Consider the following 57,671-nt stretch of genomic DNA (forward strand, 5'->3'; position numbering starts at 1 on the left):
AAAATTTCTTATGACATAACAAAAAGACAAGGCTTATAAATCTTGTTTTTATTACTATACCGGCGGCCGGGGTCGAACCGGCACGTCCCTTGTGGACAGTTTAAAACTGAGGGACTTTAATCGACACAATGCCTATTAAATCAACATTCCAAAAGATTAATTCTATTGTAAAGAGAATAAAATGAATTTTTTTAGTGTTTTGGGTTGACTTCTGAAAGAATAAATGATAGACTGTTTATATGGGATACAACAAAACTTAAAACATGGAGGTTAAAAATGCGGTCGCACCTAGGAGTACGCCTATCTTATGAGGCAAAGTACTATCTGGAATCTATACAAGCAGTGATTCAGGAAAAGTTAGACGCTAAAATAAATGAACAAGATGTAGAAAATTTAGAAAAAGCAACAAAATCATATTTAAAGGAAATTGACAATGAATTAGGGGCAACTTCAGTAACTTTGATTTTAAAAGCGTCTGCATCAAGTATTTTAGAAGAGGCTTTTGAAAAAACAAAATCTTTAAGTTTGAAAGATTGGCATAAATTAGATAGTGAAATGAAACATTCGATTTCCTCTATTCCAAAGGATAAGGATGTTGGAACCTTATCTGTAAGGTTTTTCTTAGAAAACTCTATCATTACATCATTGGAAGGTTATCAAAAAGAATTTATGACTTCTGAGATGGTGAGGCAAGTCAGATTATCTTATGTCATAAAACTTGTCATTTTTGGGTATTACAAAGAGATAATGCAGTAGAGAATTACAGTTTCTCATGGTAACATTGAGGAACTGTAGCTTAATCACTATTGTTTAATAAAGATACTACAATTATACACAAACACAAAAAGGAGAAAATAAATGAATATTGCAAGAGCCTCGCCCAGAGTAAAGACTAATTGTAATAATAATGCATAGTATCTAAATTTTTAGAGTTTAGTTACTAAAAATATCTAAATTTTCTTGACGATATTTCAATTTTATTTTGTACTTGAGAAGTACAAAATAAATGTACTTTAATTTATAATGAATACAAGGTACAGTACCGCAAAAAATTATGTACCTAATATAGAAAACGAGGTGCTTTATGTTATCAACTAATGTAAATATAATTTGCGAAGAATTACTTCGCAATTGGAAGCCAGAGTATAATGAATTGGAAGAACATTTTAAGCTAAAACTTTCTTCGAGGGATTTTTTTAATAAAATCTATCCTATTCTAGGAAATAAAACAATAAACGACTATATTAAGGAAGAAGTTAAAAAATTAACTGGTGAAGTTTCATGTTATAGATATTCTACTTTCAAAAGAAGAGTTGAGATATTGCTTAGTCATTCTAAAACTTTAAATCTAAATTTTGATATACTGGAAGAAAGTACAATATTGAATGCTTTAGAAAAAGTTAATAGTAATGATATGAAATCTGTATTTGAATTCCTTAAAGCTGATGGTAAGTTTAATACTGATGTTTGGATTGATTACTTAGGTGAACAAGGACAAGTTATTAATATTAATTTTAATGACGAGATTGAACTATTTTCTACTTTGTGTTATATCAGCAATATTATTAGTTACTATGGTGTATTACCGTTCCATGTTGAAAAATCCAACGATGGCGATTTTATCTTATTTAGATGTATTGATTTCTCAAATGAGGTTAGTACTTTTTTTGCTAGCTTAGCTAATCCTTTAGCATCACATTTTATATAATAATAAGTGGCTGGGCAAAAAACTTTAAAATCAAAAAACGCATGATATCAGGTGTTGAAAAACTTGATACTATGCGTTTTATTGTGGGAAGATTTACTTAGTTATCTCCTGAAATAGAGTTTTATCTATTCTTTTTCTTATTTGTTTAAATAATGAATTGCCTGTATGTATTTCTTATTTCTCTCTAAGTCTTTTTCAGTAATTAATGGTAGTCTTGTTAAATCTGAATTATGCCGTAAATCCGCCAACTTTACAACTCTAGCGAGTTCATTTTTCTTTACTAGATTGAGATAAGATTGATAATCTTGTCCTTTTTTCTTTGTGAGTATATCAACGGCTTCTATAATGTTTTTTGAAAAACCTTCCTTTTTTAGGTCTAGTAGGGTTAGTGAAGTATCTTCAATTACATCATGTAGATAGGCGACAGCTTTCTCTTCATCAGTTGCGACAAAACTAGCTACTGTTTCAGGGTGTTTAATGTAGTCAATTCCTGCTCTATCAATTTGTCCAAAGTGTGCTTTTTAGCTACTTCATGTGCTTTTATTACTTGTGATGTATCCATGATTTAATTATAAACTTTCCATTTATAAAACTCAATTACTTTATAGTAAATCATCTAGTTTATCAGCTAAATCCTTTTGCTTACTTGGGTACAAGTGAGAGTAGGTATCAATCGTGGTTGTTATAGAAGCATGTCCTAGTCGCTCTTTTACAACTAGATAATCTTCCCCTTGGTTAATCAGCAGGGAAGCGTGTGAGTGCCTAAAATCGTGTATGCGTATTTTTTTTAGTGTGCTATCACGTTCAAGTATTTTCTTATATTGTTTTTCAACTGCATTTTTTGTAATTGTAATAGGTGAGCCTTGAAACACTTGTAGGGTCATGCTATCACTAGTAAATTGTTCTAATAGGTGTTTTTGTTTCTGTTGCCATTGTTGTAGTTCATGGCTCAATTTCTTATTAATGATAATTCTTCTTGTTCCAGCTTTAGTCTTTGTTGTGCTAACATGACTTATTCCTTTGTTTACATAAACTGATTTTGTAATGTGAATTGTATTGCTTGTAAAATCAATGTCTTGCCATGTTAGTGCTAATGCTTCCCCAAGTCGTAGTCCTGTAAAGAATAGAACAGTAAAGAGTAACTTGATATTATATTCTTCAGTTTCAAACAAGGTTAAAAAATGTTGAAATTCTTTGACTGTCCAAAACTGCATTTTTGTTTTTTCGATTGGCAACTTTTTTATCAAATTTGCTGGATTGGAGGTGTAATAGCCTTTTCGCAAACCAACATCAAAAATCTTTTTGAGTAAAATCATGATTTTGTTGATAGTATTTGTGCTTAACGGTTTATCAGAATTTTTTCCTACTTTTTGCCTAAGATGTTCTCTAAATCGGTAGATGTCTTCATAGGTTAGTTTTCCGACATTATCTACCATAGAAAAATAATCTTTGATGTGTTTGTTGTAATTATTATCTTGTGTATTGATATAGCTTGCTTTTCGATGATTTATACTATCTTCTTCCTTTAGTAGTTCATATAGTATGGGGATAGTTATTTTAGCCCCATAGAAGCGTTCTTTTAACTCTACACTTCGTAAGTAGTGTTCTGCTTCAATAGCTTCTTTTTTTGTCTTATAGCCTTTTCTGACAATTCTACGTTGCTTTAGTGTTATTGGGTCAAAACCGTTGCTAATATCAACTATCCAATTACCGTCTTTACCTTTTCTAATTGCCATATTTTACTCCTTGAGGGTACTGTTTTGAACATCAAAACCGAGTAATTCGCTTACAATAGTAGCAGGTATAGTACCAATTCGTTTATTCTGATAGACTGTAAAGCCTCGTGTTATCAGTAGCTCTTTCCCTTGGCGGATAATACGTTTAGATGTTCCCTCAGAGAAACCAAGGGCAACTAGGTCATTTTTAGTAACAGTTGCTATCATGTAACTTACTCCTTTATTAATCTAGTTTTATTTTCTTATACTTTACATGATTATCGAAATACTGACCGTCTTTATAGACTTTACTAATGTATTCCGTTTCATATAGTACGACTGAACTATCATAATTAAAATCTTCATAAGTATAAAATCTATCTTCATCAGGCTTTTTTAAGTTGCGTGATGAAAAATAGGCTTGCTTTCCGAAGTTTTCCAACAATTCTTGTCCAATCCCTTTTTCAAAATACTTTGTGACATATCGACCGCGATTTTCTTTGCTGTCTACATCAACTTTATTTATCCGTACTGCTCCATGTCCCCAAAGTTCCAAGAGTTGACGGTGTGGTACATAAGGAACGCTGAAAAGCAGAATATGAGCATGCCATGCTCCACGTTTTTGCCTCTCTAATACTGCTATATATTTTAATTTACTTTTCTTGGTATTAAAAATGTGATAATTAAAGCGTTTAATAAAAGTTTTGAGTAAGTCTTTGAAGTGGTTTCTATCGCTGATATTTTTTTTAGTGGTCAATGTAAGAAAAGAAGTTGTATCATCAAAATTGCAATCAACTAGGCGTAATAAGTTCCACTTAGCTTCTAAGCGAGTTTTTTTCATACGCTCCAGACGTTGTTCTTGTTCTTCAGGTGTAAGTTCATCAAATGTTCTACGTTGTGATTTTTCTTTGCTTTTAGTATCAGTATCTAAAATGGATTTTCCTTTTGAAAATATTGGCTTTTCATATTCCCAAATTTCAATATAGGAAGAAGTGCGGACTATTTTTTTATTATATGAGGTCATAAAAAATAGTTCCTTTTAGGTTGGCTTTCGCCAAAAGATTGTCTATATAATAAATAAACTAGGAGGAGCAAAGCTCCTCCCTACTTCTATCATGTGATCCTAAGCACCGCTCCGCTAAACACACTTCCAGCTTGCCGACTGCTTGTCGGCAGTTTTGCTTAGGTACATGATGAGAAGTAGCTATTAAATTTATAGTCGTGGTAATTGTTTTAATATTTTGTCTGTTGCCCAGTCTGTTGAAATGACCTCAAAATGTCCTTGGTCATAAACGAGCAAATCTCCGTTACCAATAAATTGATATTTATTATCTTTGTCAATATATAATGAAAAAGTATCTATACCAATAACATTTTTAGAAATATCAATAGATTCTTTAGGGGTATGCCCAACAATTTGTTTAGGAAAGTCTTGGTTGGGAAGCAGTTCTAATTCTCTAAAATGTGCCCATAAAGGAGAACCCCCAAGAGCTTTCCCACCACGCATTGGTCCTATTGTATAAGCTAGAATATCTAATTCTTCTTCATGCTCTTTGGTATAGAGGTTAAAATGCCATTCTTTTGGGTCAAATATCAGATTGAAACCAGCGTGACTGACTAAATAATCATCTAGTTGATAAGCTACTTGTAATTTCAAATCCTGCAACAATTCTTTAACTGCGAAAAACACTTCTAAATTTTGAATTGAGAAAGGAGCTTGTTCTCCCAGTAAATAATAAGCATCATGATTACCTATAAGATTAATTACATCTATTCCGTTTTGCTCTTTATCTATTTTCCAAGAGTATAAAAAAGTGAGGTCTTTGGCATAAAGTTGGATATTGTTAGTTTGACCATGTAAATCAACGTAATCACCAAGAAAAATGATTCTCTTAATATTATGTGTTTGGATAATTTTGTCAACAATGGGTAAAATCAGTTGAGATTTTAAGTGTAAATCACCAATTAATAACGTCTTCATATATATTCCCCTCTTTATTTTTGATATTAGTCTAAGAATCGAATTAAATTATAGCACATTGTTTCGGTGATAGATAAATAGAACTAATTATTCTTAAGATGTTATTTAATAATTTCCATGAATATCAGACATAGAGTAATATATAGCCATAATATCCTCTAATTGTCTATCGAGCATTTAAGGCATAGATATAAGCTACATAGCAAGCAAAATCCCCAATACGTTTTCTGTCATCGTTAAATTTTTCAAACCAAGCAACATCATTGCCCTGTTCACTTGCTAAACCTTTTAAAATCTTTAGTTGATAAATAACTTTATTGTGAGTAACAGTTCTAGATTCATCGCTGGCAAGTTTCTCTTCTCTTGAGAGTGTGAGCCATTTACCACGTGCAGAGGCATACTCTACGCATAGAAGCACAAATGTTGTCCATTCTTCTTGAAATTCTTTATCAAGTTGATTGGAGGAATTAAGGAGACTAGAATAGATTTGTTCTGCTTCAGAAAATGAAACAATCCCCTTTTCATTCTTAAAATCATCGTAGTTAAAAGTTTGCATTGTAAAACTCCTTTATATATTATCTAATCTTAGCTATTTTGTTACAGGTAAAACATCAGAACAAGCGAACCACAAATTTCCATTGAATTGCCCTACGTTTAAATCTTTAAGACTAACAGGACAAGTTTTATTATTCGTCATCTCTTGAACAGAAGCAGTAGGGGATAATGTATTTACTTTGACTTGTATCATCTCCATAAAAAAATCTGAGTTTTCGTCTTGAATTGACACGTTAAGTCTTAAAGCTACGGGCTTATTAGTCTCTCTGTCTAATACTTCTGTATAGCCTTTTACTGCTAGAAATTTGTTGCCAAGCAGTTCTGGCTTTAAAAAATCATTCAACTTCATGTGTACCTCTTTTCTATCATCGCAGAGCGATGAGGAACAGATATTTTTGCTGAAAATCTATTGAATTTAAGCAAAAATATCTATTGAAATTATTTTAACTTTGTTATATATAATTGTAGTTCTTTTATAAAATCGAATTGTGTTGTATCAAGATAAGGACTTTCCCAATATTGAGCCGTTTCTTTTCCTGAGCCTTGCATGTAAAGATAGCCAGCCCCTTTTACCTCAATTGGCTTTAATTTATCAGGGGTAGCAGAACCAAAGACCATTCGATAACCCTCGCTAGAATTTGCACCAAGAGCAATTCTCAAGCCTAGGTTATCTCTAAGGTCGGTATTTAAGGTTTCGGCTCTCATTTGTTGAGCTGAAATTAGGATAAATACCCCAGCTTGTCGTCCAAGTAGAATGATTTGCTTGATACCGTCCATAACTTCAACTATAACTTCTTTTGATTTTTTATCCGTTCCTGAAGCTTGAAATGCTCCCATTTCATCGAATATCAGCCATATCGGCTTAAAGCCGTGCTCTGAAAAATTTGAAGCGTATTGAAAGTTATCACGCATAATTTGATAGCGTGCCGTCATTGCCTCGACGACTAGTCGAACAATTCGTGCGATATTGTTAGGGTTTGTAGATACATATTTATCTCCAATATAGTGTGACAAACTGCCTAAATCACTATTTTTAGGGTCAGCAATATAGACTGTTGATTGCCGTTTGAGAAGTTCTAAAATCAGGAAAGATATGAAGACAGACTTTCCGCTCCCTGTTCCTCCTGATACTAAAATATGTGGGCATTTTATTGGGTTGTAATTTACACCATATCCTAAATCTATATCAAGGCTATCTATCTCTCGTCTTTGGTTGTGAGATTGTAGAACTAACCTTTTTGGTTTTATGTAATAGAAATGATACTCTGCAACACTAGCCCGAAGAATCTTCTCGTCAAGCTCTAGTCCAAGCGCGCCACAAAGCACATCATCAAGAGCTTGAAGTTTTTTTGTAAATTCATCGCCCGTTATAAGAGCTTTGATAAGAACATGACCTTTTTGTCTATCTATCTCGTATTCTAATGCTGCACTTCTGATGATTTTTTCATAGCCTGAACTATCTTTAGATGTGGTATAAAGTCTGTTTGTGTGGAGTACATAAAGTAAGCTCTCACGTATAATAAGGTAATACTCTAAGTTATATCGAAAAATTTTTATTTTCAGATGAATTTTATAGATAATAAATCCACCTAAAAATATGAAGAGAATTTGAACAAAAGTTGGAGCCCTTATATTGGCAATAATAGCACATATAATGCAGATAGTGAGTGCTATTATTGAAAAATGTACTGTCTTCAATTTACTACTAGTAATAATATAAGTTTTGGTTAAATCAGCACTTTGTCTTAATTTAAACATATTAGTTAGATACCTTTTATTTTATCTAAAAGCTCTTTTAAAAGTTCGTAAAACCCTAAGAGCTTGATTTTTGCGAAATAATATGTTGAGATAAGCAGTGGAATACACCCAAGGATAAGGATAGAATTCGAAAAGAAATGTCCTTGAGGGAATATAAAAATTGCTATGCCAGCTAATATCATAAATCCTAAAAGAAATAGATATGCTTTTAAATTATCACTCATTTCATTACCTCCTATAATGAGCAATTATTTTAAGGAAAACTATAAAGATATAGTCGCCGCTAAAATAGCGTGGTCGGGGAAACTGACTTTATTTTGATAATCAGGATTTTCTAAGAATCTCCAAGAATAACACACATTAGAAATAGGAATATTTCCTATAATATGGTCTAATTTACAATATTTCCAAGAGGTTTCCTCAGAGGGAGTATGTACGGTTAGGCCTGCTTTATTCATTTCAGACTTAAGCAATGGATAAGAGTAAAACTCCCTAGCTTTGCCCTGATAGGAATGAATATCGTCATTCTGTTTGAAATAGCCATTATTAAAGTCACCTAGAACAATTGTATTTTCATGTGTTGCGGGTAAATTTGAGATTAGTTTATCTAGTTGCGATTTTCGATGTTTGAAATCTTGAAAAATGTTTTCTCCACCGACCTTGATACGAACTCCAATAATGTTTAATTCTTGTCCTTCAATTGTCACTCTAACGTGTAAAAAGTTTGGATTATTATCATCATTATCGATAGTAATGACTTGGCAATCATTAACTAAATCATTCTTTATGGCAATAATGATTTCATTTCCAAAACCAATAGTACGCACATCTTCAAAAATTGTATAACCATTAGTTTGTAGGTTAGAACAAAATTGAGAATGATTATCTGTTTTCACATACTCTGTCAGACAGATAATATGTGCTTCTAATCGAATCAGTTCTTTGCACACCATATCTGGGATTAGCATCCCCTTTTTAGAACGCAAATTTATGTTCCATGTGACTGCTTTTAATTTTTTCATATATAAATAAACCTTTCTATTCTATTAGTAAATCAGCAAGAGGAGGAGAACTCCTCCTGCTAGTCGTTCAAGCCGTCAAAGATTTCTCCTTGTTCCTGTTCATCATCATAATAGCTTTCCAATTCTTCATAGAAGTAATCTAAAGCTTCCTGTTCCAATCCGTTCATACTAGTTACCTCCTTTCTTTAAACTAGCTAATAACTAGTTATTTTCTATAAAAAGAGTATACAACAAAAAAAATAATTTGGCAAGCAAAAAAGCTAGTAAATAGGTATTTTTTTTGCTAAAATAAAATTAAATAAATGGAGGAGAGTTATCAATGGAGAAACAAATAGCTTTTTATATGACAAAACGCTCATCGGATGAATTAGACGAAATCCAAAAAATTATTGCTGAGAAAGAAGGTCGAGTAACTAAGGCTTACATCCTAAATCAAGCAATTTATAAGTACTATGAGTACATAAAAGAATATTATGAAATTGATGAAGAAATAAAATAGGTGAATACGCGAATTCCTAAAAAGTTACTAAAAATAAAAATTTTGTTTTTTTAAATAATATAAATGGGTTTTTATAACATTGATTATGCTGACTTATAAAGATATAAAATCTTAAACACCAAAGCCTGCTGGGCTCAAAATCCAGTGTCCGCAAGGACGTGCCGGTTCGACCCCGGCCGCCGGTATAGTATAGCGATAAGGAACGTTGTAAGTCTTCGTTCCTTTTTTATATTATTTTTGGTATAATAATACTTATCCAAATTTTATTTAGATTAAGAAAGTGTAGGATAGTATGTCTCGTTCTATCGATTTATTAAAACATCGGTATTTGAAAAATATTAAAGAAAATCCTGAATTGTTTGTCGGAATTGAGTTGGAGTATCCTGTTGCAAATTTAGAAGGGGATGCTACAAATGTTGAAATTATAAAGGATCTATTTCATTATTTAGTTTCCGCTCTGGATTTCACTGTAGAAAAGGTAGATGATTTTGGCAATCCTATCCAGTTAGTAGATCCGATAAGTCAGGATGCTATTTTATTTGAAGTTTCCTATACAACGATTGAGTTTGCATTTGGTAAGGCTGAAACGATTCAAGAGGTCGAAAATCGTTTCAATAATTATATGGATGTAATTCAGAGACAATTAGGCGAATCCAATCATGCTATCGTTGGTTGCGGTATTCATCCCAACTGGGATAAAAATGAGAATTGTCCAGTGGCTTATCCACGCTATCAGATGTTGATGGATTATTTGAATTTGAGTAGAAATATTACTAAATCAGATTTACATCATTTCCCTGAATATGGTGCTTTTATCTGTGGAAGTCAGGTTCAGCTGGATGTTTCAAAATCCAATTACTTACGGGTGATTAATGCTTTTACTCAAATTGAAGCAGTTAAGGCATATTTATTTGCCAATTCTGAGTTTTCAGGTGCAGATTGGGATACGAAAATTGCAAGGGATATTTTCTGGGAAGAATCCATGCATGGTCTCTATCCAGAAAATGTTGGGGTTAATGCTAGACTCTTTAACGGTGAGGATGATTTTTTTGACTATCTAGGTCATTCTGCGATTTTTACTGCGGAACGTGATGGACAAACCTATTATTTTTATCCGATTCAGGCAAGGGACTATTTGGCTACACCTGAAATTCAAGCATATGCACTTAATGGGGATGAGATTATTATTTACCCTCAAGAGAAGGATTTTGAAACTCATCGTAGTTATCAGTACCAAGACTTAACGACTCGAGGAACGGTTGAGTTTCGTAGTGTGTGTACACAGCCACTTGATAGGACTTTTGCTTCTGCAGCCTTTCATTTGGGATTATTAGTTAATTTAGAGAAACTTGAATCTTACTTAGAAATCGCACCTTTCTTTAAGAAATTTGGTTGTGATTATAAGTTTTTAAGACGACAATTTTCTAAGAAAAAGCTTACAGATGAGGAAGAAACTACGATTATTGAATTTTCCAAAGACTTACTTCTGTTAGCTGAGGAAGGATTGAAGATGAGAAATAAACAAGAAATGATTTATTTACAGCCTTTGAAAGAAGAATTGGAACTATAATTTCTTTTATAAAGGGAGAATTTTCTGAAAAATCATGATATAATGGAAGAGACTATAGATAAAGGATAGAGAGTAATGACATTAGTTTATCAATCAACGCGTGATGCCAACAATACAGTAACTGCCAGCCAAGCTATTTTGCAAGGTTTGGCGACGGACGGCGGTTTGTTTACACCGCTTACTTATCCAAAGGTAGATTTGGACTTTGACAAATTGAAAGATGCTTCTTATCAGGAAGTTGCTAAGCTTGTTTTGTCAGCATTTTTAGATGACTTTACAGCTGAGGAGTTGGACTACTGTATCAACAATGCTTACGATAGCAAGTTTGATACTCCAGCTATCGCACCATTAGTGAAATTAGACGGCCAATATAATCTGGAGCTTTTCCATGGTTCAACAATTGCCTTTAAGGATATGGCCTTGTCTATTTTGCCATACTTTATGACAACAGCTGCTAAGAAGCATGGCTTGGAGAACAAGATTGTCATCTTAACAGCTACATCTGGTGATACTGGGAAAGCTGCTATGGCAGGGTTTGCGGATGTTCCTGGTACTGAGATTATCGTCTTTTATCCAAAAGATGGTGTCAGCAAGGTACAAGAGTTGCAAATGACCACTCAGACTGGCGACAATACTCATGTTATCGCTATTGATGGTAACTTTGATGATGCCCAAACTAATGTGAAGCATATGTTTAACGATGTGGCTCTTCGTGAGAAGTTGGCAGCCAACAAGTTGCAATTTTCATCTGCTAACTCTATGAATATCGGTCGTTTGGTGCCACAGATTGTTTATTATGTTTATGCCTATGCTCAGTTGGTCAAGACTGGTGAGATCGTGGCTGGTGATGAGATTAACTTCACAGTACCAACAGGAAACTTTGGAAATATCTTGGCTGCCTTTTATGCCAAACAAATCGGTCTTCCAGTTGGTAAATTGATCTGTGCTTCAAATGACAACAATGTTTTGACAGACTTCTTCAAGACACGTGTTTACGACAAGAAGCGTGAGTTTAAGGTAACAACTAGTCCATCTATGGATATTTTGGTATCTTCAAACTTGGAGCGTTTGATTTTCCATCTTTTGGGAAATGACGCTGAAAAGACAGCTGAACTCATGAATGCTTTGAATAGCCAAGGTCAATATGAGTTGACAGACTTTGATACAGAGATTCTTAACCTCTTTGCAGCTGAATATGCGACTGAGGAAGAAACAGCGGCAGAAATCAAGCGTATTTATGAGTCAGATTCTTATATCGAGGATCCTCATACAGCGGTTGCTTCGGCAGTTTATAAGAAATACCAAGCGGCTACTGGCGATGTGACTAAGACAGTGATTGCTTCAACAGCGAGTCCATACAAGTTCCCAGTAGTTGCAGTAGAAGCGGTAACAGGAAAAGCAGGCTTGACTGACTTTGAAGCCTTGGCTCAATTACATGAAATCTCAGGAGTGGCTGTGCCACCTGCAGTTGATGGGCTTGAGATAGCTCCTGTTCGTCATAAGACAACAGTGGCAGCTGCTGATATGCAAGTAGCGGTTGAGGCTTATTTAGGACTTTAAGACAGAGGAAGTAAACTCGGTTGGGAAACCAACTGAGTTTCTTTTCATCAGGAGGAAGGATTGTTTAAGAAAAATAAAGACATTCTTAATATTGCCTTGCCGGCTATGGGCGAAAACTTTTTGCAAATGCTCATGGGGATGGTGGATAGTTATTTGGTTGCTCATTTAGGATTGATTGCCATTTCGGGTGTATCAGTAGCTGGCAATATTATCACGATTTATCAGGCTATTTTCATTGCTCTGGGAGCGGCTATTTCTAGTGTTATTTCAAAAAGTTTGGGGCAGAAGGATCAGTCTAAGTTAGCCTATCATGTGACTGAGGCCTTGAAGATTACCTTATTATTAAGTTTCCTTTTAGGAGCTTTGTCCCTCTTCGCTGGTCAAGAGATGATAGGACTTTTGGGGACGGAGAGGGATGTAGCTGAGAGTGGTGGACTCTACCTATCCTTGGTAGGCGGATCGATTGTTCTCTTAGGTTTAATGACTAGTTTTGGTGCCTTGATTCGTGCAACGCATAATCCACGTTTGCCTCTCTATGTGAGTCTTTTATCCAATGCCTTGAATATTCTTTTTTCAAGTATAGCTATTTTTGTTCTGGATATGGGGATAGCTGGTGTTGCTTGGGGGACAATTCTGTCTCGTTTGGTAGGTCTTGTGATTTTATGGTCGAAATTAAAGTTGCCTTATGCGAGGCCAACTTTTGGACTGGATAAAGACTTACTGACTTTGGCAATACCAGCAGCTGGAGAGCGGCTTATGATGCGAGCTGGAGATGTCGTCATCATTGCCTTGGTTGTTTCTTTTGGAACGGAGGCGGTGGCTGGAAATGCAGTCGGAGAAGTCTTGACCCAGTTTAACTATATGCCTGCCTTTGGCGTAGCTACGGCAACAGTCATGCAAGTGGCTCGAGCGGTTGGAGAAGATGATTGGAAAAGAGTCGCTAGTTTGAGCAAGCAAACCTTTTGGCTTTCTCTGGTCCTCATGTTACCCTTGACCTTCAGTATCTATGCTTTGGGTATACCCCTAACTCATCTCTATACAACTGATTCTCTAGCGGTGGAGGCTAGTGTTCTAGTGACACTTTTTTCACTACTTGGTACTCCTATGACGATAGGAACAGTCATCTATACAGCAGTCTGGCAGGGTTTGGGCAATGCTCGGCTTCCCTTTTATGCGACAAGTATAGGAATGTGGTTTATCCGCATTGGAACAGGATATCTGATGGGGATTGTGCTTGGTTGGGGCTTGCCTGGTATTTGGGCAGGGACTCTCTTGGATAATGGTTTTCGCTGGTTATTTCTACGCTATCGTTACCAGCGCTATATGAGCTTGAAAGGATAGGAAATGCAAAAAACAGCTTTTATTTGGGATTTAGACGGGACTTTATTGGACTCTTACGAAGCGATTTTATCAGGGATTGAGGAGACTTTTGGTCAGTTTTCTATTCCTTATGATAAGGAGAAGGTGAGAGAGTTTATCCTCAAGTATTCGGTGCAAGATTTGCTTGTGCAGGTGGCAGAAGAGCGAAAACTGGATGTCGAGGTGCTAAATCAGGTGCGTGCCCAGAGTCTGGCTGAGAAGAATGCTCAGGTCGTTTTGATGCCAGGTGCGCGTGAGGTGTTGGATTGGGCAGACCAAGTAGGGATTCGGAACTTTGTTTACACTCATAAGGGGAACAACGCTTTTACCATTCTCAGAGACTTGGGGTTGGAGTCCTATTTTACAGAGATTCTAACCAGTCAGAGTGACTTTGCGCGCAAGCCTAATCCGGAAGCGGCTACCTATCTGTTAGACAAGCATCAGTTGGATCCTGACAATACTTATTATATAGGGGATCGGACTCTGGATGTGGAATTTGCCCAGAATAGTGGGATTCAAAGTATCAACTTTTTAGAGTCGACTTATGAAGGAAATCACAGGATTCAAGGGTTAGCAGATATTCCTTACATTTTTGGGGATTGGGAACGATAAGATTGTGTCAGTTTTGTGACAGAGACCTAACAAACTGTTTCAAGTAACCGAGTTTGTTACAATGAATAGACAGTTCTGTTAATAGGCCCGAGAGGGCTTTTTTTCTGCATTTTTTGTGTTATGATAGATAGGTACTTATTTGAAAGGAATTTGAAAGAATGAAGAAAAGAATATTATTAGCCTCAACGGTAGCCTTGTCATTTGCCCCAGTATTGGCAACTCAAGCAGAAGAAGTTCTTTGGACTGCACGTAGTGTTGAGCAAATCCAAAATGATTTGACTAAAACGGATAACAAAACAAGTTATACCGTTCAGTACGGTGATACCTTGAGCACCATTGCAGAAGCCCTGGGTGTAGATGTTACAGTTCTTGCGAATTTGAATAAAATCACTAATATGGACTTGATTTTCCCAGAAACTGTTTTGACAACGACTGTTAATGAAGCTGAAGAAGTAACAGAAGTTGAAATCCAAACTCCTCAAGCAGACTCTAGTGAAGAAGTGACAACTGCGACAGCAGATTTGACAACCAATCAAGTAACTGTAGATGATCAAACTGTTCAAGTTGCAGATCTTTCTCAACCAATTGCAGAAGCTCCAAAAGCGGTAGAAACTACAAGTACAAAAGAAGTAGCAACAAGTTCAGAAGTTACAGAGACAGTGACTGCTACAGAAGAAGTGGCACCATCTACAGGAACTTCTGTCCCAGCGGAGCAAACAGCCGAAACAAGTAGTGCAGTTGCAGAAGCAGCTCCTCAGGCAATGACTTTAGCTGAGAAGCAGGAAACACAAGTAAGCCCTCAAGCTAAGTCAGCAGTGGAACCAACTACAACTCTAGTAGAAGAAAAAGCAACTGCAACAAACTCAGAAGAAGTATCATCATCAAGTGAAGCTACACCAGTAGTTTCTACTTATCAACCAGAAGAGACGAAAACAGTTTCAACGACTTACGTTGCACCAGCTGCGCCCGATTATGCTGGACTGGCACTAGCGAAATCTGAAAATGCAGGTCTTCAACCACAAACAGCTGCCTTTAAAGAAGAAATTGCTAACTTGTTTGGTATCACATCCTTCAGCGGTTACCGTCCAGGAGACAGTGGAGATCACGGAAAAGGTTTGGCTATTGACTTTATGGTATCAGAAAATTCAGAACTAGGGGATAAGATTGCGGAATACGCTATTCAAAACATGGCTAGCCGCGGCATTAGTTATATCATCTGGAAACAACGTTTCTATGCTCCATTCAATAGCAAATATGGACCAGCTAATACTTGGAATCCAATGCCAGATCGTGGTAGCGTGACAGAAAACCACTATGACCACGTTCACGTTTCAATGAATGGATAAACCAGACTGTGTAATATCATTTTGACGAATGAGATCTAGCTTTCGTGATAGGAAGCGAGTTTCGTTCGTTTTTTTCTTTGTCAGACTCTTCGAAAATCTCTTCAAACCACGTCAGTTTTATCTGAAATTTGAGCAATCTGTGACTAGCTTCCTAGTTTGCTCTTTGATTTTCATTGAGTATCAATTTGAATGGAAAATGGAAAGTTATCATCTTGTAATGATTCAAGCAACATTCTTGCAATCTATTTTACTTTGTATTATACTTGATTAGTCAACTATTGATAAATCAATAAAAGAGAAGAAGAAATGATAGAGATTCAAGATTTACTGTATCAACTCCGCTTGTCTGAGCAAGCGAGTACGCAATTATTTGAAAAAAGACTTGGGATTAGTTTGACACGGTATCAGATTTTACTGTTTTTACTGGAGCATTCCCCTTGTAACCAAATGGCAGTTCAGGAGCGTTTGAAGATTGATCAGGCTGCCTTGACACGACATTTCAAGATTTTGGAAAAGGAAGGTCTGGTGGAGCGTCATCGCAATCCTGAAAATCAACGAGAAGTGTTGGTAGAGACTACGAAGTATGCCAAGGAGCAGTTAGTTGTGAATCCGCCTCTGCAGCATATCAAGGTTAAAGAAGCGATGGAAAGTATCTTAACAGAGTCTGAAAGAACAGAACTCAGCCGTTTAGTAAATAAATTGGTTTTGGGTATTGAAAATATAGAAATTTAAGGAGAAATAGGTGTCAATTATGACAATCATTTTAGCAACGATTGTTGCTTTGGAGCATTTTTACATTTTTTATTTGGAAAGTATTGCAACGCAATCAGATGCGACTAGTCGTGTCTTTAACATGGACAAGGAAGAACTGGCTCGTCCGTCAGTAAGTTCATTGTTTAAAAATCAAGGGATTTATAATGTTCTGCTAGGAGTCTTTCTCCTGTATGGGATTTATTTCTCACAGAATTTAGAAATTGTGACTATTTTTGTTTTATTTGTGATTGGGGCGGCGGCTTATGGCTCTCTCACAGCAGATAAAAAAATTATTTTAAATCAAGGAGGGCCAGCTATTTTGGCCTTGATTAGTATTTTTCTCTTTAAATAAGTTTAAAGATCAATCTTAGTCTCTCTAGTCCTTTTTACTCCAGAATAAGGGAAATATGTTATACTTGTTTTATTGTCGGAAAAAGAGTTTCATGGAATTGGTTGTAAGGAGTTAGAAATGAAAGTATTGGTGACAGGTTTTGAGCCCTTTGGAGGGGAAAAGGTTAATCCAGCTTTAGAGGCCGTTAAAGGTTTACCAGCTGAAATCCATGGCGCTGAGGTCCGTTGGCTAGGAGTGCCAACAGTCTTTCACAAATCGGCCCAAGTGTTGGAAGAAGAGATGAGTCGTTATCAACCTGATTTTGTCCTTTGTATCGGGCAAGCGGGTGGAAGAACTAGCTTGACGCCTGAACGAGTGGCCATTAACCAAGACGATGCACGCATTCCTGATAATGATGGCAATCAACCGATTGACCTTCCCATTCGCCCAGATGGTGCTCCTGCCTACTTTAGTAGTTTGCCGATTAAAGCGATGGTTCAAGCTATAAAAAAAGAGGGATTGCCGGCCTCTGTTTCCAATACGGCAGGTACTTTTGTCTGCAATCATTTGATGTATCAGGCCCTCTATTTGGTAGAAAAGAAATTTCCACATGTTAAGGCAGGTTTTATGCATATTCCTTATATGATGGAACAGGTGGTGAATCGACCGACTACTCCAGCTATGAGTTTAGTGGATATTAGGCGAGGGATAGAAGCGGCAATCGGCGCCATGATAGAACATGGAGATCAGGACCTCAAGTTGGTAGGCGGAGAAACTCATTGATAGAAAAAAGCGGCTTGAGGGGTTACCTTCAAGCTTTTGGACGTTTTCGAGCCAGTACTGCTCGGTAAAAAATCATTTTATTGATTTGAATGTAGGGTAGGAGTGAGAAACTAGCAATTTCAAAGGTAATCCAATTGAGGAAATACCAAGGAAGGAGTTGTAAGTCTAGGACAAAGCGTTGAAACTTGTAGCCTTTCATTAAGAAACGGCTGGTTTTTAGGATTTGTCCTGGTTTGGCTTGTCCTAAGTCTAGGGTGTCACAGAGGAGAAATTCTACCTGCGAATAGGCATAGTATTGTGGAATATAGAGACTATTTCCTACAACCATCAAGAGGATACTTGCTAGAAAGTAAAGACCAAAGGTCATGAGGAAGCGTTCCGTTTCAACTGACGTGAGATCCAGATTGGGAAACTCAGGGTGAAGGGCAACGAATTTCTTGGCTAAAAAGCTACTGTAAAAAAGGAAGTAAATTCCAAGCAAACTAGGAATGCCCCATAAAAAGAGATAGAAACGTTTGAGAAGAAGAGTCAAAAAGGTTTGTGAAAAGTGCTCTTCGTCAAATAGAGCCAGACTATTTTTGACGGATAGTTCTGTATCTGGATTCTTGATGAGTTTCAGCGTTGTATAAACTGAACTGGTTAGAAGTATTGTTCCGATAAAGGAGACTAATAGTGGAAAAAGGTAAGCTTGGAATATATGACCAAACACGCTTAAAAAGGGTTGTTCTAAAACACTCTCGTTGATGCGCTCTAAGGGATTAAGAAAGCCAGACAATATGACCAGCATGCTAGGTAAGAGATAGACGAGAAAGAGGCGGGGATTTTCAGCCTGAAATTGTCTGGCTTGCAGACGAATGGTTTTTAAATCAATTTTTGGGTATTTCATTCTCTCATTATACCATAGTTCGTGACAGTTCCGGCTTTTTTTGATAAAATCATACAGTATGCCCTTGGGCACAAAGTATGAACTGGGACTGTTTTTCCCAGCTTCGGAGGTAAAAAATGTCAGATTCACCAATCAAATATCGTTTGATTAAGAAAGAAAAACACACAGGAGCTCGTCTGGGAGAAATCATCACTCCTCACGGCACCTTCCCGACGCCTATGTTTATGCCAGTTGGGACTCAAGCCACTGTCAAAACTCAGTCGCCTGAAGAATTGAAGGAGATGGGGTCGGGAATTATCCTATCAAACACTTATCATCTCTGGCTTCGTCCTGGAGATGAACTCATTGCTCGCGCAGGTGGTCTCCACAAGTTCATGAATTGGGACCAGCCTATCTTGACAGATAGTGGTGGTTTTCAGGTTTATTCCTTAGCAGATAGCCGTAATATCACAGAAGAAGGAGTAACCTTTAAAAACCATCTCAATGGTTCTAAGATGTTCCTATCGCCAGAAAAAGCCATCTCTATTCAGAACAATCTGGGCTCAGACATCATGATGTCTTTTGATGAATGCCCTCAGTTTTACCAACCTTACGACTACGTTAAGAAATCAATCGAGCGTACCAGCCGTTGGGCTGAGCGTGGTTTGAAGGCTCATCGTCGTCCGCATGACCAAGGATTATTTGGGATTGTGCAGGGGGCAGGATTTGAAGACTTGCGTCGCCAATCGGCTCATGACCTTGTCAGCATGGACTTCCCAGGCTATTCTATCGGTGGTTTGGCAGTGGGAGAAACCCACGAGGAGATGAATGCCGTCTTGGACTTCACAACCCAACTGCTTCCTGAAAATAAACCTCGCTATTTGATGGGTGTGGGAGCACCAGATAGTTTGATTGATGGGGTGATTCGTGGTGTAGATATGTTTGACTGTGTCTTGCCAACTCGTATCGCTCGTAACGGGACTTGTATGACTAGTCAAGGTCGTTTGGTTGTCAAAAATGCTCAGTTTGCTGAGGACTTTACGCCACTGGATCCTGAGTGTGATTGCTACACATGTAAGAACTATACACGCGCTTATCTTCGTCACCTGCTCAAGGCTGATGAAACCTTCGGTATCCGCTTGACTAGCTACCATAACCTTTACTTCTTGCTCAACCTGATGAAGCAAGTGCGACAAGCCATCATGGATGACAATCTCTTGGAATTCCGTGAGTATTTTGTTGAAAAATATGGCTATAATAAGTCAGGGCGTAATTTCTAAAACGGAATAGATATAAGCTAAAAATCCTAAGTTTTCTCTTGGGATTTTTCTTCTTTTTTTGATAGAATAAAGTGTACAATGAAAGGGAGAATAAACTCGTATGCGCATTAAATGGTTTTCCTTGATTAGGATTACAGGTTTACTTTTGGTACTCTTGTATCACTTCTTTCAGACCATCTTTCCTGGAGGATTTTTCGGGGTAGATGTCTTTTTCACATTTTCAGGTTTCCTGATTACGGCTTTACTTATCGAAGAATTTTCTAAAAACCATGAGATTGACTTGATTGGATTTTTTAGGAGACGTTTTTATCGGATTGTGCCACCTGTGGTTTTGATGGTCTTGGTGACCATGCCCTTTACTTTCTTGGTTCGCCAAGACTATGTGGCTGGAATTGGTGGTCAGATTGCGGGTGTCTTAGGCTTCATGACCAACTTCTATGAACTCCTAACAGGTGGGAGTTATGAATCTCAGTTCATTCCTCATTTGTTTGTTCATAATTGGAGCTTGGCTGTTGAGGTTCACTACTATATTCTTTGGGGATTGGCAGTTTGGTTTTTATCCAAACAGGCTAAATCAAATGGTCAGTTGAAGGGAATGGTCTTTCTCTTATCTGCTGTTGCCTTCTTGATCAGCTTCTTCTCCATGTTTATTGGTAGTTTTCTAGTAACCTCTTATTCCTCTGTTTACTTCTCCAGTTTAACTCATGTCTATCCATTCTTTTTGGGAAGTGTGCTAGCAACTATTGTAGGCGTTCGTCAGACGACTTCCCTAGTCAAGCAGTTGGATAAAATCTGGGATTTACGAAAGACCCTTTTAGTTTTTGGAGGAGGTTTGGGCTTCTTACTCATTTTGACCTTCTTTGTCAAATTTACCTATCTCTTTGCCTATCTTATTGGCTTCTTGCTTGCCAGCCTTGCAGCCCTTGCTATGATTCTGGCGGCGCGTGTCTTACATGAAAAGACACATCATATACAAGAGCCAAAGATGATCAGCTTTTTAGCGGATACTAGCTATGCAGTTTATCTCTTCCATTGGCCTTTCTACATTATTTTCTCACAGTTGACCTCAAATCTTTTTGCTGTGTTACTGACTTTGATTTTTTCTTATGGATTCGCCAGCCTATCATTTTATGTGTTGGAACCTTGGATTGCAGGAAAGGACACACCTATTATACAAATCCTTCGTCCCCTGCCTTATATTCACGCAATTCTTGCGACAAGTACAGGAATCTTGGCTTTCATTGTCCTCTTAGTGACTTTGTTGGCACCACAAGTGGGAGCGTTTGAGACAGACTTAACTGTCAATGGTTTGAAGCAAGCTGCAACAAATATTAGCCAGACCAAGATGATGACAGAACGGGCAGATGCAAATAGTTTGGGGATTGCTGATGGCACTATGTTAATTGGTGACTCGGTGGCCTTAAGGGCAAATACAGCCCTGCAGACAGCCCTTCCTGGAGCACAGATTAACGCACAAGTCAGCAGAACAACCAAGACCGCCAATGAAATCATGCTAAATAATAGCCAGAATAAATTTTTACCTAAGATGGTGGTCATTGCAACAGGGGTAAATAATCCTGAAAATTACAAGGAAGATTGGGATAGTATCGTGAAAAATCTTCCTAAGGGCCACCATATGGTTTTGGTGACTCCTTATGAGGGGGATAAGACAAAAGAGACCTATGCAATCGTTGAGAAGGCGGCTGCCTATATGAGAGAATTGGCAGAGAAGACACCTTATATCACAGTTGCTGATTGGAATCAAGTTGCGAAAGAACATCCAGAAATCTGGGCAGGAACAGACCAAGTCCATTTCGGAAGTGACACTAGCACTATTGAAGCAGGAGCTAAATTGTATGCAGATACGATTGCCACAGCTTTGCAGACGGCTCAAGACAAGCCAGTCAAATCAAAATAACCTGTATTACAGAGAAAAGAGTTGGAGAAATCCAGCTCTTTTAAAATATCGGTAAATTCCCAAACTAAGTTCCACCGCTAGTAGAAGTGGAAGTTAATCTGATAAAAATTGTAAAAACCAGTGGAAATCCATGTCAGGGTAAGTTCCACTGGTTTTACTAATGCTTGATTTTATTGCTTTTGTAGCCAAAATGAATCGAAAAAAAGAGCGCACAAAATCCTCTTATCTGAAAGCGTTTCAGATTAAGTTCCGCTATGGTGGAAGTTAGTGTGAGACGTTTGAATAGGGTTTTAGGTTAGTTTTTAGAACTTATGTTGGAGTAATTTAGAAGACTGACAGACGTCTTCTGCAGGTATTTTAGAAATACCGAGAAGCTTAGGAATTTCTTCTCCATAAGTAAAGGCAAAGAGTTCATAAGCTGACTTTCCATTCAAAGCAGCACGTTTGACGCTGTTGACATGAGAGCAGACGAGATTGATGTCCTCTTGAGTTAAATTGTCAAAAGAAGTTCCTTTAGGTAGAATGTCGCGAATCAGCGTGTGATTTTTCTCAATTCTCCCTTTCTGGTCAGAGCGATTAGGGTCACAAAAGAAGAGTTTACTCTCTCCTCGCACATCCATTTCGATGTCATCAACCCTGGCAAACTCTCCACCATTATCGGTAAGAATGACAGGGAAGAGTTGGAAGAAATCTTTGTCCGCTTGGTGAAGAGTGTTCTTGATGTCATAGAGATGTTTGGTAACCTCAAGGGCAGTTTTATTATCCAGAAGTCTAGCGAAGATAAAGTTACAGAAAGATAGATTGAAGGTGAGTAGGACTTTACCTCCCATTCTCCCCATAACTGTGTCCATTTCCAGCCAAGAGTCTAGTTGATTCAGTGCTAAATAGTTTTGGAAATCCTCATAGGAACGGCCTTTTTTAGCTTCTTTAGGGATGGAAGGTAGCTTACTTTTTCGTCTTTCTTTGAATTTAACGGCTCTGGCAAGATCAATCGGAGCGATAGATAGGTACCCTTTTCGGATGTGTCGATAGACAGTTGAGGAGCTGACATCAAGGTTATGAGTTTTGAGAATATGATAGATGTGTTGTCCTTTTTTAACCCCATCAGAAATGACTTTGTCCATGTCCCAGAAGGTCTTGGAATTGAGGGGAGTTCCTTCACGAGCTTCGCCAAGAGTTTGTTCGTATTGTTTTTGAGCTTGCTTAGCGAGGTAGAAGATCTTCTTATAGCCACAATTCTGTCTTCTTTTAGGGCAGCCGTTACAGACAAAGGGAGCTTTGTCGAGTAGAGGGCAAGGAAGGTTATGGCATGTAGACTCTCGGACTTGTCTGTTTCGTTTGACTTCTTTAGAAACAGTAGTCGGGTCTTTTAGAATGGATTGTCCAATAGCTTTGAAGGTTTCACTGCGCTCTAAACCTAATTGGATATCATTACGGTCTGAAAGGGTAAGGTGTTTATGTTTTGTCATAGTAGACCTCGTTTCTAACTCAAACGTCTCACACTTAATTCCACCATAAAAATCCGTTTTAGACTAATTTCCACTTTGGTCAGGCAAGTGGAAGTTACTTTGAGAAGTTACACTTTTAAAATATCTCTAGAAAATAGGTCTATACCATTTACAAATGAATCAGAAAGGTTTATAATGTAATTGACATAATAAATATCAAAAGTAATCTTTTAAGGAGGTCATTATTATGCCTAATTACGTTAAAGCGGATCAGTTTTTCTATCCATTTGGCATTCGTCGCGGTGGGTACTTAGAACTTGTTGATGGCAAATTTGGGAAACATGTGGATCAAATTCCTGAAGGAGCAGAGGTTCTTGACTATACTGGTTATAGCATTGCACCAGGTCTTGTGGATACTCATATTCATGGATATGCAGGTGTAGATGTGATGGACAACAACATTGAAGGTACATTGCATACTATGAGTGAAGGACTTCTTAGTACCGGTGTTACCAGTTTCTTGCCCACAACTTTAACAGCCGCTTATGAGCAATTACTTGCAGTCACTGAAAATCTTGGAAACCATTATAAAGAAGCAACAGGTGCTAAGATTCGTGGGATTTATTATGAAGGTCCATATTTCACAGAAACTTTTAAGGGGGCACAAAATCCAACTTATATGAGAGACCCGGGTGTTGAGGAGTTTCATTCTTGGCAGGAAGCTGCAAAAGGGATGCTAAATAAAATCGCTATTGCACCAGAACGTGATGGGGTGGAAGATTTTGTACGTACTATTACAGGTGAAGGTGTGACAGTTGCACTTGGACACTCAGATGCGACATTTGAACAAGCTAAGAAGGCAGTCGATGCTGGAGCGAGTGTTTGGGTACATGCCTATAATGGGATGCGTGGTTTAACACACCGCGAACTAGGTATGGTAGGAGCTATGTATGAGCTCCCACATACTTACGCAGAATTGATTTGTGATGGTTATCACGTAGATCCAAAAGCTTGTGAGATTTTACTTAAGCAAAAGGGGACAGAAAACATCGCTCTTATCACGGACTGTATGACAGCTGGTGGGCTTGAAGACGGTGACTATATGTTGGGAGAATTCCCTGTTGTAGTAGCAAATGGAACTGCACGTCTCAAATCTACTGGTAATTTGGCAGGTTCTATCCTCAAACTTAAAGATGGTATGAGAAATGTAGTCGAGTGGGGTATTGCAAATCCACACGAAGCGGTCATGATGGCTAGCCTTAACCCAGCAAAATCTGTTCACATTGATGATGTCTGTGGCCAAATCCGTGAAGGCTACGACGCTGACTTCATCGTATTAGATAAAGATTTGGAATTGGTAGCAACCTACCTAGACGGTGTGAAACGTTATCAAGCATAAGAGAGAAAGCAGAAGTTAGAGATTAGCTTCTGCTTTTTTATGTATGGTGCTTTACTGGTAAACAAAAAAGTTAAAAAAATCACAAAAAATCTTGAACAAGCAAATGAAAAGGTTTACAATTATATTATAAATAGTACAAATAAAAAAACGGAGGAGTGCTTTATGAAAGCCTATACTTATGTTAAACCAGGACTTGCTTCTTTTGTTGACGTTGACAAACCAGTTATTCGCAAGCCAACAGACGCTATTGTGCGTATCGTAAAAACCACTATTTGTGGAACAGACCTCCATATTATCAAAGGGGATGTTCCTGCTTGCCAAAGTGGTACCATTCTTGGTCACGAAGGGATTGGGATTGTTGAAGAAGTTGGGGAAGGAGTTTCTAACTTCAAAAAAGGCGACAAGGTCTTGATTTCTTGTGTTTGTGCCTGTGGTAAATGCTACTACTGTAAAAAAGGAATTTATGCCCATTGTGAAGACGAAGGGGGCTGGATTTTCGGTCACTTGATTGACGGTATGCAGGCTGAATATCTACGTGTCCCTCATGCAGATAACACTCTTTACCACACTCCAGAAGACTTGTCAGACGAAGCTTTGGTTATGCTATCAGACATTCTGCCTACTGGATATGAAATTGGTGTCTTGAAAGGGAAAGTAGAACCTGGTTGCAGCGTAGCCATTATTGGTTCAGGACCTGTTGGATTGGCTGCTCTATTGACAGCTCAATTCTATTCACCAGCTAAATTGATTATGGTAGACCTAGACGATAACCGCTTGGAAACTGCTGTATCATTTGGTGCGACTCACAAGATTAATTCTTCAGACCCTGAAAAAGCGATTAAAGAAATTTATGATTTGACAGATGGTCGTGGTGTAGATGTTGCTATCGAAGCTGTTGGTATTCCTGCAACATTTGATTTCTGTCAAAAGATTATCGGTGTAGACGGAACGGTTGCCAACTGTGGTGTACATGGTAAACCAGTCGAATTCGATTTAGATAAACTTTGGATTCGCAACATCAATGTAACAACTGGTTTGGTATCTACAAATACAACTCCACAATTGTTGAAAGCACTTGAAAGTCATAAGATTGAGCCAGAAAAATTGGTAACTCATTATTTCAAACTAAGTGAAATTGAAAAAGCCTATGAAGTTTTCAGTAAAGCGGCAGACCACCATGCAATTAAGGTAATCATCGAAAACGATATTTCAGAAGCTTAAGTAGTAAAAACATTTTGGAACATAAGCAAATAGAAATTCAGTCATCATAAGATGGCTGGATTTTTTATCAAAAATTTAAGAAATGAGCATATTTCTTTTCTTGTTTAATGGAATTAGTTATAATATACGATACAAAGGAATTGAATGAATATGTATCGTGTTATAGAAATGTATGGAGATTTTGAACCCTGGTGGTTCTTAGAAGGTTGGGAAGAAGATATTGTAGCTAGTAAGAAATTTGACCAGTATTATGATGCTCTCAAATACTACAAAACTTGCTGGTTTAAATTAGAACAAGAATCCCCTCTTTATAAAAGCAGAAGTGACTTGATGACCATTTTTTGGGATCCAGAAGACCAACGCTGGTGTGATGAATGTGATGAATATTTACAACAATACCATTCTTTGGCTCTTTTACAGGATGAGCAGGTTATTCCAGATGAAAAACTACGCCCAGGCTATGAAAAACAAACAGGTAAGGAAAGGCACCGTTCTTGCCGTATGAAATTAAAATAGAAAAAAAGTAACTTTTTTGGAGTTGCTTTTTTTATTTTCCCAAATCTTTGCGAATAGTATAGGTGAGGAGGTAAGTATGGTTCAAGAAATTGCACAAGAAATCATTCATTCAGCTCGGAAAAAAGGAGCGCAAGATATTTATTTTGTTCCTAAGTTAGACGCTTATGAGCTTCATATGAGAATAGGAGACGAGCGCTGTAAAATCGGTTGTTATGATTTTGAAAAGTTTGCGGCCGTCATCAGTCACTTTAAGTTTGTAGCTGGTATGAATGTTGGAGAAAAGCGACGTAGTCAACTTGGTTCCTGTGATTATGCATATGACGATAAGATGGCGTCACTACGTTTATCTACCGTAGGCGATTATCGAGGACATGAGAGTTTGGTGATCCGTTTGTTGCACGATGAGGAGCAGGATTTGCATTTTTGGTTTCAGGATATTGAAGAACTGGGTAAGCAGTACAGGCAACGTGGTCTCTATCTCTTTGCTGGTCCAGTCGGAAGTGGCAAGACAACCCTGATGCATGAATTGTCCAAGTCTCTCTTTAAAGGACAGCAAGTCATGTCCATCGAAGATCCTGTCGAAATCAAGCAGGACGACATGCTCCAGTTGCAATTGAACGAAGCAATCGGACTGACCTATGAAAATCTAATCAAACTTTCCTTGCGTCATCGACCAGATCTCTTGATTATCGGAGAAATTCGGGACAGCGAGACGGCGCGTGCAGTGGTCAGAGCCAGTTTGACAGGGGCGACAGTCTTTTCAACCATTCACGCCAAGAGTATTCGAGGTGTTTATGAACGTTTACTGGAGTTGGGTGTGAGTGAGGAGGAATTGGCAGTCGTTCTGCAGGGAGTCTGCTACCAGAGATTAATCGGGGGAGGAGGAATCGTTGACTTTGCAAACAAAGACTATCAAGAACACCAGCCAACTAGCTGGAATGAACAGATTGACCAGCTTCTTAAAGATGGACATATCACAAGTCTTCAGGCTGAAACGGAAAAAATTAGCTACAGCTAAGCAAAAAAATATCATCACCCTGTTTAATAATCTCTTTTCCAGCGGTTTTCATCTGGTGGAGACCATCTCCTTTTTAGATAGGAGTGCTTTGTTGGACAAGCAGTGTGTGACCCAGATGCGTACAGGCTTGTCTCAGGGAAAATCATTCTCAGAAATGATGGAAAGTTTGGGTTTTTCAAGTGCCATTGTCACTCAGTTATCCCTAGCTGAAGTCCATGGAAATCTCCACCTGAGTTTGGGAAAGATAGAAGAGTATCTAGACAATCTAGCCAAAGTCAAGAAAAAATTAATTGAAGTAGCGACCTATCCTTTGATTTTGCTGGGTTTTCTTCTCTTAATCATGCTGGGACTACGGAACTATCTACTACCACAACTGGATAGTAGCAATATTGCCACCCAAATCATTGGCAATCTGCCACAAATCTTTCTAGGCATGGTAGGGTTTGTTTCCATACTTGCCCTTTTAGCACTCACTTTTTATAAAAGAAGTTCTAAGATGCGCGTCTTTTCTATCCTAGCACGCCTTCCCTTTTTTGGAATTTTTGTGCAGACTTATTTGACAGCCTATTATGCGCGTGAATGGGGGAATATGATTTCGCAGGGAATGGAGCTGACGCAGATTTTTCAGATGATGCAGGAACAAGGTTCTCAGCTCTTTAAAGAAATCGGTCAAGACCTAGCTCAATCCCTACAAAGTGGCCGCGAATTTTCTCAAACCATAGCAACCTATCCTTTCTTTAAGAAGGAGTTGAGCCTCATCATCGAGTATGGGGAAGTCAAGTCCAAGCTGGGTAGTGAGTTGGAAATCTATGCTGAAAAAACTTGGGAAACCTTTTTTACCCGAGTCAACCGCACCATGAATCTGGTGCAGCCACTGGTCTTTATCTTTGTGGCACTGATTATCGTTTTACTTTATGCGGCAATGCTGATGCCCATGTATCAAAATATGGAGGTAAATTTTTAACATGAAAAAAATGATAACATTCTTGAAAAAAGCTAAGGTTAAAGCTTTCACACTTGTGGAGATGTTGGTGGTCTTACTCATCATCAGCGTACTTCTCTTGCTCTTTGTACCTAATTTGACCAAGCAAAAAGAAGCAGTCAATGACAAAGGAAAAGCTGCTGTTGTTAAGGTGGTGGAAAGCCAGGCAGAACTTTATAGCTTAGATAAAAATGAAGAGGCTAGCCTAAGCAAGTTAAAAGCAGATGGGCGAATCACAGAAGAACAGGTTAAAGCCTATAATGAATACTATACAAAAAATGGAGGAAAAAATCGTACAGTCAATGATTAAGGCCTTTACTATGCTGGAAAGTCTCTTGGTTTTGAGTCTTGTGAGTCTCCTTGCCTTGGGATTGTCTGGTTCTGTTCAGTCCACTTTTGCAGCGGTAGAGGAGCAGATTTTCTTTATGGAGTTTGAAGAACTCTATCGGGAAACCCAAAAACGCAGTGTAGCCAGTCAGCAAAAGACTAGTCTGAACTTAGATGGGCAGACGATTAGCAATGGCAGTCAAAAGTTGACAGTTCCTAAAGGAATTCAGGCACCATCGGGACAAAGTATCACATTTGACCGGGCTGGGGGCAATTCGTCCCTGGCTAAGGTTGAATTTCAGACCAGTAAAGGAGCGATTCGTTATCAATTATATTTAGGAAATGGAAAAATTAAACGCATTAAGGAAACAAAAAATTAGGGCAGTAATTTTACTGGAAGCAGTAGTCGCTCTAGCTATCTTTGCTAGCATTGCAACCCTCCTTTTGGGACAAATTCAAAAAAATAGGCAAGAAGAAGCAAAAATCTTGCAAAAGGAAGAAGTCTTGAGGGTAGCTAAGATGGCTCTGCAGACAGGTCAAAATCAGGTAAATATCAACGGAGTTGAGATTCAGGTGTTTTCTAGTGAAAAGGGATTGGAGGTCTACCATGGTTCAGAACAGTTGTTGGCGATCAAAGAGCCATAAGGTCAAGGCTTTTACTTTGTTAGAATCCCTGATTGCCCTCATTGTCATCAGTGGAAGTTTACTCCTCTTTCAAGCCATGAGTCAGCTCCTCATTTCAGAAGTTCGCTATCAGCAGCAAAGCGAGCAAAAAGAGTGGCTCTTGTTTGTGGATCAGTTGGAGGCGGAATTAAATCGTTCGCAATTCGAAAAAGTGGAGGGCAATCGCTTATACATGAAGCAAGATGGCAAGGACATCGCCATCGGTAAGTCAAAGTCAGACGATTTTCGGAAAACCGATGCCAGTGGACGGGGTTATCAACCTATGGTTTATGGCCTCAAATCTGCGCAGATTACAGAGGACAATCAACTGGTGCGCTTTCGTTTTCAATTCCAAAAAGGCTTAGAAAGGGAGTTCATCTATCGTGTGGAAAAAGAAAAAAGTTAAGGCAGGTGTTCTCCTCTATGCAGTCAGCATGGCAGCCATTTTTAGTCTTTTGTTACAATTTTACTTGAACCGACAAGTCGCCCACTATCAAGACTATGCTTTGAATAAAGAAAAACTGATTGCTTTTGCCATGGCTAAACGAACCAAGGATAAAGCCGAGCAAGAAAGCGGGGAACAGGTCTTTAATCTGGGTCAGGTAAGCTATCAAAACAAGAAAACAAACTTGGTGACAAGGGTTCGTACGCCTAAGAGACAATATGAATTCATCTTTCCTTCAGTCAAAATCAAAGAAGAGAAAAAGGATAAAAAGGAAGAGGTAGCGACCGATTCAAGCGAAAAAGTGGAGAAGAAAAAATCAGAAAAGAAAGAGAATTCCTAGCCAATCAAGCTACTTTGTGCTAAACTAAAAATATGAAACATGATTTTAACCACAAAGCAGAAATTTTTGATTCACCTAAAAATATCTTCCTTGCAAACTTGGTTTGTCAAGCAGTCGAGAAACAGATTGATCTTCTATCAGACAAAGAAATTTTGGATTTCGGTGGAGGGACGGGGCTATTAGCCTTGCCTCTGGCCAAACAAGCAAAGTCTGTAACATTGGTGGATATTTCAGAGAAAATGCTGGAGCAAGCTCGTTTGAAAGCGGAGCGACAAGACATCAAGAATATCCAGTTTTTGGAGCAAGATTTATTGAAAAATCCCTTGGAGAAAGAGTTTGATTGCATTGTCGTTAGTCGGGTTCTTCATCATATGCCTGATTTGGATGCGGCTTTCTCACTGTTTTATCAACATTTGAAGGAAGATGGGCGACTCCTTATTGCTGATTTTACCAAGACGGAGGCTAACCATCATGGATTTGAATTGGTTGAACTGGAAAACAAGCTAGCCCAGTTTGGTTTTTCGAGCATTGATAGTCAGATTCTTTACAGTGCTGAAGACCTGTTTCAAGGAAATTACTCAGAACTCTTTTTAACAGTAGCCCAAAAATCACTCACCTAGTCAGGGAGTGATTTTTCCATAACGATGGAAAAAAGAAGGGAAATTTGATAAGATAGGAATATGGATTTTGAAAAAATTGAACAAGCTTATACCTATTTACTGGAGAATGTCCAAGTCATTCAAAGTGATTTGGCGACCAACTTTTATGACGCCCTGGTGGAGCAAAACAGTATCTATCTGGATTGTGAGACTGAGTTAGAGCAGGTCAAGGAGAACAATCAAGCCCTTAAGCGTTTAGCACTTCGCAAAGAAGAATGGCTTAAGACCTACCAGTTTCTCTTGATGAAGGCTGGGCAGACAGAGCCCCTACAGGCCAATCACCAGTTTACACCAGATGCCATTGCTTTACTTTTGGTGTTTATTGTCGAAGAGTTGTTTAAAGAGGGGGAGATTACTATCCTCGAAATGGGTTCTGGGACGGGAATTCTGGGAGCTACTTTTTTGACCTCGCTTGCTAAAAAAGTGGATTACTTGGGGATGGAAGTGGATGATTTGCTGATTGATTTGGCAGCAAGCATGGCAGATGTGATTGGTTTGCAGGCTGGCTTTGTCCAAGGAGATGCCGTTCGTCCACAAATGCTCAAAGAAAGCGATGTGGTCATCAGTGACTTGCCTGTCGGCTATTATCCTGATGATGCCGTTGCGTCGCGCCATCAAGTTGCCTCTAGTCAAGAACATACTTACGCCCATCACTTGCTCATGGAACAAGGACTCAAGTATCTCAAATCAGATGGCTACGCTATTTTTCTAGCTCCGAGTGATTTGTTGACCAGTCCTCAAAGTGATTTGTTGAAAGGGTGGTTGAAAGAGGAGGCGAATCTAGTTGCCATGATTAGTCTGCCTGAAAATCTCTTTGCTAATGCTAAACAATCTAAGACCATTTTTATCTTACAGAAGAAAAGTGAAACGGCAGTAGAGCCTTTTGTTTATCCACTTGCTAGCTTGCAAGATGCAAGTGTTTTAATGAAATTTAAAGAAAATTTTCAAAAATGGACTCAAGGTACTGAAATATAAAATAGATTTTGTTATAATAGATGAAAACGCTTAAAAAGGGGTATCATGTTATGACAAAAACAATTGCAATCAATGCGGGAAGTTCAAGTTTGAAATGGCAATTATACTTAATGCCAGAAGAAAAAGTATTGGCGAAAGGTTTGATTGAACGTATCGGTTTGAAAGATTCAATTTCAACTGTAAAATTTGATGGCCGTTCTGAACAACAAATTTTGGATATCGAAAATCACACACAAGCTGTTAAAATTTTATTGGATGACTTGATTCGTTTCGATATTATCAAGGCTTATGATGAGATTACAGGTGTTGGTCACCGTGTTGTTGCCGGTGGAGAATATTTCAAAGAATCAACAGTTGTTGAAGGAGATGTTTTAGAAAAAGTTGAAGAGTTGAGTTTGTTGGCTCCTCTCCACAATCCAGCCAATGCAGCAGGTGTTCGTGCCTTCAAGGAATTGTTGCCAGACATTACCAGTGTAGTTGTTTTTGATACTTCATTCCACACAAGTATGCCAGAGAAAGCTTATCGCTACCCTCTACCAACAAAATATTACACAGAAAACAAGGTTCGTAAATACGGTGCCCACGGGACAAGTCACCAGTTTGTAGCAGGAGAAGCTGCAAAACTCTTGGGACGTCCATTAGAAGACTTGAAATTGATTACTTGCCACATCGGTAATGGTGCTTCTATTACAGCTGTTAAGGGTGGTCAATCTGTCGATACTTCAATGGGCTTCACTCCACTTGGTGGTGTGATGATGGGAACTCGTACAGGGGATATTGACCCAGCTATCATTCCTTACTTAATGCAATATACAGAGGACTTTAATACTCCTGAAGACATTAGTCACGTCCTTAATCGTGAATCAGGACTAATGGGTGTTTCAGGTAAATCGAGTGATATGCGTGATGTGATTGCTGCGAAAGAAGCAGGAGATCATGATGCTACCTTGGCCTATGAAATCTATATTGATCGTATCCAAAAACATATCGGTCAATACCTCGCAGTCCTAAACGGAGCAGATGCTATTATCTTTACAGCGGGTGTAGGAGAAAATGCAACCGATGTACGTGAAGATGTTATCTCAGGTATCTCTTGGTTTGGCTGTGATGTTGATGATGAAAAGAATGTCTTTGGTGTGACAGGAGACATCTCAACAGATGCAGCGAAGATCCGTGTATTGGTTATTCCAACAGATGAAGAGCTAGTCATTGCCCGTGACGTTGAACGCTTGAAAAAATAAGTAAAATTAGAAAAAATATTTAGTACAAGGAGTTGGGAAAGAGATTTTCCAGCTTCTTTTTCTGATGAAATTGTCCAAAACCTTGCTATGATTGGCTTTTTTGAAAAATATGGTATAATAGTAGTAATTTAATAGATGGAGTTGAGTTTTGAAGAAAAACTTTCGTGTAAAAAGAGAGAAAGATTTTAAGGCGATTTTCAAGGAGGGGACAAGTTTTGCCAATCGCAAATTTGTTGTCTACCAATTAGAAAACCAGAAAAACCATTTTCGAGTAGGTCTATCAGTTAGCAAAAAACTGGGGAATGCCGTCACTAGAAATCAAATTAAGCGACGGATTAGGCATATTATCCAGAATGCAAAAGGGAGTCTGGTAGAAGATGTCGACTTTGTTGTCATTGCTCGAAAAGGGGTCGAAACCTTGGGATACGCAGAGATGGAGAAAAATCTACTCCACGTATTAAAATTATCAAAGATTTACCAGGAAGGAAATGGGAGTGAAAAAGAAACTACAGTTGACTAGTTTGCTAGGACTGTCCCTATTTATCATGACAGCCTGTGCGACTAATGGGACAACTAGCGATATTACAGCCAATTCGGCTGATTTTTGGAGTAAATTTGTTTACTTCTTTGCGGAAATCATTCGCTTTTTATCGTTTGATATCAGTATCGGAGTGGGGATTATTCTCTTTACGGTCTTGATTCGTACAGTCCTCTTGCCAGTCTTTCAAGTGCAAATGGTGGCTTCTAGAAAAATGCAAGAAGCTCAACCACGCATTAAGGCGCTTCGAGAACAATATCCAGGTCGAGATATGGAAAGCAAAACCAAGCTAGAGCAAGAAATGCGTAAAGTCTTTAAAGAAATGGGTGTCAGACAGTCAGATTCTCTTTGGCCGATTTTGATTCAGATGCCGGTTATTTTGGCCTTGTTCCAAGCTCTATCAAGAGTTGACTTTTTAAAGACAGGTCATTTCTTATGGATTAACCTTGGTGGTGTGGATACAACCCTTGTTCTTCCGATTTTAGCAGCAGTATTCACCTTTTTAAGTACTTGGTTGTCCAACAAAGCCTTGTCTGAGCGTAATGGGGCTACGACTGCGATGATGTATGGGATTCCAGTCTTGATTTTTATCTTTGCAGTTTATGCGCCAGGTGGAGTCGCCCTATACTGGACAGTGTCCAATGCTTATCAAGTCTTGCAAACCTATTTCTTGAACAATCCATTCAAGATTATCGCAGAGCGCGAGGCCGTAGTACAGGCACAGAAAGATTTGGAAAATAGAAAAAGAAAAGCCAAGAAAAAGGCTCAGAAAACGAAATAATAAGGAGGAATCTGGTAATGGTAGTATTTACAGGTTCAACTGTTGAAGAAGCAATCCAGAAAGGATTGAAAGAATTAGATATTCCAAGGAAGAAGGCTCATATCAAAGTCATTTCTCGTGAGAAAAAAGGCTTTCTTGGCTTATTTGGTAAAAAACCAGCCCAAGTGGATATCGATGCTATTAGTGAAACGACAGTTGTAAAAGCAAACCAACAAGCTGTAAAGGGAGTTCCAAAACAAATCAATGATTTGAATGAGCCTGTTAAAACAGTCAGTGAAGCAACGGTTGATTTGGGTCATGTTGTAGAAGCAATTAAAAAGATTGAAGAGGAAGGCCAAGGTATTTCTGATGAAGTCAAGGCTGAAATCTTAAAACATGAAAGACATGCCAGCACTATCTTAGAAGAAACTGGTCACATTGAGATTTTAAATGAATTACAACTTGAAGAAACTGCTCTCGAAGGAGAAGTAGAAACTCCTAATATTGAAAGCCAAGCCGAGCAAACTGAAAGTCAAGAACTAGAAGGCTTGGGCTTGAAAGTTGAACCGAGCTTTGATATTGAACAAGTAGCTACGGAAGTAACGACTTATGTTCAAACAATTATTGATGACATGGATGTTGAAGCCACACTTTCAAATGATTATAACCGTCGTAGTATCAATTTGCAAATTGATACTAACGAACCAGGTCGTATTATCGGTTACCATGGCAAAGTCTTGAAGGCCTTGCAACTGTTGGCTCAAAATTATCTTTACAACCGCTATTCAAGAACCTTCTACATTACTATTAATGTCAATGATTATGTTGAACACCGTGCAGAAGTCTTGCAGACCTATGCTCAAAAATTGGCGACTCGTGTTTTAGAAGAAGGGCGCAGCCATCAAACGGATCCAATGTCAAATAGCGAACGCAAGATTATCCATCGTATTATTTCACGTATGGATGGCGTGACTAGTTACTCTGAAGGTGACGAGCCTAATCGCTATGTTGTTGTAGATAGAGAATAAGTAAAATCAGGTTTATCCTGATTTTTTGCTAGTTAGAGGAGGTTAAAATGATGTTGAATAAGATAAGAGACTATCTAGACTTTGCAGGGATCCAGTATCGTAATCCAGATAAAGCGGGAGAAGAGCGAGAGAAAATGCTGGAATTGCGCCACAAAGGTCAAGAGGCACGAAAGGCTTTTACAGAGCTAGCCAAAGCCTTTCAAGCAAGCCATCCAGAATGGCAACTCCAACAGACTAGTCAGTGGATGAATCAGGCACAGCGTTTGAGACCACATTTTTGGGTTTATCTACAGAGAGACGGACACGTGACAGAACCTATGATGGCCTTACGCTTATATGGAAGTCCTTCTGATTTTGGAGTCTCACTAGAAGTCAGTTTTATCGAACGTAAGAAGAATGAGGAGACTCTAGGCAAGCAGGCTAAGGTTCTAGAAGTTCCAGTGGTAGAAGGGATTTATTATCTATCCTACTCAGATGGGGAAAGTCAAAGATGGGAGGCGAACGAAGAAAATCGTCAAATTTTAAAAAATAACTTATCCAATCAGGAAGTCCGAAAAGTGTTAGTTAAAATAGATGTCCCTATAACAGAAAATTCATCTGAAGGAGAAATCCTAGAAGCCCTACTGGAATCTTATGAAACAATTCTTCCCTTTTATCTATCTACGAGAAAATAAGATAAGCCGTAAAATATCATAAATCATACAGTCCAAGAGTGAACAGTCCGCTGTGTAATTCTTGGTCTTTTTGTTTCCGTTTTCACATTATATAATAAACTTACAAAAACAATTCAAAAGGAGAACAATTATGGAAGTCATTTCAAGTGTTCTAAATTGGTTTTCTAGCAATATTTTGCAGAATCCCGCATTTTTCGTAGGTTTATTGGTGTTGATAGGATATGCACTTTTGAAAAAACCTGCTCATGACGTTTTCTCAGGTTTCGTTAAAGCAACAGTAGGATATATGTTGCTCAACGTGGGTGCTGGTGGTTTGGTTACCACCTTCCGTCCAATCTTGGCAGCCCTTAACTACAAATTCCAAATTGGTGCAGCGGTTATCGACCCTTACTTTGGCCTTGCTGCAGCAAACAACAAAATTGCAGCTGAGTTTCCAGATTTCGTCGGAACTGCAACTACAGCTCTATTGATCGGTTTTGGAGTAAATATCTTGCTTGTAACTCTACGCAAGATTACGAAAGTAAGAACCCTCTTTATTACTGGTCACATCATGGTACAACAAGCTGCGACTGTATCTCTTATGGTTCTATTCTTAGTCCCACAATTGCGAAATGCTTATGGTACAGCAGCAATCGGTATCATCTGTGGCCTTTACTGGGCAGTTAGTTCAAATATGACTGTTGAGGCAACTCAACGTCTGACTGGTGGTGGCGGATTTGCGATTGGTCACCAACAACAATTTGCAATCTGGTTTGTAGATAAAGTGGCAGGACGCTTTGGTAAGAAAGAAGAAAGTCTAGACAATCTTAAATTGCCTAAGTTCCTCTCAATCTTCCATGATACTGTTGTTGCCTCTGCTACTTTGATGCTCGTTTTCTTTGGAGCCATTCTGTTAATCTTGGGTCCAGATATTATGTCTAATAAAGAAGTCATCACTTCAGGAACTCTATTCAATCCTGCAAAACAAGATTTCTTTATGTACATTATCCAAACAGCCTTCACCTTCTCAGTTTACTTGTTCGTTTTGATGCAAGGTGTCCGCATGTTCGTATCTGAGTTGACAAATGCCTTCCAAGGTATTTCAAACAAATTGTTGCCAGGTTCATTCCCAGCAGTCGACGTTGCAGCTTCTTATGGATTCGGTTCTCCAAACGCGGTCTTGTCAGGATTTGCCTTTGGTTTGATTGGTCAATTGATCACAATTGTCTTGCTCATCGTCTTTAAAAACCCTGTCCTTATTATTACAGGATTTGTACCAGTGTTCTTTGATAATGCAGCCATCGCGGTCTATGCTGATAAGCGTGGCGGATGGAAAGCAGCCGTTATCCTATCCTTCATCTCAGGTGTCCTCCAAGTTGCTCTAGGAGCTCTCTGTGTGGCCCTTCTTGACTTAGCATCTTACGGTGGTTACCATGGAAATATCGACTTTGAATTCCCATGGCTTGGATTTGGATACATCTTCAAATACCTCGGTATTGTTGGTTATGTACTTGTGTGTCTCTTCTTGCTTGTTATTCCTCAACTTCAATTTGCCAAAGCAAAAGATAAAGAGAAATATTACAACGGTGAAGTTCAAGAAGAAGCTTAGTATCTAGAAAAGGAGAAATAAAATGGTTAAAGTATTAGCAGCGTGCGGAAATGGAATGGGTTCATCAATGGTTATCAAGATGAAGGTTGAAAATGCTCTCCGTAAGCTTAATCAAACAGATTTTACAGTCAATTCATGCAGTGTCGGTGAAGCTAAAGGTTTAGCAGCAGGATATGACATCGTAATCGCTTCTCTTCATTTGATTCAAGAATTGGAAGGACGAACTAATGGGAAGTTAATTGGGCTTGACAACTTGATGGATGATAAAGAAATCACTGAAAAACTCAGTCAAGCACTACAGTAAAAGGTTGGAGGGGGCTGGACAGAAACTGAGAGTTATCGTTTCTGTCCAGCCCCCTCTTTAAATAAAGGAGGCAGATATGAATTTAAAACAAGCTTTAATTGACAATGACTCGATCCGACTAGATTTAGAGGCTCACGATTGGAAAGAAGCAGTCAAGGTAGCAGTAGATCCCTTGATTGAAAGTGGGGCAATTTTGCCAGAGTATTACGATGCTATCATTGAATCGACTGAAGAGTATGGCCCTTACTATATCTTGATGCCAGGTATGGCTATGCCCCACGCTAGACCTGAAGCGGGTGTGCAAAGTGATGCCTTTTCATTGATTACCTTACAAAATCCTGTTGTATTTTCAGATGGGAAAGAGGTATCTGTTTTGTTGGCACTAGCAGCAACAAGCTCAAAAATTCACACAAGTGTAGCCATTCCACAAATCATTGCCCTGTTTGAATTAGAAGATTCTATTGCACGTTTACAGGCTTGCCAGACTAAAGAAGACGTCTTGGCCATGATTGAAGAATCTAAGGATAGCCCTTATCTCGAAGGATTGGATTTGGAAAGTTAGAAAGAGGAATAAAGAGATGACAAAAAGAATACCTAATTTACAAGTTGCATTAGACCATTCAGACTTGCAAGGAGCGATTAAAGCAGCTGTTTCTGTTGGTCATGAAGTAGATATTATTGAAGCTGGAACTGTTTGCTTGCTTCAAGTTGGAAGTGAGCTGGTTGAAGTCTTGCGAAGCCTTTTCCCAGATAAGATTATTGTGGCAGACACAAAATGTGCCGATGCTGGTGGAACAGTTGCCAAAAATAATGCCGTTCGTGGTGCCGATTGGATGACTTGTATCTGTTCTGCAACCATACCTACTATGGAAGCAGCTCTAAAGGCTATTAAGGCTGAACGTGGAGACCGAGGCGAAATCCAGATTGAACTTTATGGCGATTGGACTTTTGAACAAGCTCAGCTTTGGCTAGATGCTGGGATCTCGCAAGCTATCTATCACCAATCTCGTGATGCCCTTCTTGCTGGTGAAACTTGGGGTGAAAAAGACCTTAATAAGGTTAAAAAACTCATTGACATGGGCTTCCGTGTATCTGTAACAGGTGGTCTGGATGTAGATACTCTCAAACTCTTTGAAGGCGTTGATGTCTTTACATTTATCGCAGGTCGTGGAATTACAGAGGCTGCGGATCCAGAAGGAGCAGCGCGTGCCTTCAAGGATGAAATCAAACGAATTTGGGGGTAAATCATGACACGTCCGATTGGAATTTACGAAAAGGCGACGCCCAAGCACTTCACTTGGAAAGAACGCTTGGAGTTTGCCAAGGAGCTGGGCTTTGACTTTGTTGAAATGTCGGTTGATGAAAGCGATGCTCGCTTAGCGCGCTTGGACTGGAGTAAGGAAGAACGCTTTGAAGTGGTCAAAGCTATCTATGAAACTGGTGTTCGTATTCCTTCTATCTGTTTTTCAGGCCATCGTCGCTACCCATTGGGATCAAATGATCCAGTTCTAGAGGAAAAATCTCTAGAACTCATGAAAAAATGTATCGAATTAGCCCAAGATTTGGGAGTTCGTACGATTCAACTAGCTGGTTACGACGTTTACTATGAGGAAAAGTCACCCCAGACACGCCAACGTTTTATCAAAAATTTGAGAAAAGCCTGTGACTGGGCTGAAGAGGCTCAGGTGGTACTTGCTATTGAAATTATGGATGATCCTTTCATCAATAGCATCGAAAAATACTTGGCTGTAGAAAAAGAGATTGACTCTCCCTACCTCTTTGTATACCCAGATATTGGTAATGTATCTGCATGGCATAATGATGTCTACAGTGAATTTTATCTTGGGCATCATGCCATCGCAGCTCTCCATCTCAAGGATACTTATGCAGTGACAGAAAGTTCAAAGGGCCAGTTCCGAGATGTAACTTTTGGGCAAGGTTGTGTCAAATGGGAAGAAGCTTTCGATATTTTAAAACAAACCAATTATAATGGTCCTTTCCTAATCGAAATGTGGTCTGAAAATTGTGAAACTGTGGAAGAAACACGTGAAGCTATTCAAGAGGCCCAAGCTTTTCTCTACCCACTAATTAAGAAAGCAGGTTTGATGTAAGATGAATCAAGTAATCAATGCTATGCGTAAACGAGTCTGTGATGCCAATCAATCATTACCGAAACATGGACTTGTCAAATTTACCTGGGGTAATGTATCTGAAGTTAATCGCGAACTAGGTGTCATTGTTATCAAACCATCAGGCGTAGACTATGACGAATTGACACCTGAAAACATGGTGATGACTGATCTAGATGGTAAGGTCCTAGAAGGGGATTTAAGACCATCTTCTGATCTTCCAACTCATGTGCAGTTATATAAGGCTTGGTCAGAAATTGGTAGTGTGGTCCACACCCATTCGACAGAAGCAGTTGGTTGGGCTCAAGCTGGACGCGATATTCCTTTCTACGGAACAACCCATGCAGATTATTTCTACGGTTCAATCCCTTGCGCCCGTAGTTTGACCAAGGACGAAGTAGAAGTGGCCTATGAAAAAGATACTGGCCTGGTTATCGTAGAAGAGTTTGAACGTCGCGGACTTAACCCGATTGAAGTACCAGGAATTGTTGTACGCAATCACGGTCCATTCACCTGGGGACAAAATCCAGAGAATGCTGTTTATCACTCTGTCGTACTAGAGGAAGTATCAAAGATGAATCGCTTTACAGAACAAATCAATCCAAGAGTTGAACCTGCTCCCCAGTACATTCTAGAAAAACACTACCAACGTAAGCATGGACCAAATGCTTATTACGGTCAAAAGAAATAAGAAATTGAATTGAAAAGAGGCTAGGACCTTTCGATCCAAGCCTCGCTTTTGTAATTGTAAGTATTCGTTATTAAGAGACTACTGTTGATAATTGAAATGCGTTAGTGAATGTGATACTATTATAAAGTTGTTTTCAAGGCAGTTGATTGATAGAGGAGTATGAAATATGGTACTGGATAAGGCAAGTTGTGATTTGCTTCAATATTTGATGGATCAAGAAACGTCAAAAACGATTATGGGGATTTCGAAAGATTTGAAGGAGTCAAGAAGGAAAATTTATTATCACATTGACAAAATCAATGCTGCTTTGGGTGACGAGGCGCTTCACATCATTAGTATTCCACGAATTGGTATTCACTTAACGGAAGAGCAGAGAGATGCTTGTTGTGAACTATTATCGGAAGTAGATTCGTACGATTATACCATGAGTGCGCATGAACGTATGATGATAATGTTACTATGGATAGGTATTTCTAAAGAACGTATTACGATTGAAAAATTGATGGAGTTAACAGAGGTATCTAGGAATACTGTTCTCAATGATTTGAATAGTATTCGTTATCAACTAACTTTGGAACAATATCAGGTGACCTTGCAAGTGAGCAAGTCACAGGGATACCACCTTCATGCCCACCCTCTTAATAAAATTCAGTATCTTCAATCGCTTCTATATCATATTTTTATGGAAGAGAATGCCACTTTTGTATCTATTTTAGAAGATAAGATGAAAGAGAGGTTAGATGATGAGTGTTTGCTTTCTGTTGAAATGAACCAATTTTTTAAGGAACAGGTTCCTTTAGTTGAACAAGATTTAGGGAAGAAAATAAACCATCATGAAGTAACTTTTATGTTGCAGGTTCTACCTTATTTGCTGTTAAGCTGTCATAATGTTGAACAGTATCAAGAAAGACATCAGGATATAGAGAAAGAATTTTCTTTGATAAGAAAAAGAATAGAGTATCAGGTGTCTAAGAAATTAGGAGAACGGTTGTTTCAAAAGTTTGAAATTTCTTTGTCAGAACTTGAAGTTTCTCTTGTAGCTGTTCTTCTCCTCTCCTACCGTAAAGATTTGGATATTCATGCAGAAAGTGATGATTTTCGGCAATTAAAACTTGCTTTAGAAGAATTTATCTGGTATTTTGAATCACAAATCCGCATGGAGATTGAGAACAAGGATGATTTGTTAAGAAATTTGATGATCCACTGTAAAGCCTTGTTATTTAGAAAGACTTACGGTATTTTTTCTAAAAATCCTCTAACAAAACAAATTCGATCCAAGTATGGAGAATTATTTTTAGTCACTAGAAAATCTGCGGAAATTTTAGAAGGAGCGTGGTTTATTCGGCTAACAGACGATGATATTGCCTATTTGACGATTCATATTGGAGGATTTTTAAAGTATACACCATCGTCTCAAAAAAATATGAAAAAAGTTTATCTCGTTTGTGATGAAGGTGTTGCGGTTTCGAGACTTTTGCTGAAACAATGCAAACTTTATTTTCCAAATGAGCAAATTGGCACTGTATTTACAACAGAACAATTTAAGAGTGTGGAAGATATTGCACAAGTTGATGTAGTGATTACTACTAATGATGATTTGGATAGCAGATTTCCGATTTTAAGGGTTAATCCTATCCTTGAAGCAGAAGATATTTTGAAAATGCTAGACTATCTTAAACACAATATATTTCGTAATGAGAGCAAAAGTTTCAGTGAAAATCTTTCTAGTCTTATTTCGTCTTATATTGTAGACAGCAAGTTGGCTAGTAAGTTCCAAGAAGAGGTTCAAACACTTATAAATCAAGAAATAGTAGTTCAAGCTTTTTTGGAAGATATTTGAAGGACAGTCCAATGATGAACACAAACCTGTGTTTTTCTTGGTCTTTTTTAGTGTTTTGAAGGGTGGTATACTAATCTCAAAGATAACAATTATATCCAAAGGAGGCAACATATGCCAAACGTCAAAGAAATTACAAGAGAGTCATGGATTTTAGCTACTTTCCCAGAGTGGGGAACCTGGTTGAACGAAGAAATCGAAGAAGAAGTCGTACCTGAAGGTAACTTTGCCATGTGGTGGCTAGGCAACTGTGGTACTTGGATTAAGACACCAGGTGGTGCTAACGTTGTCATGGACCTTTGGTCAAACCGTGGAAAATCAACTAAAAAAGTGAAAGATATGGTTCGTGGGCACCAAATGGCAAATATGGCAGGTGTTCGTAAGTTGCAACCAAACTTGCGTGTTCAGCCAATGGTTATTGATCCATTTGCTATCAACGAACTCGACTACTACTTGGTTTCACACTTCCATAGTGACCATATTGACATCAATACAGCGGCGGCGATTGTCAACAATCCAAAACTCGACCATGTGAAATTTATCGGACCTTACGAATGTGGTGAAATCTGGAAAAAATGGGGTGTGCCAGAAGAGCGCATCATCGTTATCAAACCGGGTGAAAGTTTTGAATTTAAAGACATTAAAGTCACAGCCGTTGAATCATTCGACCGTACTTGCTTGGTTACTTTGCCAGTCGAAGGTGCCAAAGAAAACGACGACAACTTGAAAGGTCTGCCAGTGACAGACGAAGAAATGGCTCGTAAGGCTGTCAACTACGTCTTTGAAACTCCGGGCGGAACTATTTACCACGGGGCTGATTCTCACTTCTCAAACTACTTTGCAAAACACGGAAAAGACTTTGATATTGATGTTGCCATTAACAACTACGGGGACAACCCAATCGGTATCCAAGATAAGATGACGTCTATCGATTTGCTTCGTATGGCTGAAAATCTGCGCGCCAAAGTTATCATCCCAGTTCACTACGATATTTGGTCTAACTTTATGGCTTCAACCGACGAAATCCTTGCCCTTTGGAAAATGCGTAAGGAACGCTTGCAATATCAATTCCACCCATTCATCTGGGAAGTTGGCGGTAAGTACACTTATCCTCAAGATCAACACTTAGTAGAATACCATCATCCACGTGGTTTTGATGATTGTTTTGAACAAGACTCTAACATTCAATTTAAAGCTTTGCTATAATATAAAAATATTCTTTGGAGGTTATCCGTATGTTGCATGATACGGATAATTTTCATATAATAGTAAAATAGAATGTGTGATACAATAATCACTTCAAATAGAAAGGAAATTCTATGTCAAATCTATCTGTTAATGCAATTCGTTTCCTAGGTATTGACGCCATTAATAAAGCCAACTCAGGTCACCCAGGTGTGGTTATGGGAGCAGCTCCGATGGCATACAGCGTCTTTACAAAACAACTTCGTATCAATCCAGCTCAACCAAACTGGATTAACCGCGACCGCTTTATTCTTTCAGCTGGCCATGGTTCAATGCTCCTTTATGCTCTTCTTCACCTTTCTGGTTTTGAAGATGTCAGCATGGATGAGATTAAGAGCTTCCGTCAATGGGGGTCAAAAACACCTGGTCACCCAGAATTTGGCCATACAGCAGGGATTGATGCTACAACAGGTCCTCTAGGACAAGGTATTTCCACTGCTACTGGTTTTGCCCAGGCAGAACGTTTCTTAGCAGCCAAATATAACCGCGAAGGCTACAATATCTTTGACCACTATACTTATGTTATCTGTGGAGACGGAGACTTGATGGAAGGTGTCTCAAGTGAGGCAGCTTCATACGCAGGCTTGCAAAAACTAGATAAGTTGGTTGTCCTTTATGATTCAAATGACATCAACTTGGATGGTGAGACAAAGGATTCCTTTACAGAAAGTGTTCGTGACCGTTACAATGCCTACGGTTGGCATACTGCCTTAGTAGAAGATGGAACGGACTTGGAAGCAATCCAAGCTGCTGTCGAAACAGCTAAGGCTTCAGGCAAACCATCTTTGATTGAAGTGAAGACGGTTATTGGATATGGTTCTCCAAACAAACAAGGAACTAATGCTGTACACGGTGCCCCTCTTGGAGCAGATGAAACTGCAGCAACTCGCCAAGCACTTGGTTGGGACTATGAGCCATTTGAAATCCCAGAACAAGTTTATGCTGATTTCAAGGGAAATGTTGCGGACCGTGGCGCATCAGCTTATGAAGCATGGACAAAACTAGTCGCAGATTATAAAGAAGCTCACCCAGAACTGGCTGCAGAAGTGGAAGCAATCATCGAAGGACGTGATCCAGTTGAAGTGACTCCAGCAGACTTCCCAGCTTTAGAAAATGGCTTCTCTCAAGCGACGCGTAACTCAAGCCAAGATGCCTTGAATGTTGTGGCAGCTAAGTTACCAACCTTCCTTGGTGGATCAGCAGACCTCGCTCATTCAAATATGACTTACATCAAAACTGACGGACTTCAAGATGATGCAAATCGCTTGAACCGTAACATTCAGTTTGGTGTTCGTGAATTTGCAATGGGAACGATCTTGAACGGGATGGCTCTTCACGGTGGACTTCGTGTATACGGTGGAACTTTCTTCGTCTTCTCTGACTATGTGAAGGCAGCTGTCCGCTTGTCAGCCTTACAAGGACTTCCTGTGACTTATGTCTTTACCCACGATTCAATCGCGGTTGGGGAAGACGGTCCAACGCACGAACCAGTTGAGCATTTAGCAGGTCTTCGTGCCATGCCAAATCTAAATGTTTTCCGTCCAGCAGATGCGCGTGAAACGCAAGCAGCTTGGTACCTTGCAGTGACAAGCGAAAAAACACCAACTGCCCTTGTCTTGACACGTCAGAATTTGACTGTTGAAGAGGGAACAGACTTCGACAAGGTTGCAAAAGGTGCCTATGTTGTCTATGAAAATGCGGCAGACTTTGATACCATCTTGATTGCGACAGGTTCAGAGGTCAATCTAGCTGTATCAGCTGCCAAAGAATTGGCTAGTCAAGGCGCAAAAGTCCGCGTAGTCAGCATGCCATCTACAGATGTCTTTGATAAACAAGATGCAGCATACAAGGAAGAAATTCTTCCAAATGCAGTTCGCCGTCGTGTTGCAGTCGAAATGGGTGCAACTCAAAACTGGTACAAATATGTTGGACTAGATGGTGCCGTTCTAGGTATTGATACCTTCGGAGCCTCTGCCCCAGCACCAAAAGTATTGGCAGAATATGGCTTTACTGTAGAAAATCTAGTAAAAGTCGTTCAAAACTTGAAATAATTTTAAAAATCAGGGCGCTAGCTCTGGTTTTTCTTACTAGAAAAGCAAGGTACAATCTTGTAAAAGTAGCTGAAATTTGATATAGTAGTCCTATGTAAAAGACAAAGGAGAAGACAATGAATCCAAATTATACATTTTTAATCATGCTAGCCCTTATGGTGGGCTTGATGTTCTTTACGCAACGCTCTCAAAAGAAACAAGCACAAAAGCGTATGGAAAGCTTGAATAAACTACAAAAAGGCTATGAAGTGATTACAATCGGTGGACTTTATGGAACAGTCGATGAAGTAGATACGGAGAAGGGAACAATTGTTCTTGACGTAGATGGAGTTTACTTGACTTTTGAATTAGCTGCTATCAAGACAGTATTACCGCTGAAAGAAACAGCTTCACTAGAAGGCGCAATTGAAAAATAAGACGGGATCATGAACTCCCGTTTTTCTATAAAAGAAAGGAAATGGGATGAAAAAATTAGTCTTTGTCTGTCTGGGAAATATTTGCCGTAGTCCTATGGCCGAGTTTGTTATGAAATCAATGACAGATAATTATGAAATCCAAAGTCGAGCAACTTCTTCTTGGGAACATGGCAATCCGATTCATAAGAGGACTCAGGGAATTTTTCAACAGTATGAGATTCCTTATGACAAAAATAAGACATCGCTTCAGATTAGCAAGGAAGATTTTGAAGCCTTTGATTATATTATCGGCATGGATGCTTCAAATGTTTCTGACTTACGTCAGATGTGTCCAGCAGACTGTCAAGATAAGATTTACTCATTTGCATCTGAAAGTGTTCCAGACCCTTGGTATACAGGAGATTTTGAGGAAACCTATCAGCGTGTTCAGGAGGGTTGTCAAGCATGGTTAGAACGTTTAGAAAAGGAGAGTGAAGGTGGAAAATCTTAAGAATTTTTACGAAAAGTATCGAGTGTATCTGACTCGTCCACGTCTCGAGCTTTTAGCAGTAGTTGCCATTGTTTTCTGTGCTGTACTCGTCTTTTTTCTAAATATTCCCGGAAAAGGTGTCTTAAAACTCGATAATGGAACGATTGTTTATGATGGCAGTCTTGTCCGTGGTAAAATGAATGGCAAAGGAACCATTACCTTCCAAAATGGAGACCAATATACAGGTGGTTTCAACAATGGAGCCTTCAACGGAAAAGGTACCTTTCAATCTAAAGAAGGCTGGACCTACGAAGGTGATTTTGTAAATGGTCAGGCTGAAGGAAAAGGGAAACTAACAACAGAACAAGAAGTTGTTTATGAAGGGACTTTTAAACAAGGCGTCTTTCAACAAAAATAAAGCCTCCTTATCAAAGGAGGTATTGTTAGAATGTTTAAGTAAGCGCTTACCTGCAAATCCCTTTCTTTCCAAGATTCTCTTCCAAATGAGTTTGTGAAATAAAAAAATATTTGAAATAAATTTCACAAACTTCAAAGATAAAACCTGATAAGAAAGGAAAATGATAAAAAATTCACAAGAAACTAAAAATTCTTTGTGAAATGTTTATGAAACTGTTTACAAAGTTGAAATAATGCGTTATAATAAACTTGTGAAAAAATTAACAAAGGATTGAATCCTTGAAAGCTATGGAGGAAAATATGGCTGATAAAAAAACTGTGACACCAGAGGAAAAGAAACTCGCTGCTGAAAAGCATGTCGATGGATTGGTGCAAAAAGCTCTCGTAGCCCTTGAAGAAATGCGTAAGTTGGATCAAGAGCAGGTTGACTACATCGTAGCTAAAGCGTCAGTGGCAGCTTTGGATGCCCACGGGGAATTGGCTTTACATGCCTATGAAGAAACAGGACGTGGTGTATTTGAAGATAAAGCAACTAAGAACTTGTTTGCTTGTGAACACGTAGTAAACAACATGCGCCACACTAAGACAGTTGGCATTATCGAAGAAGACGATGTAACAGGTTTGACTCTTATCGCTGAACCAGTTGGTGTTGTTTGTGGTATCACTCCTACAACAAACCCAACATCAACAGCAATCTTCAAATCATTGATTTCATTGAAGACACGTAACCCAATCGTCTTTGCCTTCCATCCATCAGCACAAGAATCATCTGCTCATGCAGCTCGTATCGTCCGCGATGCAGCTATCGCAGCTGGTGCTCCTGAAAACTGTGTGCAATGGATTACTCAACCATCTATGGAAGCAACAAGTGCCCTTATGAACCACGAAGGTGTTGCGACAATCCTTGCAACAGGTGGTAATGCCATGGTTAAGGCGGCTTACTCATGTGGTAAACCAGCTCTTGGGGTAGGTGCTGGTAACGTTCCAGCTTATGTTGAAAAATCAGCAAACATCCGTCAAGCAGCACACGATATCGTCATGTCTAAATCATTTGATAACGGTATGGTCTGTGCATCTGAACAAGCAGTTATCATTGATAAAGAAATTTACGATGAATTTGTAGCAGAGTTCAAATCTTACCACACTTACTTTGTAAACAAAAAAGAAAAAACTCTTCTTGAAGAGTTCTGCTTCGGCGTGAAAGCAAACAGCAAAAACTGTGCTGGCGCGAAATTGAACGCTGACATCGTTGGTAAACCAGCAACTTGGATTGCAGAGCAAGCAGGATTTACAGTTCCAGAAGGAACAAACATTCTTGCTGCTGAATGTAAAGAAGTTGGTGAAAATGAGCCATTGACTCGTGAAAAATTGTCACCAGTTATCGCAGTTTTGAAATCTGAAAGCCGTGAAGATGGTATTACTAAGGCTCGTCAAATGGTTGAATTTAACGGTCTTGGGCACTCAGCAGCCATCCACACAGCTGACGAAGAATTGACTAAAGAATTTGGTAAAGCTGTTAAAGCTATTCGTGTTATCTGTAACTCACCTTCTACTTTCGGTGGTATCGGGGACGTTTACAATGCCTTCTTGCCATCATTGACACTTGGATGTGGTTCTTACGGACGCAACTCAGTTGGGGATAACGTTAGTGCCATTAACCTCTTGAACATCAAAAAAGTCGGAAGACGGAGAAATAACATGCAATGGATGAAACTTCCTTCAAAAACATACTTTGAACGTGATTCAATTCAATACCTTCAAAAATGTCGTGACGTTGAACGTGTCATGATCGTTACTGACCATGCCATGGTAGAGCTTGGTTTCCTTGATCGTATCATCGAACAACTTGACCTTCGTCGCAATAAGGTTGTTTACCAAATCTTTGCTGATGTAGAACCAGATCCAGATATCACAACTGTAAACCGTGGTACTGAGATTATGCGTGCCTTCAAACCAGATACAATCATCGCTCTTGGTGGTGGATCTCCAATGGATGCTGCTAAAGTAATGTGGCTCTTCTACGAACAACCAGAAGTGGACTTCCGTGACCTTGTTCAAAAATTCATGGATATCCGTAAACGTGCCTTCAAATTCCCATTGCTTGGTAAGAAGACTAAATTCATCGCGATTCCAACTACATCTGGTACAGGGTCTGAAGTAACACCATTTGCCGTTATCTCTGATAAAGCAAACAACCGTAAATACCCAATCGCTGACTACTCATTGACACCAACTGTGGCAATCGTAGATCCTGCTTTGGTATTGACAGTTCCAGGATTTGTTGCTGCTGATACTGGTATGGACGTATTGACTCACGCGACAGAAGCATACGTATCACAAATGGCTAGTGACTACACTGATGGTTTAGCACTTCAAGCCATTAAATTGGTCTTTGAAAATCTCGAAAGCTCAGTTAAGAATGCAGACTTCCACTCACGTGAGAAAATGCATAACGCTTCAACAATCGCTGGTATGGCCTTTGCAAATGCCTTCCTAGGTATTTCTCACTCAATGGCCCATAAGATTGGTGCCCAATTCCACACAATCCACGGTCGTACAAATGCAATCTTGCTTCCATACGTCATCCGCTACAACGGTACACGTCCAGCTAAGACAGCAACATGGCCTAAGTATAACTACTACCGTGCAGATGAAAAATACCAAGATATCGCACGCATGCTTGGCCTTCCAGCTTCTACTCCAGAAGAAGGTGTGGAATCTTATGCAAAAGCTGTTTACGAACTTGGTGAGCGCGTAGGTATCCAAATGAACTTCAAAGCACAAGGAATTGATGAAAAAGAATGGAAAGAACATTCTCGTGAATTGGCCTTCCTTGCTTATGAAGATCAATGTTCGCCAGCTAACCCACGTCTTCCAATGGTTGACCATATGCAAGAAATCATCGAAGATTCTTACTATGGCTACAAAGAAAGACCAGGACGCCGTAAATAATTGTTATCAGCCTAGAGGCAGGAGAAATCCTGTCTCTTTTTTTGTAATTCTATTTGAAAAATGGTATAATCATCGCATATATTTATTTGAAAATCAAATCTTTAATAATCATGCGAGGGGCAAATGAACAAGATAAATGAGTTAGGGGATAAAGTGCGACTTTTAAGAGAGGAGAAAGGACTTAGTCGTCCAGTTTTTTGCGGGGATGAGTCTGAATTATCAGTGCGTCAGTTGGTGCGGATTGAAAAAGGAGAATTTCGCCCGACGATAAAAACACTAGAATATATTGCAGAACGATTAGAAATTCCGTCCTACGTCTTGATGCCAGATTATAAGGAATTACCCAAGCGTTACCAAGAATTAAAGTACTTTCTTTTACATCATCCTGACTATGGAGACGAGGAGTTGCAGGAACAAAAGGAAGAATATTTTGATGAGATTTTTGAGTGTTTTTATGATGACCTGCCCCGTGATGAGAAAGTGCTAGTGGATTGTCTTCAAGCTATAGATGCAGTGAGAGCGACTAGTAATTCCTTATACGGAAGTGGTGTGATTGAAGACGGTCTTCAAGATTTACTATCCAGAGATGTATATAAAGCCGAGGACTTGTTGAAACTGAGACTGTATTTCAACTGTCAGTTAATGGATGGTTTAAATGTGGGCGAGATAAAAGAATCTGAGCATGAAACCATTCTTTGTTTTCATGACAAACTAAGTTCTCAGGTTGATAAGATAGAGTTCGATTGTTTGGACTTACTTAGAGATTCCTTGTTAGCTTCTTTAGCTTGTATAGAAATTATGGGGCTGTTTCATTATTTTAAGAGGGCAGTCGAGACCTTAAATAAAATAGGACAAAAAACACGAGATTTCCAAAAGCAACCGATTGTCTTGATGGTGGAGTGGAAATATTATATTCATACCGATTATGATACAGCCAAACAAAAGTATGAAGAAGCAAAAATGATGGCGAGGATGTTTGGTAATGAGAAGTTACTCGTTAGTTTAGATAAGGAATGGAGCGAAGACTTAGAAAGGTATTATTAAATGATTTATAGGAGTGACATTTCTGTCATTGGGGAAATGTCGCTTTTTTGTTACAATGAATTTTATACTCAATGAAAATCAAAGAGCAAATTAGGAAACTAGCCGCAGGCTGTACTTGAGTACGGCAAGGCGACGTTGACGTGGTTTGAAGAGATTTTCGAAGAGTATTACTTGATATACATCCAGAAGCAAACTAGGCAATAGAGAAAAAATTCTAAGCAGTAGGTTCATAGTGGCAATCAGTGCTGATGTCGCTTGAAGGCTTTTCTATAATTATGATGTATGACTATGATGTATGACGATAACAGTTTTAAATAAGGGGGAAAGAATGTCCATTTTATCCATTAAAAATATTTCAAAGTTTTACACTTTGGACGGTAAACATCAAGAGCAGGCTCTAAGAAATATAAACCTGCAGATTGCAAAAGGTAAAATTACAGCGATTTATGGTCCGTCAGGCTGTGGCAAAACCAGTCTACTAAACATCATCAGTGGTTTAGATAGACAATATGAAGGAGATTTAGAGTTTAAAGGGGAATCCCTCCGTGACTTATCAGAGATTGAACTAACTCAATTTCGTAAAGATAAGATTGGATTTGTGTTTCAAAACTTTAACCTCATTCCTCATCAGTCTGTCTTGGACAATGTCAAATTACCTCTCTATGTCAAAGATTTATCTGACAGGGAGATGACAATGATTGCAAAGGAGCAATTAAGTAACTTAGGCATGGAGCCTTTTGTAGCTAAAAATGTTAAACAGCTTTCTGGCGGGCAAAAGCAACGCGTAGCAATCGCGCGTGCACTGGTAAATCAGCCAGATATGATTGTAGCAGATGAGCCAACGGGTTCGCTGGATTCTCAATCCCAAGAAATGGTATTGGAAGTATTTAAAAAATTAGCCCAAACAGGGAAAACAGTACTGATTGTAACCCATAATCCAGAGGTTGCCGAATATGCAGATGTGATTATCAAAATGAAGGATGGTGAAGTCGTTGAAGAAGTCAAAAAATAAAGGATTATCATTGAAAAATAAATTCAAGCTTTCTTTAAATAACTTTATGGAAAGAAAGTGGCGTAACCTATTGATTGCGCTAGCAACTTCAATCGGTTTTGTAGGAGTCTTAATTTCTTTCGGCTTGGGAAATGCATTGATTTCGATGATTGATGAAAATACGAATGGAGGTCAAATCCCTTCTCAAGTTCAGATTGCTTTAAACACAAAAAATGTTGGACGAGGCTTTTTGAACCAAGATGATAAGAACTATATCACGGATACAGTTGGCAAAGAAACTATTAAATATTTGGAGAGTCCTTTTGGGATGATCATGTCAAATATTACTATAGATGGTCAAGAAATGGATCTGAGTCAAACGATGCCTTCTTATGCTCAAGTGGTGAGTCTCTATGAGGATACAAGTATCTCTGTTAGTAGTAATGAGGCGGACAAAGTATTAGCCGGTTCCCTCTATACTGATTCAAATGAACAGGGATTGACGATTCCAAGCAGTTTACTAAAAAATTGGAATGAACAGACAGGAAAAAATCTGACAGCTAGTGATATTATTGGCAAATCAGTCTCAGCCAGCATTGTAGAAAATGATGCTGAAGCTAGCAAGACTGCTCAATTTCAAACAAAGATTGTACGTGTAATCAATGATGAAGATGACTTGGAGGACAGCAACAGTTTCATGCCGTCTCATCAAATGGAAACGATTTTGAAAGAGGCTGGATTTACAAAAGCTGTATCTTATTTTATCTTGGAACTCAAAGATCCATCACAAACAAAAGCGATAACAGAAGAATTGCAGAAAAACAAGAAGTATACTGTTCTTTCTCAACAGAAGGTTCTTGATATTGTGATTACTTTTATTCGTGTCATTCAGGGATTGTTGATTGTACTTTCATCACAAGCTATTGTGGTAGCAGCGGTCATGATTGGTATCATCATTTACATCAATATCATGCAACGTTCTAAGGAAATAGGTGTCATGAAGGCAGTTGGTTATCAAAATCGCGATGTCAAAGGAATTTTTATTTACGAGGCTATCTGGATTGTAGGTATCGCCTTGCTACTGGCCTTTTTGGTAGCACAAGGGGTGGGAAGTTTGGCGAATGCGGTTGTAAATCACTTTTATCCATCCATCACTAAGGTTTTTGAATTAAATTTGTTATCTGTTTTAGGAACTCTAGCTTTCGCTCTCTTGCTTGGTTATGTATCAGCTTACTTCCCGGCGCGTAAAATTAGTAAAATGGATCCTGTAGAATCGCTACGATATGAATAGTAAGGGATTCCTTGATTTATAGCCTTAAAAAGAAACTAACATAGAAAAACAATGCCCGTACTTGCAATTAAACTTAAATAGTTATATAATAGGTTTGTTGAAAGGTGATTTGTAGTGATTCAAGTTACTCTTTTCACAATAAAAATTTCATGATTTTCATAAGGAGGAAATCACTAATGGTAGTTAAAGTTGGTATTAACGGTTTCGGACGTATCGGTCGTCTTGCTTTCCGTCGTATCCAAAACGTAGAAGGTGTTGAAGTTACTCGTATCAACGACCTTACAGATCCAGTTATGCTTGCACACTTGTTGAAATACGACACAACTCAAGGTCGTTTCGACGGTACTGTTGAAGTTAAAGAAGGCGGATTTGAAGTTAACGGTAAATTCATCAAAGTTTCTGCTGAACGTGATCCAGAACAAATCGACTGGGCTAACGACGGTGTAGAAATCGTTCTTGAAGCTACTGGTTTCTTTGCTAAGAAAGCAGCTGCTGAAAAACACTTGCACGCTGGTGGAGCTAAAAAAGTTGTTATCACTGCTCCTGGTGGAAACGACGTTAAAACAGTTGTATTCAACACTAACCACGACGTTCTTGACGGTACTGAAACAGTTATCTCAGGTGCTTCATGTACTACAAACTGCTTGGCTCCAATGGCTAAAGCTCTTCAAGACAACTTTGGTGTTGTTGAAGGATTGATGACTACTATCCACGCTTACACTGGTGACCAAATGATCCTTGACGGACCACACCGTGGTGGTGACCTTCGCCGTGCTCGCGCTGGTGCTGTAAACATCGTTCCTAACTCAACTGGTGCTGCAAAAGCTATCGGTCTTGTAATCCCAGAATTGAACGGTAAATTGGACGGAGCTGCTCAACGTGTTCCTGTTCCAGCAGGTTCTGTAACTGAGTTGGTAGCAGTTCTTGAAAAGAACGTTACTGTTGACGAAGTGAACGCAGCTATGAAAGCAGCTTCAAACGAATCATACGGATACACTGAAGATCCAATCGTATCTTCAGATATCCTAGGTATGTCTTACGGTTCATTGTTTGACGCAACTCAAACTAAAGTCCTTGACGTTGACGGTAAACAATTGGTTAAAGTTGTATCATGGTACGACAACGAAATGTCATACACTGCACAACTTGTTCGTACTCTTGAATACTTCGCAAAAATTGCTAAATAATTCTTGAGTCGATAAAAAGCAAGGCCTCTTGGTCTTGCTTTTCAAATATTTAAAAATGGATGACACAATCATCCATTCTTTTTTAATTCTGTTTCAAAAGTATCTGATAGGACAGTGAAGCTTAATTTCTCTAGAGTAAGCGGATGGGTAAAGGACAGTCGGAAGGCGTGGAGCATAAGCCGACTCGTCTTTGGATTGCTGTTATAGAGAGGGTCGCCCAAAATAGGGAAGTTATGATGCGAAAGGTGCACACGAATCTGATGGGTTCGCCCTGTCTTTAGTTTACAACGGACAAGGGTCGTTTTGTTTAGGAATTGCTTTAATCTGCTTACATGCGTTTCAGCATATTGCCCATTTTTTGTATCAACTATTCGTTTTCTGCGGTCATGGCGATCACGCCCAATTTTGTCTTTGAAAACAAGTTCTTTGCTGTTGATATTTCCGTCAACAAGCGCCCAATATTCCCTAGAAATCTCTTTTTTCTCCAATAAGCGGTTGAGAATGGGCAGGATAAAAGGATTTTTGGCAAAGAGAACCAAGCCACTGGTTTCCATGTCCAGACGATGAACGACATAGCAGGTTTGGCCAACATAGGCACTGACATGGTTGAGAAGGGCGATTTCGTTTGGCTGATTACCATGCGTTTTCATCCCCTCTGCTTTGTTCACAATAACTAAGTATTGATCTTGATAAACTTCCTGAACGAGGTTTGGGTTGCCCCAAGGAATTTCCTTTTTGGGATAATCTTCCTCATCAAAAGTCAACTGGCAAACATCCCCAGGTTTCACCATCTCGTTCCAATGAACTTCTCGCTGATTAATCAAAATATGTTTCTTGATTCTCAAAAAATGCCGAATTTTTCTAGGAATGAGGAGTTGTTCCTCCAGTAATTGCTTAACCGTCATTTGAGATAGAGAGTCTGGTAAAGTAAAAGTGAATTTCATACAGATATTGTAACAAAAAAAGCCCTATTTGGATAGGAAATAGCTAAATTCTTGTCTTCCTATGATGAAGATGATAAAATAAACGCATGAAATTAGATAAATTATTCGAGAAATTTCTTTCTCTTTTTAAAAAAGAAACAAGTGAACTAGAGGATTCTGATTCTACTAGCTTACGTCGTTCTCGCAGTGATCGAAAAAAATTAGCCCAAGTGGGTCCGATTCGAAAATTCTGGCGTCGCTATCATCTAACGAAAATCGTTGTTATACTAGGTTTGAGTGCAGGCTTGTTAGTAGGAACCTATTTGTTTGCTGTAGCCAAGTCAACCAATGTCAATGATTTGCAAAACGCCTTGAAAACTCGGACTATCATTTTTGACCGTGAAGAAAAGGAGGCTGGTGCCTTGTCTGGTCAAAAAGGAACCTATGTTGAACTGACTGACATCAGTAAAAACTTGCAGAATGCCGTTATTGCGACAGAAGACCGTTCTTTCTATAAAAATGACGGGATTAACTATGGTCGTTTCTTCTTGGCGATTGTCACTGCTGGTCGTTCAGGTGGTGGCTCTACTATTACCCAACAGTTGGCTAAAAACGCCTATTTGTCACAGGATCAAACTGTTGAGAGAAAAGCGAAAGAATTTTTCCTTGCCTTAGAATTAACAAAAAAATATAGTAAGGATCAGATTTTAACCATGTACCTTAACAACGCCTATTTTGGAAATGGTGTGTGGGGTGTAGAAGATGCGAGTAAGAAATACTTTGGAGTTTCTGCATCAGAAGTGAGTTTGGATCAAGCTGCGACTCTGGCAGGGATGCTCAAGGGGCCGGAACTGTATAATCCTTTGAATTCCGTAGAAGATTCAACCAATCGTCGTGACACTGTCTTACAAAATATGGTTGCAGCAGGATATATTGATAAAAACCAAGAAACCGAAGCTGCGGAAGTTGATATGAATTCGCAATTGCACGATAAATATGAAGGGAAAATCTCAGATTACCGCTATCCTTCTTACTTTGATGCGGTGGTTAATGAAGCTGTTTCCAAGTATAATCTAACAGAGGAAGAGATTGTCAATAATGGCTACCGTATTTACACAGAGCTGGACCAAAACTATCAAGCAAATATGCAGGTTGTCTATGAAAATACATCGCTATTTCCGAGGGTAGAGGATGGAACATTTGCACAATCAGGAAGTGTAGCTCTTGAACCGAAAACAGGAGGAGTTCGTGGAGTTGTCGGTCAAGTTGCTAACAATGATAAAACAGGATTCAGGAATTTCAACTATGCAACCCAATCAAAACGTAGCCCTGGTTCTACAATTAAGCCTTTAGTTGTTTATACGCCAGCAGTTGAGGCAGGTTGGGCTTTGAATAAGCTCTTGGATAACCATACCATGCAGTATAACAGCTATAAGGTTGATAACTATGCAGGAATCAAAACGAGTCGAGAAGTTCCTATGTATCAAGCCTTGGCAGAATCGCTTAATCTACCTGCTGTTGCCATTGTTAATGATTTGGGCCTTGATAAGGCTTTTGAGGCAGGCGAAAAATTCGGACTCAACATGGAAAAGGTCGACCGTGTTCTTGGCGTCGCCTTGGGAAGTGGTGTCGAAACCAATCCTCTGCAAATGGCTCAAGCATATGCTGCCTTTGCAAATGAAGGTTTAATGCCGGAAGCACATTTTATTAGTAGAATTGAAAATGCTAGTGGACAAGTTATTGCTAGCCATAAAAATTCACAAAAACGGGTGCTTGATAAGTCTGTAGCTGATAAGATGACCAGTATGATGTTGGGTACATTCACTAACGGAACCGGTATTAGTTCATCGCCTGCAGACTATGTCATGGCAGGGAAAACTGGAACAACTGAAGCAGTTTTCAATCCGGAATACACAAGTGACCAGTGGGTAATTGGTTATACTCCGGATGTGGTGATTAGTCATTGGCTTGGTTTTCCGACCACTGATGAAAATCACTATCTAGCTGGCTCTACTTCAAATGGTGCAGCCCATGTCTTTAGAAACATTGCCAATACCATTTTACCTTATACACCAGGAAGTACCTTTACGGTTGAAAATGCTTATAAGCAAAATGGAATTGCACCAGCTAACACAAAAAGACAAGTACAAACCAATGATAATAGCCAGATAGATGATAATTTGTCTGATATTCGAGGACGTGCGCAAAGTCTAGTAGATGAGGCTAGTCGGGCTATCTCGGATGCGAAGATTAAGGAAAAGGCTCAAACAATATGGGATTCGGTAGT

At 38.9% G+C, this 57,671-nt stretch carries 60 protein-coding genes (1 of these 60 cut by a window edge); 48 read left to right on the forward strand and 12 right to left on the reverse strand.

Annotation, left to right across the window (positions count from 1 at the left end):
• Window positions 1-276: 276 nt before the first annotated feature.
• Entirely contained in the window at window positions 277-756 is a 480-nt protein-coding gene (locus AC6I9F_RS00980; protein WP_153209897.1) for a hypothetical protein, read from the forward strand.
• Window positions 757-1,084: 328 nt separating this feature from the next.
• On the forward strand, window positions 1,085-1,708 hold the full coding sequence (locus AC6I9F_RS00985; protein WP_498022235.1) for a hypothetical protein: 624 nt from the start codon (window positions 1,085-1,087) through the stop codon (window positions 1,706-1,708).
• Window positions 1,709-2,310: 602 nt separating this feature from the next.
• Here AC6I9F_RS00985 and AC6I9F_RS00990 read toward each other — a convergent pair.
• The 9 genes from AC6I9F_RS00990 to AC6I9F_RS01030 all read right to left on the reverse strand — a co-directional run bounded on the left by AC6I9F_RS00990 (window position 2,311) and on the right by AC6I9F_RS01030 (window position 8,739).
• A complete protein-coding gene (locus tag AC6I9F_RS00990) occupies window positions 2,311-3,444 on the reverse strand; it encodes a site-specific integrase (RefSeq protein ID WP_485693933.1) in 1,134 nt (377 codons plus the stop codon).
• 3 nt (window positions 3,445-3,447) lie between these two features.
• Window positions 3,448-3,651 carry a DUF3173 domain-containing protein gene (locus tag AC6I9F_RS00995; RefSeq protein ID WP_000562210.1) on the reverse strand — a complete coding sequence of 68 codons (204 nt, stop codon included), beginning with the start codon at window positions 3,649-3,651 and terminating at the stop codon, window positions 3,448-3,450.
• Window positions 3,652-3,667: 16 nt separating this feature from the next.
• Window positions 3,668-4,447: a rolling circle replication-associated protein gene (locus tag AC6I9F_RS01000; RefSeq protein WP_153209893.1), complete on the reverse strand. Its 780-nt coding sequence runs from the start codon at window positions 4,445-4,447 to the stop codon at window positions 3,668-3,670.
• A gap of 189 nt (window positions 4,448-4,636) precedes the next feature.
• Window positions 4,637-5,404 carry a metallophosphoesterase family protein gene (locus AC6I9F_RS01005; RefSeq protein WP_000854384.1) on the reverse strand — a complete coding sequence of 256 codons (768 nt, stop codon included), beginning with the start codon at window positions 5,402-5,404 and terminating at the stop codon, window positions 4,637-4,639.
• Between the two features lie 166 nt (window positions 5,405-5,570).
• Window positions 5,571-5,960: a hypothetical protein gene (locus AC6I9F_RS01010; RefSeq protein WP_054387492.1), complete on the reverse strand. Its 390-nt coding sequence runs from the start codon at window positions 5,958-5,960 to the stop codon at window positions 5,571-5,573.
• 33 nt (window positions 5,961-5,993) lie between these two features.
• Entirely contained in the window at window positions 5,994-6,308 is a 315-nt protein-coding gene (locus AC6I9F_RS01015) for a hypothetical protein (RefSeq protein ID WP_000772801.1), read from the reverse strand.
• An 89-nt stretch (window positions 6,309-6,397) separates the two neighbouring features.
• The gene (locus AC6I9F_RS01020) at window positions 6,398-7,717 is read right to left on the reverse strand and encodes an FtsK/SpoIIIE domain-containing protein (protein WP_498022238.1); all 1,320 of its coding nucleotides are present in this window, start codon (window positions 7,715-7,717) and stop codon (window positions 6,398-6,400) included.
• Between the two features lie 5 nt (window positions 7,718-7,722).
• Window positions 7,723-7,941, reverse strand: coding sequence for a hypothetical protein (locus AC6I9F_RS01025; RefSeq protein WP_054387490.1), 219 nt, complete (start codon window positions 7,939-7,941; stop codon window positions 7,723-7,725).
• A 39-nt stretch (window positions 7,942-7,980) separates the two neighbouring features.
• Window positions 7,981-8,739 (reverse strand): endonuclease/exonuclease/phosphatase family protein, encoded by a 759-nt coding sequence (locus tag AC6I9F_RS01030; RefSeq protein WP_054387489.1) that lies wholly within the window; start codon window positions 8,737-8,739, stop codon window positions 7,981-7,983.
• 319 nt (window positions 8,740-9,058) lie between these two features.
• Between AC6I9F_RS01030 and AC6I9F_RS01035 the strand changes: the two genes are divergently transcribed.
• The 9 genes from AC6I9F_RS01035 to pcp all read left to right on the forward strand — a co-directional run bounded on the left by AC6I9F_RS01035 (window position 9,059) and on the right by pcp (window position 17,552).
• Window positions 9,059-9,238 carry a hypothetical protein gene (locus AC6I9F_RS01035; RefSeq protein ID WP_054387488.1) on the forward strand — a complete coding sequence of 60 codons (180 nt, stop codon included), beginning with the start codon at window positions 9,059-9,061 and terminating at the stop codon, window positions 9,236-9,238.
• 292 nt (window positions 9,239-9,530) lie between these two features.
• Window positions 9,531-10,808 (forward strand): glutamate-cysteine ligase family protein, encoded by a 1,278-nt coding sequence (locus AC6I9F_RS01040; RefSeq protein ID WP_498022240.1) that lies wholly within the window; start codon window positions 9,531-9,533, stop codon window positions 10,806-10,808.
• Between the two features lie 75 nt (window positions 10,809-10,883).
• A complete protein-coding gene (gene thrC / locus AC6I9F_RS01045; RefSeq protein WP_173229778.1) occupies window positions 10,884-12,368 on the forward strand; it encodes a threonine synthase in 1,485 nt (494 codons plus the stop codon).
• Window positions 12,369-12,428: 60 nt separating this feature from the next.
• A complete protein-coding gene (locus tag AC6I9F_RS01050) occupies window positions 12,429-13,709 on the forward strand; it encodes an MATE family efflux transporter (protein WP_498022242.1) in 1,281 nt (426 codons plus the stop codon).
• A 3-nt stretch (window positions 13,710-13,712) separates the two neighbouring features.
• Window positions 13,713-14,339 carry an HAD family hydrolase gene (locus tag AC6I9F_RS01055; RefSeq protein WP_498022244.1) on the forward strand — a complete coding sequence of 209 codons (627 nt, stop codon included), beginning with the start codon at window positions 13,713-13,715 and terminating at the stop codon, window positions 14,337-14,339.
• Between the two features lie 158 nt (window positions 14,340-14,497).
• Window positions 14,498-15,685, forward strand: a complete 1,188-nt coding sequence (locus tag AC6I9F_RS01060) for a LysM peptidoglycan-binding domain-containing protein (RefSeq protein WP_498022246.1) — start codon at window positions 14,498-14,500, stop codon at window positions 15,683-15,685.
• A gap of 306 nt (window positions 15,686-15,991) precedes the next feature.
• Window positions 15,992-16,417, forward strand: coding sequence for a MarR family winged helix-turn-helix transcriptional regulator (locus AC6I9F_RS01065; protein WP_498022248.1), 426 nt, complete (start codon window positions 15,992-15,994; stop codon window positions 16,415-16,417).
• Window positions 16,418-16,427: 10 nt separating this feature from the next.
• Window positions 16,428-16,790 (forward strand): DUF1304 domain-containing protein, encoded by a 363-nt coding sequence (locus AC6I9F_RS01070; RefSeq protein WP_498022250.1) that lies wholly within the window; start codon window positions 16,428-16,430, stop codon window positions 16,788-16,790.
• A gap of 117 nt (window positions 16,791-16,907) precedes the next feature.
• Window positions 16,908-17,552 (forward strand): pyroglutamyl-peptidase I, encoded by a 645-nt coding sequence (pcp, locus tag AC6I9F_RS01075; RefSeq protein WP_498022252.1) that lies wholly within the window; start codon window positions 16,908-16,910, stop codon window positions 17,550-17,552.
• Between the two features lie 28 nt (window positions 17,553-17,580).
• Here the strand turns inward: pcp and AC6I9F_RS01080 are convergent, their stop codons facing one another.
• Entirely contained in the window at window positions 17,581-18,438 is an 858-nt protein-coding gene (locus AC6I9F_RS01080; RefSeq protein WP_498022254.1) for a DUF975 family protein, read from the reverse strand.
• Window positions 18,439-18,554: 116 nt separating this feature from the next.
• Between AC6I9F_RS01080 and tgt the strand changes: the two genes are divergently transcribed.
• Both tgt and AC6I9F_RS01090 read left to right on the forward strand, forming a co-directional pair.
• Window positions 18,555-19,697: a tRNA guanosine(34) transglycosylase Tgt gene (tgt, locus tag AC6I9F_RS01085; protein WP_001285237.1), complete on the forward strand. Its 1,143-nt coding sequence runs from the start codon at window positions 18,555-18,557 to the stop codon at window positions 19,695-19,697.
• Window positions 19,698-19,797: 100 nt separating this feature from the next.
• Window positions 19,798-21,615, forward strand: coding sequence for an acyltransferase family protein (locus AC6I9F_RS01090; protein ID WP_498022256.1), 1,818 nt, complete (start codon window positions 19,798-19,800; stop codon window positions 21,613-21,615).
• 302 nt (window positions 21,616-21,917) lie between these two features.
• Here AC6I9F_RS01090 and AC6I9F_RS01095 read toward each other — a convergent pair whose 3' ends face one another.
• On the reverse strand, window positions 21,918-23,084 hold the full coding sequence (locus AC6I9F_RS01095; RefSeq protein ID WP_000160552.1) for an IS30 family transposase: 1,167 nt from the start codon (window positions 23,082-23,084) through the stop codon (window positions 21,918-21,920).
• Between the two features lie 226 nt (window positions 23,085-23,310).
• Between AC6I9F_RS01095 and nagA the strand changes: the two genes are divergently transcribed.
• The 34 genes from nagA to gap all read left to right on the forward strand — a co-directional run bounded on the left by nagA (window position 23,311) and on the right by gap (window position 54,461).
• The gene (nagA, locus tag AC6I9F_RS01100) at window positions 23,311-24,462 is read left to right on the forward strand and encodes an N-acetylglucosamine-6-phosphate deacetylase (RefSeq protein ID WP_498022258.1); all 1,152 of its coding nucleotides are present in this window, start codon (window positions 23,311-23,313) and stop codon (window positions 24,460-24,462) included.
• A 162-nt stretch (window positions 24,463-24,624) separates the two neighbouring features.
• Window positions 24,625-25,683, forward strand: a complete 1,059-nt coding sequence (locus tag AC6I9F_RS01105) for a zinc-dependent alcohol dehydrogenase family protein (protein WP_000649459.1) — start codon at window positions 24,625-24,627, stop codon at window positions 25,681-25,683.
• A gap of 150 nt (window positions 25,684-25,833) precedes the next feature.
• Entirely contained in the window at window positions 25,834-26,199 is a 366-nt protein-coding gene (locus tag AC6I9F_RS01110; RefSeq protein WP_045606653.1) for a DUF1033 family protein, read from the forward strand.
• A gap of 76 nt (window positions 26,200-26,275) precedes the next feature.
• Window positions 26,276-27,217, forward strand: a complete 942-nt coding sequence (gene comGA, locus AC6I9F_RS01115) for a competence type IV pilus ATPase ComGA (RefSeq protein ID WP_173278619.1) — start codon at window positions 26,276-26,278, stop codon at window positions 27,215-27,217.
• On the forward strand, window positions 27,165-28,181 hold the full coding sequence (gene comGB / locus AC6I9F_RS01120) for a competence type IV pilus assembly protein ComGB (RefSeq protein WP_173278629.1): 1,017 nt from the start codon (window positions 27,165-27,167) through the stop codon (window positions 28,179-28,181). The genes comGA and comGB overlap by 53 nt, the downstream gene beginning before the upstream one ends.
• 1 nt (window position 28,182) lies before the next feature.
• Complete coding sequence (gene comGC, locus AC6I9F_RS01125) at window positions 28,183-28,509, forward strand: competence type IV pilus major pilin ComGC (protein ID WP_261013499.1); 327 nt, start codon at window positions 28,183-28,185, stop codon at window positions 28,507-28,509.
• The gene (gene comGD / locus AC6I9F_RS01130) at window positions 28,502-28,906 is read left to right on the forward strand and encodes a competence type IV pilus minor pilin ComGD (protein WP_261013505.1); all 405 of its coding nucleotides are present in this window, start codon (window positions 28,502-28,504) and stop codon (window positions 28,904-28,906) included. The genes comGC and comGD overlap by 8 nt, the downstream gene beginning before the upstream one ends.
• Window positions 28,869-29,171, forward strand: a complete 303-nt coding sequence (gene comGE, locus AC6I9F_RS01135) for a competence type IV pilus minor pilin ComGE (protein WP_000413380.1) — start codon at window positions 28,869-28,871, stop codon at window positions 29,169-29,171. Before comGD ends, comGE begins: the two co-directional genes overlap by 38 nt.
• Window positions 29,134-29,595, forward strand: a complete 462-nt coding sequence (gene comGF, locus AC6I9F_RS01140; protein WP_414307077.1) for a competence type IV pilus minor pilin ComGF — start codon at window positions 29,134-29,136, stop codon at window positions 29,593-29,595. Before comGE ends, comGF begins: the two co-directional genes overlap by 38 nt.
• The gene (gene comGG, locus AC6I9F_RS01145) at window positions 29,573-29,974 is read left to right on the forward strand and encodes a competence type IV pilus minor pilin ComGG (protein ID WP_498022264.1); all 402 of its coding nucleotides are present in this window, start codon (window positions 29,573-29,575) and stop codon (window positions 29,972-29,974) included. The genes comGF and comGG overlap by 23 nt, the downstream gene beginning before the upstream one ends.
• Window positions 29,975-30,006: 32 nt before the next feature.
• A complete protein-coding gene (locus AC6I9F_RS01150; RefSeq protein ID WP_498022266.1) occupies window positions 30,007-30,594 on the forward strand; it encodes a class I SAM-dependent methyltransferase in 588 nt (195 codons plus the stop codon).
• A gap of 60 nt (window positions 30,595-30,654) precedes the next feature.
• The gene (locus AC6I9F_RS01155; protein ID WP_498022268.1) at window positions 30,655-31,608 is read left to right on the forward strand and encodes a class I SAM-dependent methyltransferase; all 954 of its coding nucleotides are present in this window, start codon (window positions 30,655-30,657) and stop codon (window positions 31,606-31,608) included.
• Between the two features lie 50 nt (window positions 31,609-31,658).
• Window positions 31,659-32,849, forward strand: a complete 1,191-nt coding sequence (locus AC6I9F_RS01160; RefSeq protein WP_173278808.1) for an acetate kinase — start codon at window positions 31,659-31,661, stop codon at window positions 32,847-32,849.
• 148 nt (window positions 32,850-32,997) lie between these two features.
• The gene (gene rnpA, locus AC6I9F_RS01165) at window positions 32,998-33,369 is read left to right on the forward strand and encodes a ribonuclease P protein component (RefSeq protein WP_000739245.1); all 372 of its coding nucleotides are present in this window, start codon (window positions 32,998-33,000) and stop codon (window positions 33,367-33,369) included.
• Window positions 33,344-34,168, forward strand: coding sequence for a membrane protein insertase YidC (locus tag AC6I9F_RS01170; RefSeq protein ID WP_228343433.1), 825 nt, complete (start codon window positions 33,344-33,346; stop codon window positions 34,166-34,168). The genes rnpA and AC6I9F_RS01170 overlap by 26 nt, the downstream gene beginning before the upstream one ends.
• 17 nt (window positions 34,169-34,185) lie before the next feature.
• A complete protein-coding gene (gene jag / locus AC6I9F_RS01175; protein WP_498022270.1) occupies window positions 34,186-35,175 on the forward strand; it encodes an RNA-binding cell elongation regulator Jag/EloR in 990 nt (329 codons plus the stop codon).
• Window positions 35,176-35,225: 50 nt separating this feature from the next.
• On the forward strand, window positions 35,226-35,849 hold the full coding sequence (locus tag AC6I9F_RS01180) for a ribonuclease P (protein WP_265526888.1): 624 nt from the start codon (window positions 35,226-35,228) through the stop codon (window positions 35,847-35,849).
• Window positions 35,850-35,979: 130 nt separating this feature from the next.
• Window positions 35,980-37,437 carry a PTS ascorbate transporter subunit IIC gene (gene ulaA / locus AC6I9F_RS01185; RefSeq protein WP_265526880.1) on the forward strand — a complete coding sequence of 486 codons (1,458 nt, stop codon included), beginning with the start codon at window positions 35,980-35,982 and terminating at the stop codon, window positions 37,435-37,437.
• A 22-nt stretch (window positions 37,438-37,459) separates the two neighbouring features.
• Entirely contained in the window at window positions 37,460-37,741 is a 282-nt protein-coding gene (locus tag AC6I9F_RS01190; protein ID WP_000241466.1) for a PTS sugar transporter subunit IIB, read from the forward strand.
• Between the two features lie 76 nt (window positions 37,742-37,817).
• The gene (locus AC6I9F_RS01195; RefSeq protein ID WP_265526881.1) at window positions 37,818-38,303 is read left to right on the forward strand and encodes a PTS sugar transporter subunit IIA; all 486 of its coding nucleotides are present in this window, start codon (window positions 37,818-37,820) and stop codon (window positions 38,301-38,303) included.
• Between the two features lie 16 nt (window positions 38,304-38,319).
• Complete coding sequence (locus tag AC6I9F_RS01200; protein WP_265526883.1) at window positions 38,320-38,985, forward strand: 3-keto-L-gulonate-6-phosphate decarboxylase UlaD; 666 nt, start codon at window positions 38,320-38,322, stop codon at window positions 38,983-38,985.
• A gap of 3 nt (window positions 38,986-38,988) precedes the next feature.
• Window positions 38,989-39,852, forward strand: a complete 864-nt coding sequence (locus tag AC6I9F_RS01205; RefSeq protein WP_023945653.1) for an L-ribulose-5-phosphate 3-epimerase — start codon at window positions 38,989-38,991, stop codon at window positions 39,850-39,852.
• Window position 39,853: 1 nt separating this feature from the next.
• Entirely contained in the window at window positions 39,854-40,561 is a 708-nt protein-coding gene (locus AC6I9F_RS01210; protein ID WP_023945654.1) for an L-ribulose-5-phosphate 4-epimerase, read from the forward strand.
• Between the two features lie 166 nt (window positions 40,562-40,727).
• Complete coding sequence (locus tag AC6I9F_RS01215) at window positions 40,728-42,401, forward strand: BglG family transcription antiterminator (RefSeq protein WP_023945655.1); 1,674 nt, start codon at window positions 40,728-40,730, stop codon at window positions 42,399-42,401.
• Between the two features lie 111 nt (window positions 42,402-42,512).
• Entirely contained in the window at window positions 42,513-43,604 is a 1,092-nt protein-coding gene (ulaG, locus tag AC6I9F_RS01220; protein ID WP_265526884.1) for an L-ascorbate 6-phosphate lactonase, read from the forward strand.
• Between the two features lie 113 nt (window positions 43,605-43,717).
• Window positions 43,718-45,694 carry a transketolase gene (gene tkt / locus AC6I9F_RS01225; RefSeq protein ID WP_498022273.1) on the forward strand — a complete coding sequence of 659 codons (1,977 nt, stop codon included), beginning with the start codon at window positions 43,718-43,720 and terminating at the stop codon, window positions 45,692-45,694.
• Window positions 45,695-45,810: 116 nt separating this feature from the next.
• Complete coding sequence (gene yajC / locus AC6I9F_RS01230; RefSeq protein WP_001069287.1) at window positions 45,811-46,110, forward strand: preprotein translocase subunit YajC; 300 nt, start codon at window positions 45,811-45,813, stop codon at window positions 46,108-46,110.
• A 46-nt stretch (window positions 46,111-46,156) separates the two neighbouring features.
• The gene (locus AC6I9F_RS01235) at window positions 46,157-46,600 is read left to right on the forward strand and encodes a low molecular weight protein-tyrosine-phosphatase (protein ID WP_498022275.1); all 444 of its coding nucleotides are present in this window, start codon (window positions 46,157-46,159) and stop codon (window positions 46,598-46,600) included.
• The gene (locus AC6I9F_RS01240) at window positions 46,587-46,997 is read left to right on the forward strand and encodes a hypothetical protein (RefSeq protein WP_498022277.1); all 411 of its coding nucleotides are present in this window, start codon (window positions 46,587-46,589) and stop codon (window positions 46,995-46,997) included. The genes AC6I9F_RS01235 and AC6I9F_RS01240 overlap by 14 nt, the downstream gene beginning before the upstream one ends.
• Before the next feature lie 299 nt (window positions 46,998-47,296).
• The gene (adhE, locus tag AC6I9F_RS01245) at window positions 47,297-49,948 is read left to right on the forward strand and encodes a bifunctional acetaldehyde-CoA/alcohol dehydrogenase (RefSeq protein WP_498022279.1); all 2,652 of its coding nucleotides are present in this window, start codon (window positions 47,297-47,299) and stop codon (window positions 49,946-49,948) included.
• Window positions 49,949-50,071: 123 nt separating this feature from the next.
• The gene (locus AC6I9F_RS01250; RefSeq protein ID WP_023945661.1) at window positions 50,072-50,992 is read left to right on the forward strand and encodes a helix-turn-helix domain-containing protein; all 921 of its coding nucleotides are present in this window, start codon (window positions 50,072-50,074) and stop codon (window positions 50,990-50,992) included.
• A 328-nt stretch (window positions 50,993-51,320) separates the two neighbouring features.
• Complete coding sequence (locus tag AC6I9F_RS01255) at window positions 51,321-52,004, forward strand: ABC transporter ATP-binding protein (protein WP_049522022.1); 684 nt, start codon at window positions 51,321-51,323, stop codon at window positions 52,002-52,004.
• Window positions 51,973-53,274: an ABC transporter permease gene (locus tag AC6I9F_RS01260; RefSeq protein ID WP_498022282.1), complete on the forward strand. Its 1,302-nt coding sequence runs from the start codon at window positions 51,973-51,975 to the stop codon at window positions 53,272-53,274. The genes AC6I9F_RS01255 and AC6I9F_RS01260 overlap by 32 nt, the downstream gene beginning before the upstream one ends.
• Window positions 53,275-53,450: 176 nt before the next feature.
• The gene (gene gap / locus AC6I9F_RS01265) at window positions 53,451-54,461 is read left to right on the forward strand and encodes a type I glyceraldehyde-3-phosphate dehydrogenase (protein WP_000260662.1); all 1,011 of its coding nucleotides are present in this window, start codon (window positions 53,451-53,453) and stop codon (window positions 54,459-54,461) included.
• 68 nt (window positions 54,462-54,529) lie between these two features.
• On the opposite strand, the gene AC6I9F_RS01270 is transcribed toward gap, so the two are convergent.
• Window positions 54,530-55,405, reverse strand: coding sequence for an RluA family pseudouridine synthase (locus AC6I9F_RS01270; protein WP_411865948.1), 876 nt, complete (start codon window positions 55,403-55,405; stop codon window positions 54,530-54,532).
• A gap of 86 nt (window positions 55,406-55,491) precedes the next feature.
• On the opposite strand from AC6I9F_RS01270, the gene pbp2a reads away from it, so the two are divergent.
• A protein-coding gene (gene pbp2a / locus AC6I9F_RS01275) for a penicillin-binding protein PBP2A (protein ID WP_498022283.1) crosses the window boundary here: on the forward strand, window positions 55,492-57,671 show its 5' portion. Its footprint extends 16 nt past the window's final position; 2,180 of the gene's 2,196 nt are visible here — the first part of the coding sequence; the start codon lies at window positions 55,492-55,494; its stop codon lies beyond the right edge, outside the window.

Source organism: Streptococcus nakanonensis, assembly GCF_059738785.1.

Coding starts and splice junctions, on each gene's coding strand:
- AC6I9F_RS01035 (WP_054387488.1), top strand. CDS start 9,059: ATGGAGAAACAAATAGCTTTTTATATGACAAAACGCTCATCGGATGAA.
- AC6I9F_RS01020 (WP_498022238.1), bottom strand. CDS start 7,717: ATGTTTAAATTAAGACAAAGTGCTGATTTAACCAAAACTTATATTATT.
- AC6I9F_RS01080 (WP_498022254.1), bottom strand. CDS start 18,438: ATGAAATACCCAAAAATTGATTTAAAAACCATTCGTCTGCAAGCCAGA.
- comGB (WP_173278629.1), top strand. CDS start 27,165: ATGGACATATCACAAGTCTTCAGGCTGAAACGGAAAAAATTAGCTACA.
- AC6I9F_RS01095 (WP_000160552.1), bottom strand. CDS start 23,084: ATGACAAAACATAAACACCTTACCCTTTCAGACCGTAATGATATCCAA.
- gap (WP_000260662.1), top strand. CDS start 53,451: ATGGTAGTTAAAGTTGGTATTAACGGTTTCGGACGTATCGGTCGTCTT.
- AC6I9F_RS00980 (WP_153209897.1), top strand. CDS start 277: ATGCGGTCGCACCTAGGAGTACGCCTATCTTATGAGGCAAAGTACTAT.
- comGE (WP_000413380.1), top strand. CDS start 28,869: ATGGAAAAATTAAACGCATTAAGGAAACAAAAAATTAGGGCAGTAATT.
- AC6I9F_RS01155 (WP_498022268.1), top strand. CDS start 30,655: ATGGATTTTGAAAAAATTGAACAAGCTTATACCTATTTACTGGAGAAT.
- AC6I9F_RS01030 (WP_054387489.1), bottom strand. CDS start 8,739: ATGAAAAAATTAAAAGCAGTCACATGGAACATAAATTTGCGTTCTAAA.
- nagA (WP_498022258.1), top strand. CDS start 23,311: ATGCCTAATTACGTTAAAGCGGATCAGTTTTTCTATCCATTTGGCATT.
- AC6I9F_RS01000 (WP_153209893.1), bottom strand. CDS start 4,447: ATGACCTCATATAATAAAAAAATAGTCCGCACTTCTTCCTATATTGAA.
- AC6I9F_RS01040 (WP_498022240.1), top strand. CDS start 9,531: ATGTCTCGTTCTATCGATTTATTAAAACATCGGTATTTGAAAAATATT.
- AC6I9F_RS01215 (WP_023945655.1), top strand. CDS start 40,728: ATGGTACTGGATAAGGCAAGTTGTGATTTGCTTCAATATTTGATGGAT.
- AC6I9F_RS01025 (WP_054387490.1), bottom strand. CDS start 7,941: ATGAGTGATAATTTAAAAGCATATCTATTTCTTTTAGGATTTATGATA.
- AC6I9F_RS01270 (WP_411865948.1), bottom strand. CDS start 55,405: ATGAAATTCACTTTTACTTTACCAGACTCTCTATCTCAAATGACGGTT.
- comGD (WP_261013505.1), top strand. CDS start 28,502: ATGATTAAGGCCTTTACTATGCTGGAAAGTCTCTTGGTTTTGAGTCTT.
- pcp (WP_498022252.1), top strand. CDS start 16,908: ATGAAAGTATTGGTGACAGGTTTTGAGCCCTTTGGAGGGGAAAAGGTT.
- AC6I9F_RS01090 (WP_498022256.1), top strand. CDS start 19,798: ATGCGCATTAAATGGTTTTCCTTGATTAGGATTACAGGTTTACTTTTG.
- AC6I9F_RS01015 (WP_000772801.1), bottom strand. CDS start 6,308: ATGAAGTTGAATGATTTTTTAAAGCCAGAACTGCTTGGCAACAAATTT.
- AC6I9F_RS01205 (WP_023945653.1), top strand. CDS start 38,989: ATGACACGTCCGATTGGAATTTACGAAAAGGCGACGCCCAAGCACTTC.
- comGC (WP_261013499.1), top strand. CDS start 28,183: ATGAAAAAAATGATAACATTCTTGAAAAAAGCTAAGGTTAAAGCTTTC.
- AC6I9F_RS00985 (WP_498022235.1), top strand. CDS start 1,085: ATGTTATCAACTAATGTAAATATAATTTGCGAAGAATTACTTCGCAAT.
- AC6I9F_RS01210 (WP_023945654.1), top strand. CDS start 39,854: ATGAATCAAGTAATCAATGCTATGCGTAAACGAGTCTGTGATGCCAAT.
- AC6I9F_RS00995 (WP_000562210.1), bottom strand. CDS start 3,651: ATGATAGCAACTGTTACTAAAAATGACCTAGTTGCCCTTGGTTTCTCT.
- AC6I9F_RS01160 (WP_173278808.1), top strand. CDS start 31,659: ATGACAAAAACAATTGCAATCAATGCGGGAAGTTCAAGTTTGAAATGG.
- ulaG (WP_265526884.1), top strand. CDS start 42,513: ATGCCAAACGTCAAAGAAATTACAAGAGAGTCATGGATTTTAGCTACT.
- AC6I9F_RS01010 (WP_054387492.1), bottom strand. CDS start 5,960: ATGCAAACTTTTAACTACGATGATTTTAAGAATGAAAAGGGGATTGTT.
- ulaA (WP_265526880.1), top strand. CDS start 35,980: ATGGAAGTCATTTCAAGTGTTCTAAATTGGTTTTCTAGCAATATTTTG.
- AC6I9F_RS01250 (WP_023945661.1), top strand. CDS start 50,072: ATGAACAAGATAAATGAGTTAGGGGATAAAGTGCGACTTTTAAGAGAG.
- AC6I9F_RS01065 (WP_498022248.1), top strand. CDS start 15,992: ATGATAGAGATTCAAGATTTACTGTATCAACTCCGCTTGTCTGAGCAA.
- adhE (WP_498022279.1), top strand. CDS start 47,297: ATGGCTGATAAAAAAACTGTGACACCAGAGGAAAAGAAACTCGCTGCT.
- AC6I9F_RS01195 (WP_265526881.1), top strand. CDS start 37,818: ATGAATTTAAAACAAGCTTTAATTGACAATGACTCGATCCGACTAGAT.
- thrC (WP_173229778.1), top strand. CDS start 10,884: ATGACATTAGTTTATCAATCAACGCGTGATGCCAACAATACAGTAACT.
- AC6I9F_RS01105 (WP_000649459.1), top strand. CDS start 24,625: ATGAAAGCCTATACTTATGTTAAACCAGGACTTGCTTCTTTTGTTGAC.
- comGF (WP_414307077.1), top strand. CDS start 29,134: ATGGTTCAGAACAGTTGTTGGCGATCAAAGAGCCATAAGGTCAAGGCT.
- jag (WP_498022270.1), top strand. CDS start 34,186: ATGGTAGTATTTACAGGTTCAACTGTTGAAGAAGCAATCCAGAAAGGA.
- AC6I9F_RS01110 (WP_045606653.1), top strand. CDS start 25,834: ATGTATCGTGTTATAGAAATGTATGGAGATTTTGAACCCTGGTGGTTC.
- AC6I9F_RS01060 (WP_498022246.1), top strand. CDS start 14,498: ATGAAGAAAAGAATATTATTAGCCTCAACGGTAGCCTTGTCATTTGCC.
- AC6I9F_RS01200 (WP_265526883.1), top strand. CDS start 38,320: ATGACAAAAAGAATACCTAATTTACAAGTTGCATTAGACCATTCAGAC.
- AC6I9F_RS01190 (WP_000241466.1), top strand. CDS start 37,460: ATGGTTAAAGTATTAGCAGCGTGCGGAAATGGAATGGGTTCATCAATG.
- AC6I9F_RS01005 (WP_000854384.1), bottom strand. CDS start 5,404: ATGAAGACGTTATTAATTGGTGATTTACACTTAAAATCTCAACTGATT.
- AC6I9F_RS01150 (WP_498022266.1), top strand. CDS start 30,007: ATGAAACATGATTTTAACCACAAAGCAGAAATTTTTGATTCACCTAAA.
- AC6I9F_RS01180 (WP_265526888.1), top strand. CDS start 35,226: ATGTTGAATAAGATAAGAGACTATCTAGACTTTGCAGGGATCCAGTAT.
- AC6I9F_RS00990 (WP_485693933.1), bottom strand. CDS start 3,444: ATGGCAATTAGAAAAGGTAAAGACGGTAATTGGATAGTTGATATTAGC.
- comGA (WP_173278619.1), top strand. CDS start 26,276: ATGGTTCAAGAAATTGCACAAGAAATCATTCATTCAGCTCGGAAAAAA.
- AC6I9F_RS01235 (WP_498022275.1), top strand. CDS start 46,157: ATGAAAAAATTAGTCTTTGTCTGTCTGGGAAATATTTGCCGTAGTCCT.
- tkt (WP_498022273.1), top strand. CDS start 43,718: ATGTCAAATCTATCTGTTAATGCAATTCGTTTCCTAGGTATTGACGCC.
- yajC (WP_001069287.1), top strand. CDS start 45,811: ATGAATCCAAATTATACATTTTTAATCATGCTAGCCCTTATGGTGGGC.
- tgt (WP_001285237.1), top strand. CDS start 18,555: ATGTCAGATTCACCAATCAAATATCGTTTGATTAAGAAAGAAAAACAC.
- AC6I9F_RS01255 (WP_049522022.1), top strand. CDS start 51,321: ATGTCCATTTTATCCATTAAAAATATTTCAAAGTTTTACACTTTGGAC.
- AC6I9F_RS01260 (WP_498022282.1), top strand. CDS start 51,973: ATGGTGAAGTCGTTGAAGAAGTCAAAAAATAAAGGATTATCATTGAAA.
- AC6I9F_RS01055 (WP_498022244.1), top strand. CDS start 13,713: ATGCAAAAAACAGCTTTTATTTGGGATTTAGACGGGACTTTATTGGAC.